Source organism: Rhodoferax sp. GW821-FHT07G04 (assembly GCF_059418585.1).
In genome coordinates this window covers 344,731-402,401 of the sequence record NZ_JBWKQD010000004.1, presented here as the reverse complement: position 1 = coordinate 402,401, position 57,671 = coordinate 344,731, and the positions used below count along the sequence as shown (strand labels likewise).

Below are 57,671 nucleotides of genomic sequence, written 5' to 3'. Positions count from 1 at the left end.
GTCGTCAAACGGCCAGCGAAGACGCCACCGGCATCCGCACCACGCAAACCTTTGATGCCAACGGCAACCGCACCAGCACGACCGTGGGCGGGCGCACCACCAACTTCACGTACGACAAACTGAACCGCCTGACCCTGACCCAGTACCCGGATGGCAGCAGCCACAGCACCGTGTACCGGACCGACAACCGCAAGCAAAGCGAAACTGATCCGAGAGGGCTAACGACGACCTATGGCTACGACGCCGCAGGCCGTTTGATCAGCGTGAGCCAAAGCCTGAGCGGCAGCACCACAGCAACAACGGGCTACAGCTACGACGAACAAGGCGCCAAGACCACGCAGACCGATGCGATGGGCCGCACCACCACCTGGAGCATGGACGCCGGTGGTCGCATCACCAGCCGCACCCTGCAAGACGGAACGACCGAGCGCAACAGCTACGACCTGGAAGGCAAGCGGGTAAACCACACCAGCTTTGCCGGGGAGCAGTTCACGTACCAGTACGACGCACAAGGGCAACTCACGGGAATGGTCGTGCTACAGGGAGCAGGCACCAACAGCACCATCCCGCAGAGCAGCGTAGCCTTCAGCTACACCGCCAACGGCCAGGTGCAAAGCCAGCAAGAGCAGGGCGCTACAACGCTCAACGGCACGCAGACCTACCGGTACGACGCCAATGACCGGCTGATCCAAAGCAACAGCCCGCTGGGGCAGTTGACGTACACGCTGGATGCCAATGGCAATGCGATTGAACGCAGCGTCAGCAATGCAACCAGTGACGCAGGTACGACCACCAGTACGTATGACGCGGCTGGGCGATTGGCAACGGTGACGGCACCGGATGGCAAACAGGCCCGTTACAGCTACGACACGGCTGGCCGACTCACCACAACCGAGCGGGACCTGAACCCGCAGGCAGGGCAAGCTCAGGTGCTGCGTACGCACCAGCGGTACGATAGCGCGGACCGCGTCATCGCGATCGCTCACATCAGGCGGACCGGTGCCACGCAGACCTTGATGGTGGGCCAGGCTCTGACACGGGATGCCGGTGGCGCAGTCACACGGATTGACATGTACCGAACAGGGTTTGGTGCAACCCCGGCGAGCTTCGATACCAACAGCGGAACGTTCTCCGGCATACCAGCACGGACGCAGAGCTTTGAGTACGACGCCAATGCAAGACTGACCCGCGAGAACAAAGTTGATGCCGCCACACCGGCATTGAGCCTGGATACGCGGTACACCTACGATGACGTGGGCAACCGCAGCACCAAGACTGCGACCAGCAGCGCAGGCACGGACAGCACGACGTATACCTACGACAACGCTGACCGCTTGACACAGGAGCAAACCACGCTGGCTGTCGGTGGCACCAAGACCACGACGTACACCTGGGACCAGAACGGAAACCTGGCATCCAAGATCGAGACAGGCAAAGCCACGCTGTATCGCTTTGATCCGCAGAACCGGTTGATTGACATACGCACAGGCGCCACCCAGGCGGCAGCACAAGCAGCGACGCCGAGTGTGAGCTATGCGTACGATGCCAATGGCAATCGGGTTAAGAAGGCGACCACACAAGGCACGACTGCCTACCTGATTGATCGCAATCAGACGTATGCGCAGGTGGCACTGGAGAGCACCGGTAGCACGAGCACCGCCTATGTGTGGGGCAACGAGTTGATTCGCCAGACGCAGGGTGGGACAGGCAGTTTGTTTGCGACGGCCAATGCTGTCAATGATGTATTCCCGTTGCAGGGTCACCTAAATACCAGCCTCGGGGCTATTGATGCCAATGGCAATGCGGTGGAGCAATCTTTGGGCGATGCCTTTGGGCAGTTGGATACGCTGACTGGCTTGAAGCAAAATCATGTTTACACAGGCGAATACTGGGATCAGGATGCCCAACTGCTTTACCTGCGAGCTCGGTGGTATGACCCCAAGATTGGGCGGTTTATGTCGGCTGATCCATTCCAAGGTAGGCGGAAGGATCCCCGCTCGTTAAACAGATATGCCTATGCAGGGTCTGACGGTTTAAACAAAATTGACCCAAATGGACGTGAATTCTCACTGGGCGGGTCGTTGGCCGCTGTCGCAGTGCTGGGAACACTGACCGCAATTTCTTTGCCCAACATGTCCCCAAATCAGTTTGTCGCCAGCGCACCCAGAAAGTTTGGAATTTTTGACGCAATCCTGTCGACGGAGATAACACATGATGTGCCGGATGAAGCGTTCGACGCGATGATGGCAGCGCAAATACAGGCGATGCCAAGGACTCACAAGCCGCCAGAAGGACACCATACGATCCCGATGTATCTTTGCGGAAACCCCGTTCAACAACGTTCCTGGGTGGAATATTGGCAACATGCCGTGTTGCATGCCGGTTTATCTGGAGTAACGTTGTATATCGAATTGATGGGCGCGCGAGTAGGAGATGCGCTTCTGATCCCTCTTGGGCGTCACAGGTCAGCTGTTCAACAACTCGGAACGACGATTGGCGGCAGAACTATTCTCACGAGTGCGATTGGAGCGCTGTACAAAGCGGCCGGCGCAATTGGAGATTTTCAAGATCCCGATGACTCTGGATGGGGAGAGCCCAAAATGGCACAAGTGTTCAAGGATGAGAGTCTCTTGTTTATCAACGGTAACTCAATGTGCAGATAATGAGCAAAGCAATCAAATGGAAATGGGTGGATATCGCGTTGAGAGATTTCTCCAGCGCTTCTTTCGACGATATGTCAGAGCGCTTCCGCGAAGAAGATCCGGTTGGGCTAATTACCAAATTTGAAGCGGCGCGTGATTTAGTTGTTGTAAACGTCTTTTCGCCTCTAGATACTGTATTCTGGGCGTGCCCTCATAGGAGTGCAGTCTGGCGAGAGGGCCAGTCAGCGTATAAGGCACTCGAAATAGCAAAGAGTGCGCTCAACCCCCTTAGACAGGAATTCCAGGTAAATCAGATAAACGTGAAAACCTCTGTGGGAAAGTGGTTTAGCGGCCTTCAGCGGCTCCTGGCGCCTAAACATACACAAGCAGAATCCTTGTCTTCTGATGGCTTGTTTCGAGAGTCCTACCGCCACGCATCTTGTCTAGTGCTGGCTTCGTCGCTGAGATCGTTTCAGGAGCAGTTGCAATGCGAAGTGGATCAGTTTGGCCGCTTTGCATTTTTCCCGAGCGAGGAGTGTGAACCAATGGTTGGTTCGGACCAGACAAAGGACGAATTTTGCTACGAGAGCCAAATATTGGCTGCGAGAATAGGTGGTACTAGCTACACAAATATTCTTGCAGTTAAACAGGTACTTTCTGCGTTGGAGGGCGCCGTCGCGCAACTTAATATTGGTGAGCCTTTTGACTTTAACCAATCCGCGTCTGGTATTGTAAAAAGTAGGCCGTCGTCCTATTCATATATTCTGAAAGCGATGTCTGAAGGCGAGCTTTGGGAGACCGAACGCAAAGTTATTTCCAATCGTGCGCGCTTAATACGACTGCTGGGATGGCCCAGTCACTTTGAACATGTTCAAGATATGCTTAGCCCACCTCCTTTCTTTGAATCCAATGTGGCATCTGCTGGCATAACCGTGCCATACAACGTAGTCGAGGAGCTCAGTGCCTACCTCGATGGAATGAAAGCAAGATATCCCGTCCTGATATCCAGTTGAAGCTGATGCACGAGGTGTCCTGTCCGCTGTCCGTTTCTGCTGTTGGTAGCTTCTTTCAGTCCCCCTTTTCGCAAAGCTCACATTGCTTGAAGGCGTAATGCGTCGATGTGAGCTTCCGGTCTCTCAATTTGCCGAGATTCGAAGATGAAAATATATGCGCCCATGTCCGACAGCGTCTTTGACCAACCCAATGATCAGGTCGTTTTAGAAAGCATTCATGACCATTTATTGAAATTGTTCAATCAATATCCTTCGGCAATGGATATCGAGGAACGTGTGGATATACCCGCTTGTGCAAAGGTTGGCTGGCACTTATGGATTTTCGCAATCGAAGTGGCAGGTGACGGAATTCCTGACTTTCTGTCGAATCATTGCTCGACCGCTGAGCAGTTGATATTTACTTACCATGCTCTTAAAACTGTTCAAGCGAATGAGTTGCTGCTTCTTCTTGAAGCCGCAATCCCGTTTTGCAAGGAAGCTGCCAAGGAGTACGGTGAGTTCAGTGAATTTCCGCGTCACGAGTGGGTTGATCAATTTCAGATAAACCCAGATTGGACTGATCTTGACGAAATATCGACGGCTTCATCTGGCTTGGTCGGAGCCCCGCTGTCGGCGCTGGCTGCAAAATATTTGCGTGCGCATCGTTCTGAATTGCAACTGAAATCGAAGAAGAGAAAAGTTGCGGCGAACAAGCCTGAGTAATGGAATTATTGTTGTCCTGTCCGCTGTCCGCTGTCCGCTGTTGTCCGGTCCGCTGACCGTTTCTGCTCCGGGTGTTGTCGTTGCGACGTCCCCCCGGATTTGAGTAGCAGGTACCTGCGCATGCAATATCCGACCAACAAACCGTCCAATGCCTGAACCAACACGGCCCGCTTGAGCGGCGTTTGCAACAAGTCAGTCTTGCTCCACCCATTCCACTTCTCCGCAGGCGTCAGCCCATCCAGGTTCTGGTGTGGGCGCGCATGGTTGTAAAACAGCGTGAACTCTTCAAGTGCCGATTGCAGTGCAGCTCTGGTTGAAATGACCAGTCGACGCAGCAAAGGCTTGAGCGTTCCGAACAGTCGTTCGATGCGCCCGTTCTGCCACGGTGCACACGTCTGAATCCGCTGATGCCGAATGCCGACCAGGTTCAAAAATGTCGTGAAGACCCCTGGTGAAGATTACTTCGTTGTCTGTGCGAATGCGGCTCAGCTTTCCTGTCTGCTGCTCAAGCACCATAGACAAGCCAAACAAACGAACACGCTCAAAATCTACCGCTGTCAGAACCGTCGGCTGTCTAGTGCATCGAAAGGCAGCAATGATACCTGCTATGGTTTGCATAGCGACTTGTGTATATCTGACGAGGGCTAGTGGCATATTTTTCCCTGAGTTGCCGGTGGAGCCAAGTAATAAACCCCATACTGGGTATATTTGAGCAATCTCACATGTAAATCCGTCTCTAGCCCTCGTCGGATATGGGCGTTCCACTATCAATCCAATAGCATCCGGTTTTCCGTACTCGCCACCACACTGTGTTGCGAATACGACGATTTAACACAGTCGCTGCTCTGTGGATGACGCGGCAGGATTGGGTTGCCGCGGGGTCGCGGTAGATATCAGACCAGTCGCACTCAGTAGATAACCCTGATGTTGGCGTTGCGCACGCCGACGCGCACGTGTTCAGACTCCAGGTCACTCTTATTGACAACCTTGGTGGCACCATTGGCCACGGTGAAAGGATTGCCGTACCCAGCGGAACCTTTGATGGCACTGGAGTAATTCTGAGAACCCGCCGGCAAGTAGTCCACATGCACGCTGGCGTTGCCGCCATTGGCTGTGATGGACATACCTACAGAGTTGCCGAGGTCTATTTGTGCTGTGTTGTCTGCAGCGATATTCACGGTAGTGGGCATGGTAATTCTCCTGGTAAATTGGTTCGGTGATGGGACGAGTCCACTGTAGGCCGACCCAAAGGCGTTGACCATTACAGGCCATTACAAGATTGGCCCGAGCTGACCGGAGAAACTCACAGAGACAGGTGGTGCTCGGGGCTGTGGCCGTGGTTGCTGTTGGCCCCCGGCTGGTAGCCGTCAAACAACAGGGTGATCTGCGCAATGCAATCCCGCGCCGTGGTCTCCTGGTGGCGCGTGGCGATGGCGTTCATCAGCTCGGGGCGCAGGTACCACAGTTCTGCGATATGCCGGGCGCTGTCGATTCTGCGGTTGATGCCGGTGCGGTCGTCGTCGCAATAGGTGTCTAGCGCCAGGAACATGGCCCTGCGCACACCTTCCATCACCGCATCGGGTGCGCCAGCGGTGTTGCGGCCCAGCAAAGCCCAAAAGCTGTTTCTCAAGCGCATACCGACCAGTTTGCAACTTTGGTTGCACGGTGGTGCTTCAATAACGGCGGCCTTTCGCCGCCAATATCTTCAATAGCGACGGGGGGATGAGCAGAGCACGCTCACAAATCCCACTCCGACAACTGCTGGTTCGCCGTAATCAGGCGCGCGACCAGCATCTTGATAAAGGCCTTGTCAAAGCAGGATTGCAACTCCATGGACGCTTGCTTGAGCGAGATGCTTTTGATCTTGAGCACAGAGATATCCGTCTCAGCCGTGACGGTGGCCGAGCGGAGGTTTTCGCCGGGTTGCAGATAGGCCATTTCGCCAATACTCACCCCGGCTTTCAATCGGGTCAGGGCTTGGTCTTTCTTGGAGACCTTCACCATGCCTTCGAGCAATAGGTAGAAGGATCGACCGACGGAGTCTTCCTTCATCAACACCGATCCGCGTTCGTGGGCGCGAATGCGGCCCAGGCGCAAGGTTTCCCAGATGGCCACGTCGGTGAAGTCGCGGAAGAAGTCCAGTTGGCGTAGTTTCTGGAACTGCTCCAACTCGGTAAGTTGGCTGGTCAGCCGGGTCACGCTGTTATTGGCGCCAAAGATCGCGTCCCCAAATGCCGCCCAATTGGGGAAGCGGTCCGCAGGCTTCTTGGCCATTGCGGTGCGCACCAGCTCGCTCAAGGCCTTGGGTAGCTCGGGGCGCAACACACGGATGGATACAGGCTCTTCTGCGCCAATCTTGTAGATGGTGGCGTAGTCGCTTTCGCCCTGAAAGGGCTTTTGCCCGGTCAGCATTTCGTACATGACAACGCCCAAGGAGAACATGTCCGAGTGCTCGGTGAGGTTCTCCTCGCGCACCTGCTCGGGCGACATATAGGCGGGCGAGCCCATGAGTCCCACCAATTGCGTGACATCGCCGTTACGCGACATGGCCGCGCCAAAGTCGGTCAGCTTTACCTCACCATCATCGCGCACCAAGATATTGCCCGGTTTGATGTCGCGGTGCACCAGTCCGTGCGCATGCGCATACTCCAGCGCATTGCAGCATTTGAATGCGATGTCCAACACCTCTTGCACTGGCAGCAATGTGTCGGGCGTGGTGTGCTGCTCCAGGGAATGCCCCTGCACATATTCCAACACCAGATACGGTGGATTGGCCCGCTCGTTGACGTCAATCAGCGACACGATGTGGGGGTGGTTGATACGCCCCACCAGCACGGCCTCGTTGTGCAGCAGGCGGCGGTACTTGGCCGCCTGTGTGGGGTCTTGCAGCAGGTGGGGATGCAGTTGCTTGATGGCGACCCAGTTGTCGCGGAACGTGTCATGCGCCAGGTAGACCACGCCGCTGGCGCCACGCCCCAGCTCGCGCTCCACTTGGTACTTGCCAATATCGGTTGGGGTAGAGGACATGGTGTTGCGGCTCACGGTGATGGGCTACGGACATTTCACCACACTGCGCTGTGCGCTTCATATGCGCCCTATCTGAACCTGGTAGCCGATGGTTTGTCCTTAGCGCCAAGCGCCCGGACAGGCAGTAGGATTGCGCGCATTGCTCTACCAACCCAAAGCACCCCAAAGGAAATCCACGATGACGTTGATGACGAACCGCCGTATTGCAATTGGCTTGTTGGCCGCATTGCCACTCGCTAGCTTTATGCCCATGGCCCAGGCGCAGACCTACCCAGCCAAGTCCATCCGCTGGGTCGTGCCGTATCCAGCAGGTGGGGGCTCCGATTTTCTGGCCCGCACCATTGCGCAGCAGCTGTCCAGCCAGGTGGGGCAGCCCATCGTCGTGGACAACAAGGCGGGTGGTAACACATCGATCGCAGCAACGGAAGTCGCTCGTTCGCCCGCAGACGGCTACACCATCCTCTCTGCCGACAACGGCACGATGGTGTTCAACACCGCGCTCTATTCCAAGCTGCCATACAACCCAGAAAAAGACTTGACCCCCGTCATGTTGATGGGCAAGTTCCCCATGATTTTGGTGGCCGGCCCGGGCTCTGATGCCAAGGACGCGAAAGACTTCATCGCCAAGGCCAAAGCCAATCCGGGCAAGATCAACTACGGTTCCGCAGGTGCCGGAAGCCCGCACCACCTGGCGATGGAGTTGCTCAAAGTCAGCGCCGGTCTTCACATGGTGCACATCCCGTATCGCGGCGCAGCCCCCGCCTTGACGGACCTCGCCGGTGGGCAAATCTCCGCCATGATGGTCGACTTTGCAGCGGGTGGGGGATTCATCAAGGGTGGAAAAATCCGCCCCCTGGCGGTGGCCAACCCAACCCGCGTGGCTCAACTGCCCGATGTCCCCACCTTTGCGGAGTTGGGGTTTAAAAATGTAGAAGCCTCCGCACAAGCCGGCGTCGTGGCGCCCGCAGGCACGCCCGTCGAAGTGGTGAACGCGCTGCAAAAGCAGATTGCGGCTGCGATCAATCAGCCAGCTGTCCGGCAAAAGTTGATCGACTTTGGTATTGAGCCCATTGCCAGCACGTCGCAGCAGTATGGTGATTTGATTCGCACAGAGACGGCGCGGTGGCACAAGCTGATCAAGGCGCAGGGGATCTCGCTGGATTGATGCCGTCGTTCAGGTGGGAGCGCACAGCCTGGATACAGGTCTGCTCCCTGAAGGGCCGTGTGGCGCTCCGTGACCTGCAGCACTCCGTGTGTGTCAGGCATTGATGTGCGAACTGGACGTCGAGACTGTGGTTCAGCCCGGGTTGAAAGTCAATTTGCCGCCGGAATCTGGTTGATCCATGCGCGCACCCGGCCACCCATCACCTCGGCCTCTTCGTCACGATTGGTCAGCACCGCGAAGACATAACCCCGGTCAACAAATATGTCGAGCTCTCCATTGATGCCAGGAAAGACACCGTTGTGGCCTACCTCAAGTCCTGCAGGGTAAGCGCCAACGGCAAAGCCGTAGCCGTATGATCCACCAGATTGATTGGTCCACAGCTTGGCGAGTGATTCTGGCTTGACCAAGTTGCCGACTAGCAGCGCCTGCGCAAAGCGATGCAAGTCGCCCACGGTGGAAAACCCACCGCCCGCAGGCCCACCCTTGATGACGTGCATGAACGTGTTTTCTATCCAATGCACCTGCCCACTCGATTCCGACGTGTAGCCCATCGCCAGGTTCTCTACCGGTTCGTCCATGGCGTAGCTGTCGGTATTTTTCATACCGGCGGGCTTGTAGATGTGCTCGCGAACATAGTCAAAGTAGTTTTGACCGCTTGCTTTCTCGATGACTACGCCGAGCAGCAGCATCCCGCTATTGCTGTATAGAAATTTCTGTCCGGGCGGAAAGCTTGGCTGGTCGCCCTGCAGCAGGGGCTTGAAGTCATCGATGTCGCGGAACAGCTCACGCGAACTTTTCTCAAATGTATCGTTGAAATAGTTTCCCAGCCCCGAGGTGTGGCTGAGCAAATGGTGAACGGTGATGCGGTCGGTTACGCTCTTCGGCAGCCAGCTTTCATCAATGTATTTGCTGATGCGGTCGTCGTAGGAAAGCCGCCCCCGCTCGACCAGTTGCGCAATGGAAACGGCGGTAAACATCTTGTTCATCGAACCGAGATTGAACTTGGTATCGACGTTGTTCTTCACGTGGTAACGCATGCTGGCCTCGCCGCATGCTCTGTTCAACAAGACCTGATCGCCGCGTGCGATGAGTAGGGCGCCAGAGAATGTGTCGTTTGCGCACTGGCGGTCCAAATTGGCGTTGGCACGCTCGAGCATTTGTGCTTCCGACATCGCCGCGGTGCTAGCACTCGCAGGTGGTCGGGCATGGCCAAACGCAATACTGCGGATGCGTGCATCATCGCCAGGCTCCATAGCAAGCTTGGCGGCCATCCAGCCACCATGCAGGCGTTCTTTCAATACGATGGTCTTGACCCAAGGGGTGGCCCCGTCAGGAGCGGCGTCAGCCCTCAGCGAATAGAAATCGACCCCAGAAGAAGAACGAAACGCCTGCAACAAAGATGCTTCGTGTGCGCCCGGTGCTTTTCCGGCTGCGACAGCAGGAGCGATGTAGCGTTCGACAAAGTCATGCGCTACCTTGGGATCGTTGGCATTGATCGCAGCAATCAGTGCTGCTACTTGATCGCCCAATCTACCCTGCGGTGGCTCGGTGACGTCTTGGAAAGTTGGCTTTGCCAAGACTTGTGCGTGGGCAGCGGACGCAGCCAGGCCAGACAACGCTAGCGCCGCGCACCATGCGGCAATTGTTTTTCGTATCACTGGGGCTCCCTGAACTCTAGACAATGTTACCCCGCAATCCGCACCTTGCGCGCCACCCCGTCCACCTTGCCGATGTGCCCCAGCGGCAGCTCGGTACTGGACTTGATGCAGTTCAGCACGATGTTGGAGCGGATATTGGCCACGCCCTTGATGCGCATGATCTTGCGCAACACCGTTTCCGAGAGCACGCCCAGATCGGCCGCCACGATTTGCATGATGTAGTCCGATTCGCCGGCGACCGCATAGCAGTCCAGCACCTCGGGGATGGCGATGATCTCGCGCTCGAACGCAGAACCTTCGTCACCGCCTTGGCGGCTCAGCGTCACATAGCTCATGGCGCGCACGCCCAGGCCCATGGCGGCAGCGTCCAGCAGGGCCACATAGCGGCGGATGATGCCCGTAGCCTCCAGCCGCTGGATGCGCCGACTGACCTGCGAGGCCGACAAATGGATCTGCTCGCCAACCTGCTGGTTGGTCGCATGGGCATCCTTTTGCAATGCGACCAACAAGCTGATATCGAACTTGTCGAGCAGCAAATCATCGAATTTTTCTTGATTCATGCATGAATTATGCATATCTTTGGCATTGAATGCCGCAAATCGCTTACACCGTGCGCGTGCTTTTGAACACAATCTAGGCATTCACAACACGGACTTTAGGAGCAGCACAATGGCCGATTTGTTTGACAACCCGATGGGACTGATGGGGTTTGAGTTTGTCGAATTCGCATCCCCCACACCCGGCCTGATGGAGCCCATTTTTGAAAAAATGGGTTTCAAACACGTGGCACGCCACCGCTCCAAGGATGTCGACCTGTACCGCCAGGGCGACATCAACTTCATCATCAACCGCGAGCCCAAAAGCCACGCCGCTTACTTCGCGGCCGAGCATGGCCCCTGCGCCTGCAGCATGGCCTTCCGCGTGCGTGATTCGCACAAGGCCTATGCCCGCGCACTGGAGCTGGGCGCACAGCCCATCGACATCCAGCCCGGCCCGATGGAACTGCGCCTGCCGGCCATCAAGGGCATTGGCGGTGCGCCGCTGTATTTGATCGACCGCTTTGAAGAAGGCAAGTCCATCTACGACATCGACTTTGAATTCCTGCCCGGTGTGGACCGCCACCCCTTCGGCCATGGCCTCAAACTCATCGACCACCTGACCCACAATGTGTACCGTGGCCGCATGGCCTACTGGGGTGGTTTTTACGAGAAGATCTTCAACTTCCGCGAGATTCGATTCTTCGACATCAAGGGCGAATACACCGGCCTCACATCCCGTGCCATGACCGCACCCGACGGCATGATCCGCATCCCGCTGAACGAAGAAGCCTCCGGCAAGACTGGCCAGATCGAAGAGTACCTGATGCAATTCAACGGCGAAGGCATTCAGCACATCGCCTTGATCTGCGACAACCTGGTTGCCACGCTGGATAGCCTGAAGGCGGCCGGCGTGCCACTAATGGCTGCGCCACCCGCGACCTACTACGAAATGCTGGAAGGCCGCCTGCCCAACCACGGTGAAGACACCGCCGCACTGCAAAGCCGCGGCATTCTGCTGGACGGCGTCAGCAAGGACGGCGACCGCCGCCTGCTGCTGCAAATCTTCTCGGCCACGGTGCTGGGCCCGGTGTTCTTTGAATTCATCCAGCGCAAGGGCGACGATGGATTTGGCGAAGGCAACTTCAAGGCGCTGTTTGAATCGCTGGAGCGCGACCAGCTGCGCCGCGGCGTCATCACTGCGGATTGATGGTCATAGCCATGCAAAAACTGGACCCCAAGCAGGCCGCCGAACAACTGCGCGAGCTACCCCACTGGGCGCTGGACGCCAAGGTGGGTGCTATCACGCGCGAATTCGTGCTGGCGGACTTCATGCACGCCTTTGCGTTCATGACGCAGATCGCGATCGCCGCCGAGAAGTACAACCACCACCCCGAGTGGAGCAATGTGTACAACAAGGTGCTGATCACCTGGACCACGCACGATGTGCACGGCCTGAGCAGCAATGACATCGCAATGGCCCGCATCTGCGACCAGGCCTTTGCAGGCTACGCGTCGGCGCCAACCCAAAGCTGAACAGGAGGCCTGATATGCAAGCGCAAGCAACACCCCCCGCCAAGGTCAAACACGGCTTGGCAGCCGGAGCCGCCGCCGCACCGCAACGCGCCGACTGGACCATAGACCAGGGCTGGGACAACTACACGCCCCAAGAGCACGCGGTCTGGAAGACCCTGTACGAGCGCCAGACCAAGCTGCTGCCGGGCCTGGCTTGTGACGACTTTGTCGAAGGCATGAAACACCTGCCGATGTCGGCCGACGAGATCCCCAATTTCGAAAAACTGTCTGAAACCCTGATGCGCAAGACCGGCTGGCAGATCGTGGCCGTGGCCGGCCTGGTGCCGGACGATGTGTTCTTCGAGCACCTGGCCAACCGCCGATTCCCTGCGGGCAACTTCATCCGCGGCGCGCACGAGCTGGACTACCTGGAAGAGCCCGACGTGTTCCACGACGTGTTTGGCCATGTGCCCATGCTGATGCATCCGGTGATGGCCGACTTCATCCAGGCCTATGGCCAGGGCGGCCTGCGCGCGCAGACGCTGGGCAAGCTGACCAACCTGGCACGCGTGTACTGGTACACGGTGGAGTTTGGTTTGGTGCAGCAGAAAGAAGGCCTGCGCATTTATGGTGCGGGCATTGCATCCTCATTCTCCGAGAGCACGTTCTCTATCCAGAGTGATTCACCCAACCGCATAGGGTTCGATCTGGAGCGTGTGATGCGCACCAACTACCGCATCGACGACTTTCAGGAAACCTACTTCGTGCTGGACAAGCTGGAAGACCTGCTGGCCCTGGCCAACACCGAGTTCGCGCCGTATTACGCGCGTCTGGACAGCGGCCCGACCTACCAGCCGGGCGATGTGCTGCCCACCGACAAGGTGCCCCACCGTGGCACCGGTAGCTACCACCGCGCACGCGCTGCCGCGGCTGCCGCCAAGGTGTAAACCCCGAGGAAAGTGGAGGGGAAAAGGGGCCGTGAGCGTGGACAATATCGCCCATGCATTCAACACCTACCCCCTCACCATCCGCTCCCCAGATTGCCGGCCACCTGCTGGTGCAATGTCTGATTGAACAAGGCGTTACCCACGCCTTTGGAGTACCTGGCGAAAGTTATCTGGCTGTGCTGGATGGCTTCCATATGTACCGCGAACACATCCAGTTTGTCGTCAACCGGCAAGAGGGTGGTGCCGCCTTCATGGCCGAAGCCCATGGCAAGCTGACCGGCCGGCCCGGCGTCTGCTTTGTGACCCGCGGCCCCGGCGCTACCAATGCCTGTATCGGCGTGCACACCGCCTTCCAGGATTCCACACCGATGGTCCTGTTGATCGGCGATGTGGCCAGCGACCAGCGCGACCGCGAAGCTTTCCAGGAGATGGACTACCGCGTCATGTTCGGCCCCAGCGCCCTGGGTATGGCCAAACGCGTGGAGCGTATCGACGACGCAGCCCGCATCCCCGAATACATTGCCCGCGCCTTTGCCACGGCCATGAATGGTCGCCCCGGCCCTGTGGTGCTGGTGCTGCCCGAAGACATGCTGACCCAGGCCGTCAAGGTGAACCCGCACACGGGCGTGCTGCCGGCACCTTTGGCCCGCGTGGAACCATCCGACGCCTGGAGCGACCCCGGCGCCCTGCGCACACTGCGCGAGATGCTGTTGAAGGCCGAGCGCCCGTTCGTTATTGCCGGTGGCAGCGGCTGGACACCGCAGTCCGCCCAGGCGCTGCAGCGTTTTGCCGAGGCTTGGCGCCTGCCGGTGGGCAATGCCTTCCGCTTCCAGGACACATTTGACAACCACCACCCGCTGTACGCGGGCGACGTGGGCATCGGCATCAACCCCGCACTGGCCAAGCGCATCGGCGAATCCGACCTGGTCATCGCCATCGGCCCACGCCTGGGCGAGATGACAACCGGTGGCTACACGCTCTTACAGGCCCCGCGCAGCAAGCAGACGCTGGTGCACATCCACTCCAGCGCCGAAGAGCTGAACCGCGTTTACCAGGCCGACCTGGCCATCCACGCCAGCATGCGCGCCGCCGCCCGCTCGCTGGAGGTGCTGGCTGCCCCCAAGGACGTGGTGTGGGAGGCCTGGGCGCAGGCCTGCAATGCCGACTACGTGGCCAACCTGCAAGCCAGCACTATCAAGGATTTGCCAGCCGACACCGAACGCGGCTTGGTGGACATGCACAGCGTTATTGCCACCGTGCAAAAACATCTGCCCGGTGATGCCGTGCTGACCAATGGCGCCGGCAACTTCGCTAGCTGGCTGCACCGCTTCTACCGCTACAGCGGCCTGGCCAAGGGCCACAAAACCCAACTGGCGCCCACCAACGGCGCCATGGGCTACGGCGTGCCGGCCGGCATTGCGGCTGCCATCACCAGCAAGGCCAGCCCCACGGCGGCCGGGCAGGGCAGGGTGGTGTTCACGATTGCCGGCGACGGCGACTTCCTGATGAACGGCCAGGAACTGGCCACTGCCGTGCAGCATGGCGCCAAGACCATCATCCTGCTCTTGAACAACGGCATGTACGGCACCATCCGCATGCACCAGGAGCGCGAGTACCCACAGCACGTGGCCGGCGCCGGCACTTCGCTACACAACCCCGACTTCGCCGCCCTGGCCCGCGCCTACGGCTATGCCGGTGTGCGCATCCAGCGCACGGCCGACTTCGAGGCCGAGCTGCTGGCCGCGCTGGAGCGGCCGCAGGGCACGCTGATCGAGGTGATGCTGGAGCCCGAGCTGATCAGCACCCGGGTCTCGCTGACCGGCATCACGCAGGCGGCGCTCAAGCGCTGATACGCGGGCCTTGGCACGCGGGCGCTGTGCCTTGCTACTAAATCAGTAGCTGCTGAAGCATATTTGACGAGGGCTGCAGCGCTTTTTTGCTGGATGTTCCGATTTTCAGCCTCCATTAAACCCAAATTGGGTAAGTAGCATGGTCAACCGGCAACTTGCCTTCTGAGGTAAGCCCCTGTAATTGATTCCGCAGCACCCCTGTGGTGTCATGGTTCTGCGCATGCTTGCCAGCCGTTTGCAGGAGGAGGATGGAGTGACCAGATTGAACCGCCGTCGGGTATTTGTGCCCCTGGGGGTACTGGCCGTTCTCGCGGCAGTGGTCGTCTACGTGAGCCAGACACAGGGGCACTTGCGTGGAGATACCCTCGTCGTCGCTTTGCAGCCCACGGCCGAGGGGCCCGACGCCGATCAGGCCCTGGTGGCGCATGCCATCCTGGGCAACTACAAGGAGACGCGGCAGATCGCCGCGCTGTGGAGCGGGCTGTACTGGGGCTTTGCGTGGGCGGCGGCCGTCCTCAGTGCCCTGGCGGCGCTGGTGCTCAAGCTGGAGTCGTTCATCACCAATGAGAAGTTGAAGAAAGACATCGCTGCCTTGTTGACGGTGGCTGCTGCGCTGCTGATGACAGTCTCCACGGGCGGAGACTTCCAGCGCAAGTGGCAGGCCAATCGCGCCGCGGCGGCGGAGATTGAGCACCTGGGCTATGCCTTTCTTCGCAACACCCCAGAAAACCCCCGGCAGTATCTGACCCAGCTCAGCGACGCCTTGATGCGGCGGCACATGTCCATCCTGGGGACCCAGGTGGACCGCCCCAGCTTATGAGACCACTGCAGACTGGGTAGGCCTAAAGGGCTTTTTCCTTGCGGGACACCGGTGCCAGATAACGGGTTTCGAGCGTTGCGCTGGGCAGAGGCTTGCTGAACAGATAACCCTGCATTTCGTCGCAGTGCAGTTGGCGCAGCAGGCGGGCCTGCTCCTCGGTCTCCACACCTTCGGCCACCACCTTGAGCTGCAGCGCATGGGCCAGGCTGACGATGGTGGCTACCAGGGCTTGGCCTTGCTGGCCCTTGGTCATGTCAATGACGAAGGAGCGGTCTATCTTCAGCGTGTCCACCGGCAGCTTGGACAAATAGCTCAGCGACGAGAAGCCGGTGCCGAAGTCATCAATGGCGATGCTGACCCCCATGGCGCGGATGGCGTGCAGGTTGGCGATATTGTGGTTCACGTCCTCCATGATCAGGCTCTCGGTGATTTCCAGCTCCAAGCCCGCCGCCGCGTCGGGGGCCATGCCCACCACCTTGCGCACCTCGTCCACAAAGCCGCGGTGGCGCAATTGCAGGGGCGACACATTGACGGCCACCCGCACCGGCGTCAGGCCGGCGGCGCGCCAGCGCAGGTTGTCCTCCAGTGCCTTGCGCAGCGCCCAGCGGCCCACTTCGTAGATCAGGCCGGTTTCTTCCAGGATGGGGATGAACTGGGCTGGCGGCACCAGGCCGGTCTCGGGGTCGTTCCAGCGTATCAGCGCCTCGATACCGGTCAACTTGCCGCTGCCCAGGCTGACCTTGGGCTGGTAGTGCAGCACGAACTGGTCCATGTCCAAGGCGGTGCGCAGCCGACTCTCCAGGTTCAGGGCCTCGGCGACGCGGGTGTTCATTTCGGGTGCGTAGAACATCAGCGACTCTGCCGAGCCCTTGGCCCGCTTCAGTGCGGCCTCGGCGTTGCGGAACAGCGTCTCGGCGTCTTCGCCGTCCACCAGGTACAGCGCAATACCGGCCTTGCCGGCAATGCGCAGGTCGGTGCCGCGCAGTTGGAAGGGTTTGGCAAAGCAGTCGCGTAGCAGCTGCTCCAGGCTCAGCGCCACACTGCCGGCGTCGCGCGGGTCTTGCACGGCCACGCCAAAGCAGTTGATGCCCACCCGAGCCACCGTGTCGAAGCCAATCTTGCTGAGCTGCAGGCGCTGGGCCAGGAGCTTGAGCACCTCGTCGCCGGCGCGGCGGTCCAGCATGTCGTTGATGTTGCGGAAGCGGTCTATGTCGATCAGCGCCAGCGCGGTGGCACCCTTGGCGCTGTCGCGCGAGCGCAGCAACTGGCTGACCCGTTCCAGGAACAACTTGCGGTTGGGCAGGCCGGTCACCTCGTCGTAATAGGCCAGGTAGTCCAGTCGCTCTTCCTTGTCCAAGTGGTCCAGCGCAAAGCCGATGTCACCAGCCAGCTCGGTCAGCAGCTTCAACTCTTCCTCGTCAAAGAACTGGGCTTCGTCGGCATAGAGCGTCAGCACACCGACTGCCGTGTCGGCCACCATCAGCGGCAGGAAGGCCATCGACAAGATGCCCCGGGCGATGCGGTCGTCAGCAAAGGCGGGCCGCGGTGCGATGCGGATGTCGTTGGAAATGACGGGGCGTTTCTCGCGTATGGCCCCCACGCTCATGCTGTTGCCGGTGGGTGCATCCTCGCGCAGCGAGAAGTGGCCCTTGATCTTGTCCAGGAAGGCGGCGTCGGCCCCGGCGGAAGCTACGGGCTCCAGGGTCAGCGTGTCCGGGTCTGCCAGGCCAATCCAGGCGGTCTTGAATTGACCCTGCTCGACGGCAATGCGGCAGGCCTCGCGGAACAGCTCGTCACGGTTGTGCACGCGCACGATCAGCGTGTTGATGCCGCTGAGCACGGCATAGACGCGGTTGAGCCGGCGGATTTTCTTCTCTGCCTCGCGGTAGTCGGTGATGTCCTCGCCGATGCAGGCCATACCGGTGACGGCGCCGCTGGCTGCGCGCAGCACGGTATTGCTCCAACGGATCAGGCGGCGGGCGCCGCTCTTGGTCAGTATCTCGTTCTCGAAATGCCCGGCGGTCGATTCCTGGTTCAGCAGCGTTGCAAAGGCGCTTTGCATGGCGCCGACGCCCGGCGGTATGAAGCGCTCGAACCAATTGCGCTCCAGCACCTCGACACGCGTCCAGCCTGTCAGGCGCAGCAGATAGTCGTTGCAATAGCTGATGCTGGCGTCGCAATCCAGTATTACGGAGGCCAATTCCACATGGCCCAGCATGTCGCGAAACCGCCGGTCGCTTTCGCGCAGCTCGTCGGCGGCCCGCTTGCGCTCCGCGGTTTCCAGCTGCAACTGCGCGGCGTGCTTCTGGACCTCGGCAAACAGCGTGCCGTTTTCATAAACCCGGCCTACCTGGGCGGCCAGGATGGTCAGTATGTGCTGGTCCTCGGGGCTGAATGCGGCCTCGCCCAGTTTATTGGCCAGCACGATCCAGCCATAGGCCTTGGCCAGCGACTCTACCGGCGCCATCAGCGCACTGCGCGTCGCCGGGTATCCGGGGGGCAGGCCGGTCGCGGTGGCGTCGCCGTCGGCAACCGTCATGCGCCGCGACAGGCGCTCGGCTATGGTCAAACCCAGCAGCCCGCTGTCCAGGCTGGGTTGGGGCAGGTGGGCCGCGAGTGCCGTGTCTATGCCGCTGGTAGCAACGACCAGCCCGTCGGCATGTGCGCCATTGGCGCAGACCACGGCGTACTGTGCGCCTATCAGGTCGCGTGCGGCACGGCACACCTTTTCCAGCAGCAGGCGCGGGCTCTGCTCGGAGGCCAGTTGCAGGTTGAGGTCGGTCAGCGCGGCCAGACGGCGGTTGACGGCTTCCAGCTCCGCGACTTTTTCGGACAGGGTATCGGTGATCAGGCGCAGGTGTTTGCTGCCGAAGTCTTGCACGTCGGCCGTTGTCGATGGCGGCACCGTATGGGCCAAGGCCTGGTCTATGGCCAGCAAGATATTCTCGGGTTCGCAGGGCTTGATCAGCACGTGCGATACACCACAGTCTTTGGCCAGCGCGCGGGCCTCGCGTTCGCGGTAGTAGGCGCTGTAGAAAATGACTTCGGTCGCGGCCAGCGAGGGGTCTTCGCGCAGTTGGCGGACGAGTTCGTAACCGTCCATGGTGGGCATCAGGATGTCGGAGATCACCAGGTCGGGGTGCTCCCTGCGCACCAGGGCCAGGGCCTCGGCGCCGTCAGAGGCCTCGTACGCCTGGTGCCCGCGGCTGGCAATCAAGGTCCTGATCAGCAGGCGGCCATCGGCATGATCGTCAACTACCAGTATTTTTGCCACGGTCGGACGTCCTGCCTTTCTAGGGGTGGCGCAGGCGGGGGCCGGCCTTCAGCGCGGAGGGAAGAAAGGTTTCGATCTGCGCGATGAAATTCTCTGGCGCAACGGGTTTGCCGATGTGCTCGTCAAAGCCCAGGTTCAGCGCTTTTTCGCGGTCGCCCATCATGGCGAAGGACGTGACGGCAATCAGCGGGACCTTGCGCCAATCCGGGTGCTTGCGCAGGCCGCGGGCTACTTCGTAGCCGTTCATGACCGGCATTTGCAGGTCGCAGATGATCAGGTCGGGCTGCTCTTGCAGCGCCAGATTCAGGCCCACACTGCCGTCCTTGGCCTCCAGCACGGTGTAGCCGGCTGACCGCAGCAAATAGGAGACCAGGTCGCGGCTGAAGCTGTCGTCTTCAATGATGAGAATGCGTGCCAGCATGGTGTTTCACTCCTCGCTCAAATGCACGGGGGAGGTGGGTGAAGGCTCTCCCTCCCGCGTGGCCAACAGGGCGTTGATCTGCGTCAACATGTGCCGGGCGCTGGTCTGGACTATGCGTAACTGGTTTTCCTGCTCACCGTTCAAGGGGCCAGGCAGCTTCATCAGCAGCGTGCCGGTGAAGCCGATGATGGAATTGAGGGGGTTGCACAAATCATGTGCGATGCGCTTGATCAACAACTCGTTGATCTCCTTGGCTTGTTGCAGTGCCTGGGCGGGGTCGGCCAGCGCGGCTTGTTCCAAAACGAGGGCCTGCAGCGGCCGTCCCTCGGGCTGCAGGCCGCTGTGTCCGAACATGGCCTGCGCTACGGCGTTGCAGCGCACAACCCGCCCATCGGGTGCGATGGCGATCAGGGCATGGGTGTTGTCACAGTCCACCCACGTCTGTTCGGTCACATTCGGAGTCATCCTGCCCTTTGTTCGTTAAGCCTCGGGGCTGCAACACCAGGCGGCAGCCCACTCCAGCCAGCCGTGCCTGCGCCCGAACTGGCCCGATCCAACGACATCATCTTTGAATTATTGGGTAATTTAACCATATACCGGGTTATTTATCAGCAGGCGCGCAATACCCTGGTTGGGCTTGGTGTGGTGTCCGGCAGGTCTGTGGCACGCGTTTGGGTTTGCTATTGAAAGCATAGCTGCATACGCATATTTGACGAGGGCTTCCCGCGCATTTCTTGTAGGCTGGTGTGCGCCAGGGGCAGGGGGTTAACATTGCCGGGATGAAGACCTTGGACACGCCACCATGAGCCCACCGTCCGCCGAGCCCCGCATTGCCGCCTTCCTGGACCGCTATACGCCGGAAATAGCCGGTGCCGCCCAGGCCTGCCGCGCCAAGTTGCACAGCCGGTTTGTGCAGGGCTACGAGCTGGTCTACGACAACTACAACGCCCTGGTTTTCGCCTTCGCCAGCACCGAGCGCTCCAGCGGCGCCATCTTGTCGATTGCAGCCTATCCGCGCTGGGTAACACTGTTCTTTGCCAATGGCATAGCCTTGGACGACCCCCAGGGCCTGTTGCAGGGCGATGGCGCACGGGTGCGTGGCATACGCCCGCGCACGCCCGACGACCTGGACCAGCCCGCTGTGCAGGCCCTCATTGCCCAGGCCGTGGAGCCCCACCGCCAGGCACTGGATGCTGCCCCCGCGCTGGTGACGGTGGTGAAGTCCGTCTCGGCCAAGCAAAGGCCGCGCAGGCCCGCCTGATTTTTACAAACCCATACCGTTCTTAAACTTCTTAACCCTATGCGCCAAACCATTGGTCAAATTTCCCTTGTCGTGCGTGACTACGACGAAGCCATAGCCTTTTACGTCGGCAAGCTCGGCTTCACCTTGGTGGAAGACACCGCCATGCCCGCGCAGGCCAAACGCTGGGTGGTCGTGGCGCCCCCCGGCGGCGAGGGGCTGCGCCTGCTGCTGGCCCGCGCCGTGGGCGAGGAGCAGTTGTCCCGCGTCGGCAACCAGACCGGCGGGCGGGTCTTTCTGTTTTTGTACACAGACGACTTTTGGCGCGACTACAAGGCCTACCAGGCCAAGGGCGTGGTCTTTGTGCGAGAGCCCCAAGAGGAGCCCTATGGCACCGTCGCCGTGTTCCAAGACGTGTATGGCAATTTGTGGGACATGATCCAGCCCGGCACACAGCCATGACCAGCACGCCACTCTTTGATACCGACCGCCACGAAGCCCTGCGACCCCTAGCCTGGGACGCGGACGCCGCCCGAGCGGCTATTCAGCGCATCGTCGCGGATGCGGAGAGCCGCTTCGACCCCGAGCGGCTGTGGCCGGTGCACCCCCGTGACCGCAGTCCGGAGGAAGCTGCTAGCACGGGGCTGACGCCGCTGTACCACGGGGCCTGCGGCGCCATCTGGGCCCTGCATTACCTGCAGGAACAAGGGGTGGTGGCGCTGCAGAGAAACTACCTGCCGTTTCTGGGCCCAGTGCGGGAACACAACCAGACCTGGCTGGGCGAGATCTACGCGCAGGCCGCGGCCGCCTACATGATGGGCGACGTCCCCATTCTGCTGACGCAGTGGGCGCAAAGCGCCGATCGCGCGGCGTTGGAGCAGCGCTTGGACATGCTGATTGCCGGCAATATGGACCACCCGCATCGCGAGCTGATGTGGGGCGCACCCGGCACCCTGCTGGCTGCGCTGTTTCTGCATGAGCGTACTGGCCAGGCACGCTGGGCCGAGTTGTTTGTGCAGACCGCTGCCAAGCTGTGGTCGCAGTTGCTGTGGTCCGAAGAGTTTCAATGCCACTACTGGATGCAAGACCTGTATGGGCGCCAGAGCACGTATCTGGATGCCGTGCACGGTTTTGTGGCCACTGCCTTTGTGCTGATCAAGGGGCGGCATCTGCTGGCACCGCAAGACTGGCAGGCCTGGGAGCGGTGCATAGTCCAGACCGTCACCCGCACGGCGAGCGAGGAGGGTGGTTTGGTCAACTGGCGCGCACAACTGCTCACCGCGGCGGGCGAGAAGCCCCGCATGCTGATGCAGTTCTGCCACGGTGCGCCGGGCTTTGTGATCTGTCTGGCCGATCTGCCGTCCCCTGATTTGGATGCGCTGCTGTTGAAGGCGGGTGAGGCTACCTGGGCGGCTGGGCCGTTGATCAAAGGTGCAAACCTGTGCCATGGCACCGGTGGCAATGGCTATGCGTTCTTGAAGCTTTACCAACGGACGGGTGACGCACGGTGGCTGGAGCGTGCGCGGGCCTTTGCCATGCATGGCCTGGCCCAGACCCAGGCCGACCAGGCCCGCTATGGACGCGGCCAGTATTCGCTATGGACCGGGGACCTGGGCTTTGCCATCTACTTGTGGGATTGCCTGAACGGGCAGGCGCGGTTTCCGACGCTGGACGTTTTCTAGACCGAGGCTGCTTCCACCCGGTCGCGGCCCTGGTGCTTGGCGCGGTACAGCGCGGCGTCGCAACGCTCTAGCAGAACAGCGGCGGTTTCGCTGCCATCCCACTGGGCAACCCCCAGGCTGATGGTCACGGGACGGCCCAGTTCAAAGTCCAGCGTGGCGCACAGGTCGCACAGGTTCTGCGCCCGCTGCCGTGCGTCAACCAGGGCCAGGCCGGGCAACATGGCTACAAACTCCTCGCCACCCAGGCGGGCAAACAGGTCGTTTGTGCGGAATTTCTTGGACAGTTCGCGCGTGAGTTGGCGCAGCACGGCGTCACCCACACCGTGGCCGAATTCGTCGTTGATGCGCTTGAAATGGTCCAAGTCCAGCAGCACGATGGAGAGCGGCTCGCCGTTGGCTTTGGCTTGGACCACCTCGCACGCCAGACCTCGGTCGAAGGCGCGGCGGTTGGCAACCCCGGTCAGGGCGTCGGTTTCGGCCATGGAGCTGAGCGTGCGGTTGTTCAACTGCAGGGGCTTGAGCACAAAGCGCTCCAGCAGCACATTGAGCACGACGAACAGCGAACCGAAGATGAGCAGAAGCGCCCAGTTAAAACTCTTGCGCACGCTGTGGAAGCGCGCCAGGTGGTCCTGTTTGGGCACGGTGACGATTTGTGCACCCACCACCTCACCCATTTGCCAGCCAAAGCCGCCCAGGCCTGGGTAGTGTGCGCGCAGCGTGGCCGGCGCATCTTGTGGCAGGCCATGGCAGCGCAGGCAAGCGGCGTTGGTGATGCGTATGGGCTTGACCGCATGCAGCGATTGGCCATCTTCCGAGGGCAGCACCTCCACCACGTCCGCATCGACGCGCTGTTGCTGTTGGTAGCGTTTGATCAGGGCCCCTTCCCACGGTGCGGCCAAGTCCTTGGGGTTGGTGGGGTTGAGCGCCGCCTCGCGGTAGCGGTAACCCGGGTAGTGGCGGTAGAGCCGCTCCAGCGTTTCTTTGGACGCGAAAGCCGGTACGCTGATGGCCTCGAAACCCTGCTCAGGGCGGGCATCGAAGTAGGGCGTGACGTGGTCTTGCGTGTATTCCCGAATGGCCAGTGAGGCCTGCATGTGCAGCTTGACCTCGGCACTGACGGCATCGGTGCTCAGCGCGTTGATCTCGCGCTCGAAAAACAAAGTACTACCCAGCCAGAACAGGCCAAAACATCCGGCCAGTATCAGGTTGAACAGGGTGCGAAAGCTCACCGGAAAAGTTTAGCACCCTGGTTGTTTCACGGTGGGAATATTTGGCGCATGGCTCTGACGGACGCGGCCGCAACGGCAGCTCATTTCGGAGCCGGCTTTGCCGACGCCTTGCGGGCATGTTCCAGCGCCTGCTTGATCTGCTGGTCATCGCGGTCGCGCAACCCTTGCGAGAGTTCGCGCGCGGCTTCGGCGCGTTCATTGGCATAGCGCTGCAGCAACTCCAGGCGTGGGACCGATGGTGCGGGACCCTCGGGTTGGGCTTGCACCAACTGTTCAAAGCTGCGTTCGTACACCGCGGCCACGTCGGCATCAATCTGGCCAGCCAATTCATCAAACGATTGGCCGTTGCGCGAACGGTTCGCCAGCAGGCTGCCCCAGCGCTGGCTGACGCGCTGGTCTTCTCCCAGAAACTCCTGGATCGCCGTGCGTGCCTTTTGCTCTTCGCTGTAGCGGTAGCTGGGCTCGGGCAGGCACCACACCAGCGTTGCGGTGCCCGCTACCACCAACATGGCTGTTGCGCCAGCCAGATGGCGGGGCGGGGGGGCTCCATGCAGACCCCAAGGCCGCGCCAGCACCACACCCAGCAAGGCGCCGGCCAGCAGGCCTCCGCCATGGGCCGCGTTGTCTATGCCCTGCACGACGAAACCGACGCCCAGCATCAGCGATGAGAACAGCGCCGCACCGCCGAACATCCAGCGGAAATCTCCGGGGTCCACGTTGCGCCGTTCGCGCCACAGGAACACCAGCAGAGCGCCATACAGGCTGAAGATGGCGCCCGACGCGCCACCCGACACGGCCTGGTTGCCATGCAGCACCAGCGACAGCAGATTGCCCAGCAGGCCGCTCAGCACATACAGCAGCGCAAAGCGCCAGCGTCCGTAGAGCTGCTCCACCAAGCGGCCCACATCCCATAGGGCCCACATGTTCAGGGCCAAATGCACGATTCCGAAGTGGATGAACAACGCGGTGAACAAGCGCCACCACTGGCCGTCTTGCGTGGCTGGGCCAAAGTTGGCACCCCAGGCCAGTTGTACGCCATTGGGTGTGTGCCAGAAACCGGCGCCCGCCAGCAGCATGATGGCGAACACGCCGACATTCACCGCCAGCAGGCCCAGGGTGACGGGAACGCGCCGCGCTGGCGTGCCCAAGAGCGCTGTCAAATTGCCGGGAGGAGGTGGGGTAGGGGTGTGGGGTGGGGAGGGGATGCCGTCGGCCATGGGGTTTCTTGAGATTGGCCTGCTTATGCGGCTTGCCGTGCAGCGGTTTTGGCAAACGATTTGCGCACCCGCGCGGCGCCTGCGCCGCTGCCAGAATCGGTGGCGGTGCTCTGGGCGGTGGATACCGGCTGGCCGGGCGCACAGCGCAGCGATGCAAAGGTGGCCTGCAGTTCTTTCTTCAGGGTTTGCAGTTGCCGGATGTGGGCGTCAATCTGCGCCATCTTGGTCTGTAGTTGGTGTTCGATGTCGGTACGCCCCAACTGGCCTTGCGCGAACTGGGGCAGCACCACGCGGATCTCCGCCAGCGAGAAGCCCAACGATTGCGCGCCGCGCACAAAGCGAATGGCCTCCAGATGGGCGGCGGTGTAGCTGCGGTAGCCATTGTCTTGGCGGGTGGGCGCAGGCAGCAGACCCTGCTTTTCGTAGTAGCGCACGGTGTCGGTCGATACGCTTAGGGTCTTGGCAAGTTGGCTGATGTTCATGGTGGTGGAAGGCTAGCCTAAGGAAAAAAAGCTTGACCTTGGAGCATAGACCAAGCTTTAGAGTTCCCTCGGTCTTTCGTCTATTTCACTCTATTGCCATTTATGAACATCCTCCCAACCCTGACATCGCTGCTGCTCTCCAGCATTGTTTTTGCCAACACCGCCTTTGCGCAGACCGAACCCGCAACGCCACAGGCTGCACCCCAAGTCGGCTTCTCCATCATCAAGACCGGCCAGGTGGCGGTGGCAGAACGCCTGCTGCTGCCCGATGGCAGTTGGACCAAAAAGATAGCCACCAATTTTTCGGCTTTCTTGATCAAGCACCAGCAGGACTACCTGCTGTTCGACACTGGCCTGGGGGCGCACATCGAAGACCAGTACGCACAAGACATGCCCTACTGGGCTCGCGTAGGTTTTGGCTTTGACAAGCCGGTGCTGCCGGCGCGCAAGCAGTTGGACGACGCGGGCTTTGGGCCTATCCAGAAAGTGATCATCAGCCACAGCCATTGGGACCATGCCAGCGGCGTGCCGGACTTTCCCGAAGCACAAATCCTCGCCTCTGAAGACGAGATGCCCGGCATTGCGCATCCCGAGTCCGGCGCCGGCACGGCCTGGCCCTCGCAAGTGGCGGGCCCGTCCATCCGTTGGGCGCCCTTGAAGCTCCAGCCCGTGGCCTACAAAGGTTACGCCCAGAGCCTGGACCTGTTCAACGATGGCAGCGTGGTGCTGGTGGCCATGCCCGGCCACACGGCGGGGTCTATCGGCATGTTTGTGACCGTGGACAGCGGCAAGTGCTACTTCTTCATCGGCGACGTGGCCTGGAAGACCGGCGCAGTGATGGCGGGTGCGCCCAAGTTCTGGGCCGCCAGCGTGGTTGTGGACAACGACCGCGCGCAAACCCTGCGCAGCGTGGAGCAGGTGCGCGATGTGGCGCAGAAGTACCCGGAGCTGGTGGTGGTGCCCGCGCACGATGGCGCGGTGCAGGATACGCTGGGCTATTTTCCCCACTGGGTTCGGTAGAGTCCTGGCGCGGTGCGTGGTACTGGGCAGGCCCTCAATATACCTATTTTGGGTTAATTGGAGGCTTTTCTCCAATTATTGAAGGTAAATTTGGCTGTAGCCCTCGCGGAATATGAATGTATCGCTATGAAAAGTGAAGCATGTCATGCGGCTGCTGTTGTGTCGCAGATCGCCAGGATTTTCAGTTAGACTGAGCCGAAGGAGTCAACACACTATGGCAGGCGTATTCGGGAAAGATCCCAACATGAAGAGGACCAGCCAGGCGCAGCTGGAGCGTACCAATGCCGAGCGCACGCGCAAGCGGGCAGAGGCTGCGGCCAAGTTCAACAGCAAGAAGCCGGCATCCACCACCCCGGGCGAGACACCCACCAAGTAGCTGCCGCACCGCGCATATGATGGCCCCTTCATTGGGGCCTTTCTCTTTTTCAACGCCGCTGAAAACCACGCACACACCATGAACAATAACAACGAAAACAACAAGACAAGCACGACCAAGATGAAGGCGCTCTGCATGGGCCTGGCACTGGCTGCCAGCTTCACCACGCCAGCCTTCGGTCAGGCTGCCACCACCACCAAATCGCCAGGCGCCGCCACCGCGCAGCAGCGCACCGAGGCACATTTCCGCGCCGTGCGCGCGCAGCCGCCCGAGCTGTGGGCCTTTTTGAAGGACATGCCCAAGGGCGGCGACCTGCATAGTCATTTGTCGGGCGCCGTCTATGCCGAGTCCATGATCGGCTGGGCGGCTGAAGACGGCCTGTGCGTCGATACCAAGACGTTGACCATCGTCAAAGCGCCGTGTGACGCTGCACAGGGGCAGGTAGGCGCCAAAGAGGCCCAGGCCGATGGCCTGCTGTACCGCCGCATGATCGACGCCTGGTCCATGCGCAACGCGCAGACCTCGGGCCTGAGCGGCCATGACCAGTTCTTTGATACCTTTGGCAAGTTTGGCGCCGCCAACAAGAACCGCACCGGCGACATGCTGGCCGAAGTGGCCGCGCGTGCCAGCGCGGGCCAGGTCAGCTATCTGGAGCTGATGCTGACCCCGGGCGGGTCAGAAGTGTCCAAGGTAGCCGCCAAGGCCGGCTGGAACGACGACTTTGCCAAGATGCGTGCAGCCATGCTGGAGGCCGGCATGCCCGATGCCGCCAAGGCGGCGGCGGACGAACTGGCCCGCGCCGGCGCCCGCAAGGCCGAACTCTTGCGCTGCGGCACGGCACAGGCCGCGCCCGGCTGCGGTGTGGCGATGCGCTACCTGTACCAGGTGCTGCGTGGCCTGCCCAAGGAGATCGTGTTTGCCCAGATGCTGGCCGGGTTCGAACTGGCCAGCCGCGCTGACTCACAAGTGGTTGGCCTGAACCTGGTCATGCCCGAAGACGCGTTGGTGCCCATGCGCGACTTCTCGCTGCACATGCGCCTGCTGGACTACCTGCACAGCGTCTACCCCAAGGTGCAGGTCACACTGCATGCGGGTGAACTGACGCCCGGCCTGGTGCCACCTGACGGGTTGCGCTTCCATATCCGCGAGTCTATCGAACGCGGCCACGCCACCCGCATAGGCCATGGCGTGGACGTGATGCAGGAAGACGATGCCGTGGGACTACTCAAGCGCATGGCACGCGACAAGATCATGGTGGAGATCTGCCTGACCAGCAACACCGGCATCCTGGGTGTGAGCGGCACCCAGCACCCGCTGTCAGCTTACTTGAAGTACGGCGTACCCACGGCGTTGGCTACGGATGACGAAGGCGTTTCGCGCTCGGAAATGACGCACGAGTATGCGCGGGCGGTGCAGGAGCAGAACATCAGCTACCGGCAGCTGAAGACCATGGCGCGCAATAGTTTGCAGTATGCGTTTGTGGAGGGCGGGGCGCTGTGGAAGGATGTGGAGAAGCAGCAACCCGTCGCCGCCTGCGCGGGTAGCCGGCCCGGTGCTACCAGTGTGGGCAAGCAATGCCAGGCGTATCTGGACCAGAGCGCCAAGGCCAAGCTGCAGTGGCAACTGGAAGACGCTCTTGCCAAGTTTGAGCGCAAGTTCTGAAGCCCAAGCAGGCTTAGACACTCGCTCATACCCATATTGGGTCATTTGGATGGATTTTGACCGGCCATCGGAATATTTTTTGCACTAGCCCTCGTCAAATATGGTTTAGTAGCTATCAAATATGTAGCGGCTAAGAGGAGCTTGGGTATTTACCGAGACGGAAGTTGCCACTCGGTATCGCGCTTCGCCTCTACGGGCTGGAGTGGTGGCCCTGATCCTCGCCCTCGAACAACGCCCGTTGTGCGGTCAAGCCGCTGTGCAGATGCTGCACCACGCTTTTGACGCGCTGCACGCGGCGCAGCTCCGGGTGGGTCAGCAGCCACAGCTCGGAGCTTAGTGCCGGCAAGGGTGGGGACACGCGGCGCAGCCCTGGGGTGCGCTCCCCGAGGTAGCAGGGCAGCAAGGCCATTCCCAGGCCGGCGGCGGCCAGCGAAGCCAGGGTGTGCAAGCCATTGGCCCGTGCGGCCGGGGTGGAGGCTAGCCCCCGCGCTTCGAGCCAGCGTGCGGATGCCAGGTGGCTCAGGGATGCATCGGGAACGACCCAGGGCCAGCGGTCGGCGCGGTCGAGCGAAACGTCAACCCAATCCTGCGGCGCATAGGCACACACCGCGATGCCGCACACCTTGCGTGCGACCACGTCGTCGGGCGGAACGGAGCCAGCACGCAGTGCAATGTCCGCTTCGCGCTGACCCAGGCTGAACAGGTTGTCGGCCGTGGTGATTTCCAAAGTCACGTCGGGCATGGCTTTGCGCGTGGAGGCCAGAACCTCGGGCAACACGCTCTGCATCAGCGTTGCGGTGGTGGTGATGCGCACACGACCCAAGGGTTGGCGCCGGTGCTGCATGAGGCGCAGCTCCACCGCATTGAGGTCGTCGTCAAAGCGTTGGGCCAAAGCAATCAGCTCTGCGGCCAATTCCGTGGGCGTGTGGCCGCTGCGGCTTCGGTCAAACAAGGGGGCGCCCAGGTAGGTCTCCAGCGCCTTGAGGCGGCGGTACAGCGTTGGATGGCTGGTGCCGAGCTTGGTGGCCGCTTGCGATAACGAGCCCGACTTGGCGATGGCTAGCACCAGTTTGAGGTCGTCCCAGTTCAGCGACTTCTGTTCAAAATTGAAATTCACGTTCTCAAACCTGTGGGTATGCAGGGTGTGACAGTTTTTCTAAGATGCGGGCACCGTATCACTTCAAGCAAACCATGACGTTTTCTATCGATTCCGCACGCCGTTTCATTCTCGCATTCACGCTGGCACTGTCTGCGCTGCCGACATGGTCTGCACAGACCCATTGCGACACGCCGGAGCATAGGCGGTTGGACTTCTGGGTGGGCAATTGGGAGGCGCGAGATGCCCAGGGAAAGTTGTTGGGGCTGCAGCGTGTGGAGCTGGTAGAGCGGGGCTGCGCGCTGCAGGAATGGTGGCGTGGGGAGGGCGAGGATAACGGCGCGGGCACCAGCCTGAGCATGTATGACAAGAAGCGCAAGCTGTGGAACCACTCGTGGTTCAGCGTGCGCGGCAATTTGTTGTCCATCGATGGTGGCTGGACGGGAAAGGCGATGGCTATGGCCGGTTACTACGTGAATGCACAGGGGCAAAGAGAACTGCACCGCACTTTTTGGACACCGCTACCGGATGGGCGGGTTCACCATCTGTGGGAATCTTCCACAGACCAGGGCCAAACCTGGTCGGCAATTCACGAGGCATGGCTCAGCAAAACAGCGCGTGCCATTGAAAAGTAAGGAAAGGTAAGCCGGCCAGGGCAAAAAAAAAGGCCGGTTTGCACCGGCCTTAACCTCTTGAGAAAAACTAGAACAAACTCGCGTGCTTACTTCATGTCCACGCCATAGAAGGTGTGGCGGCCGAATGGGCTCAGTTTGAAGTCGATCACTTCCTTGCGCACGGGCATCAGTTGCACGGCGTGGGCGATCGTGAACCAAGGAGCTTGTTCCTTGAAGATCACCTGGGCTTTTTCGTACAGTTTGGTGCGCTCGGCGGGGTTGGACACCACCTTGGCTTTTTGCACGACTTCTTCAAATGGCTGGTAGCAGAACTTGGCCACGTTGGAGCCATTGGTCTTGGCGGAGTCGCAGCCCAAGAGCGTGTTCAGGAAGTTGTCTGGGTCTCCGTTGTCACCGGTCCAGCCCATCATGCCCATTTGGTGCTCACCGTTTTGCATGCGCTTGCGGTATTCGCCCCACTCAAAGCTCTTGATCTCGGCAGTGACGCCGATCTTGGCCAGGTCGGCCTGCATCAGCTCGGCAATGCGCTTGGCATTGGGGTTGTAGGGGCGTTGCACAGGCATGGCCCACAGGTCGGTGGTGAAGCCGTTGGGGTAGCCGGCGGCAGCCAGTGCCTTCTTGGCGGCTGCGGGGTCATAGGCCTCGTCCTTGATGGACTTGTTGTACGACCATTGTGTAGGGGGGATGGGGTTGGTCGCGGCGACACCGGTGCTCAGGTAGACGGCATTCACAATCGCCTTCTTGTCGATGGCCATGTTGATGGCCTTGCGCACGCGGGGGTCGTCAAAGGGCTTCTTGGTGGTGTTGTAGGCCAGGTAGCCGATGTTCAAACCAGCCTGCTCCAGCACGACCATGTTGCTGTCCTTGCGGATGGCGTCCAGGTCGGCGGGGTTGGGGTAGGGCATGGCGTGGCATTCGCCCTTTTGCAACTTGGCCCAGCGCACCGATGCATCGGGTGTGATCGAGAAGATCAGGTCGTCGATCTTGGCTTTGCCAGCCCAGTATTCAGGGAAGGCCTTGAAGCGGATCAGTGCATCTTTTTGGTACTGCACCATCATGAAGGGGCCGGTGCCGATAGGCTCTTGGTCGATCTTCTCCGGTGTGCCTGCCTTGAGCATGGCGATGGCGTATTCCTTGGACTGGATGCCGGCGTATTCCATGGCCAGGTTGGACAGGAAGGGGGCCTCGGGCTTGTTCAGCGTGATCTTGACGGTGTATTCATCCACCTTGTCCACGGCCTTCAGCAGCTTGGGCATGCCCATGTCGTTGAAGTAGGAGTGGTTGGAGCTGGTGACCTTGAAGTAGGGGTCGGATTCGTTCCACTGGCGCTGGATCGCAAAGATGAAGTCGTCTGCGTTGAAGTCGCGTGTGGGTTTGAAGTTTTTGTTGGAGTGCCACTTCACACCCTTGCGCAGGTGGAAGGTGTATTCCAGGCCGTCATTGGACACGGTCCACTTTTCAGCCAGGCCGGGCACAACCTTGGTGCCGCCGCGCTCGAAATCAACGATACGGCCGTAGATTTGGGAGTTGACGTCGAACGATGTGCCGGTGGTGTTGATACCGGGGTAGAAGTTCTCAGGGCTGCCTTCGGAGCAATACACCAGGGTCTTGGCGGCAACCGGTGTCAGGGCCATCAAGGCGGGCAGGGCCACCGCGCACAACATGGCAATTTTGCTGGCACGCAGTCGGCTGCGTGGAATAGAAGTGGTCATCAAGAAAACTCCAGAAAAAAGGGGTGGCAAGCTACCCCTGAGGAAGGATTGAACCAAGCTTGTGGCCTGATCGCCGAACACCCATGTTACGCGAGTAAAGAGCTGCCCTGTATTGGGGTTCCTACTGCTAGGGATTTAGGTTGCCGCAGCCAGACGCGGTGCCTCAAAACAGGCCACCAGACGGCCATGCAGCTCTTGCAGCACGGGGCGTTCTTTGCGGCACTGGTCGGTGGCGTGCGGGCAGCGGGTGGAGAACACGCAGCCCACCGGTGGATTGAGTGGTGATGGCAGCTCACCTTTGAGCACGATGCGCTGCGTCACTGCGCCGCTGCCAGCCAGGCCGGGGGTGGAGGCCAGCAGGGCCTGGGTATAGGGGTGCAGAGGGCGGTTGAAGATGGCGTTTTTCTCACCATGCTCCACGGTGTTGCCCAGGTACATGACCAGCACATCGTGCGCAATGTGGCGCACCACGCCCAGGTCGTGCGAGATGAACAGATAGGCCAGGCCCAGGTCGCGCTGCAGATCGGCCAGCAGGTTCAGCACCTGGGCCTGGATGGATACATCCAACGCCGACACAGGTTCATCGGCTACGACCAAGGATGGCTCCAACATCAGCGCGCGTGCAATCGCAATGCGCTGGCGCTGGCCGCCGGAGAACATGTGCGGGTAGCGGTCGTAGTGTTCGGGGCGCAGGCCGACCAGGGCCAGCATGGAGCGGGCTTTTTCGGCACGCTGTGCGGCCGTCAGCTCGGTATTGATCTCCAGCGGTGCCTCCAGAATCTGGCCGATGCGCTTGCGCGGGTTCAGCGAGCCATAGGGGTTCTGGAATACCAACTGCACTTTCTTGCGCAAGGCTTTTTTGTCGTGCGCTGATGCATGGACCACGTCGATATCGCCCAGGTGCAGGCTGCCGCCGGTGGGGTGTTCGATCAGCGTGACCATGCGGGCCAGCGTGGACTTGCCGCAACCGGATTCGCCGACGACGGCCAGCGTCTTGCCGGCTTCGACGGTGAACGACACGCCGCCCACGGCTTGCAGCAGGTCGGGCTTGCTGAACATGCCTCGGCTGATGGGGTAGACACGGCGCAGGTCCTTGGCCGTGACGACAGTCTTGCCGGGCGTTGTGGTGGTGGTGCTAGGGGTGCTCATGCTGCGGCCTCCGCGTGTTTGGGGGCATGGGCATTGCGATCCGGGTCACCCAAGGGATAGTGGCAGCGCACGGCGCCGTCCTGCCAGGCGCGCAGCGGCGGGCGAGTCTGGCACAGGCCATTGTTGGCATAGCTGCAACGGGGCGCAAACAGACAGCCCTTGGGGCGGTCGTATAGGCCGGGCACCATGCCGGGAATGGTGGCCAGGCGCGAGTGGCCGTCGTTGCGCTCGGGCAGGGCTGCCATCAGGGCTTCGGTGTAGGGGTGCTGGGGGCTTGTGAACAGCGTGTTGGAGCCGCGCTCTTCCATGATCTGGCCGGCATACATCACGGCGATGCGCTGGGCCATTTCGCTGACCACACCCATGTTGTGCGTGATCAGCACCAGGGCCATGCCGCGGTCCTTTTGCAGGCTGCGCAGCAGGTCCAGGATCTGGGCCTGGATGGTCACATCCAGCGCGGTGGTGGGCTCGTCGGCAATCAGCAGCTTGGGGTTGCAGGCAATAGCCATCGCAATCATCACGCGCTGGCTCATACCGCCAGAGAGCTGGTGCGGGTAGACGCTCAGGCGGCTCTCGGGCGCGGGGATGCCAACCTGCTCCAGTAGCTCGATGGAGCGCTTGCGGGCGGCGGCTTTGTCCAGACCCATGTGCAGCTTCAAGGTCTCGGCCAGTTGGAAGCCCACGGTAAAGCAGGGGTTCAGGCTGGTGGTCGGGTCCTGGAAGATCATCGACAGATCTTTGCCCGTCAGGCGGCGGCGTTCGCGGTCGGAGAGGGCCAACAGGTCATGGCCATCAAAGCGCAGTTTGTCAGCCTTGACGCGGCCGGGGTAGGCCACCAGACCCATCAGGGCCATCATGGTGACGCTTTTGCCGGAGCCGGATTCGCCGACGATGCCCAGCACGTCGCCGGTGTCCAGCTTCAGGCTGACGCCGTCAACGGCGTGCATGGTGCCGTTGTGCGAGGGGAACTCGACCGACAGGTTTTCAATTTCTAGCAATGCCATTTTGAATACAGCTTCTTGAAGGTGAATTTTCCGCAGGGCCGCCCCAAGGAAAATTAGCCCCCTCGGGGGGCAGAGAGGACACGCAAGTGCCGAACGTGGGGGCCATACTTCAACGTTTGAGCTTGGGGTCTAGCGCGTCACGCAGTCCGTCGCCCAGCAGGTTGAAGGCCAATACGGTGATCAGGATGGCCAGCCCGGGGAAGGTCACCACCCACCAGGCGCGCAGCACGAATTCGCGTGCGTCGGCCAGCATGGTGCCCCATTCGGGTGAGGGCGGCTGTGCGCCCAGGCCCAAGAAGCCCAGCGCAGCCGCATCCAGAATGGCGGTGGAAATGCCAAGCGAGGCTTGCACGATCAGCGGTGCTGTGCAGTTGGGCAGCACTTCCTTGAACATGATGCGCAGGTGCCCGGCACCTCCCATGCGGGCCGCGGTGACGTAGTCGCGCGAGGTCTCTGCAATGACCGCCGCGCGCGTGATGCGCACATAGTGCGGCAGCACCACGATGGACACGGCCAGCATGGCGTTCATCAGACCGGGGCCAAGGATGGCGACGATCACAATCGCCAACAGCAGGCTGGGCAATGTCAGGATGATGTCCATGATGCGCATGACCGCAATCTCGAACATGCCGCGGAAGTAGCCAGCAAGCAGACCCAACGTGGTGCCGATCAACACGGACAAGGCAACCACAGCGATGCCGATGGTCAGCGAAAGCCGTGCGCCGTGGATCAGGCGCGAGAGGATGTCACGGCCAATCGCATCCGTGCCCAGCAAATGGGCCGACGAGCCGCCGGCCGTCCAAGCGGGTGGTACCAGGAAAACGGCGTTGTCGGTCAGGTCGGGGTTGTAGGGGGCCACAACATTGGCCAAGGCCGCCAGCAAGAGCACCGTCATCACAATGAGCAACCCGCCCAGGGCGCCGCGGTTGGCGCTGAAGTAGCGCCAGAAGTCTTTGAGCGGATGCAGTGGAGCAGCCTGTGCGGGCGATTCAGAAGGTGCAGCCATAGTGTTTGATGTCGTCGTCATTTTTGGTGGCGAATGCGCGGATTGATGATGCCGTAGGCCACGTCCACCAGCAGGTTGACGGCCATGACCAGCGAGCCCAGCAACAGCATGCCGCCTTGCAATACGGGGTAGTCGCGCCGGCTGATGGCTTCGATCAACCACTTGCCAACACCGGGCCAGGAAAAGATGGTCTCCGTCAAGATGGCGCCGGTGAACAGCACGCCCACTTGTAGGCCGATGACGGTGATGACGGGAATCAATGCGTTGCGCAGCGCATGCACGGCGACAATGCTGAAGCTGGACAAGCCCTTGGCGCGCGCGGTGCGAATGTAGTCTTCACCCAGCACCTCCAGCATGGCGGAGCGCGTCATCCGCGCGATGACGGCCAGCGGATTGGTGCCCAGCACGATGGCCGGCAAGATCAGGTGTGCAGCGGCGGACCAGAAGGCCTCGTGCTCATGCGCCAGCAGTGTGTCGATCAGCAAAAAGCCGGTCACCGGTTCGATGAAGTACTGCACGGCGATACGGCCAGAAACCGGCGTCAGATCCAGCTGTACCGAGAACAGCAGGATCAGCAACAGACCCCACCAGAAGATGGGCATGGAGTAGCCGGTGAGTGATACGCCCATGACGCCATGGTCCAGAATGGAATTGCGCTTGACTGCGGCGATGATGCCCGCCGGTATGCCGATCAGCAGCGCGAACAAGATGGCGCACAGACCCAACTCCACCGTGGCTGGAAAGAGTGCGGTGAACTCGCTCAGCACAGGGGCCTGCGTGATGATGGACTTGCCCAGATCACCCTGCAAAACCTTGGCAATGTAGATGCCGTATTGCACGATGACGGGCCGGTCCAGACCGTATTCCTTGAGCAGCACAGCATGGCGCGCGGCATCAATGCCGCGCTCACCAGCCAAGGTTTCAATAGGGTCGCCAGGGACCAGGCGAATGAGGAAAAACGCCACCAGCGTCATGCCGAAAAAAGTCGGGATGATCAGGCTCAAGCGCGTGAACAAAAAGCGCAGCATGGGGTTGGTGTTGTGGGAGTTGTATAGACAAAAAGGCCTGCACCGGGCTGGTGCGTGAGGCCCCGCATTCTACCAATGCAAAAACCGGGCCGCGACCCTCTTGGCACGGTGTTTCTACCTAGTTGTCACCTATGTTCTGCATCCCAAGAACTGCTGGCGACGGGCATAAAAAAAGGCCGACAAGATCGGCCTTTTTGGGTTTGGCAGATGCCAATTATTTGAGGTGCTTGCCGATCAGGCCAGCCATCTCAAACATGGAGACTTGCATCTTGCCGAAGATTTCCTTCAGCTTGGCGTCTGCATTGATCATGCGCTTGTTGACGGCGTCTTGCAGCTTGTTCTTCTTGATGTAAGCCCACAGCTTGCTCACCACTTCTGTACGTGGCAGGGGGGTTGCACCCACGATAGCGGCCAAAGCGGCGCTAGGTGTCAAGGCCTTCATGAATGCAGCATTCACGGTGCGCTTCTTGGCGGGAGCCTTGGGAGCTGCCTTCTTGGCAGGTGCCGCTTTCTTAGCGGGAGCTGCCTTCTTGGCGGCTACTTTCTTAGCGGGAGCTGCTGCTTTCTTTGCAGGAGCAGCTTTCTTTGCCGGAGCGGCTGCCTTTTTAGCAGGTGCCGCTTTCTTAGCCGGAGCTTTCTTTGCAGTTGCCATGATTGAACGTCCTTCTTGAAGTTGATTAATCGCCAGTGAAAAGCTGCCCTTTCACTGGTACCCGGATGCTACTGGAGAAAAAGCGCCTTATCCAGCGGAAAAATGACTTTTTCATTGGGAAATGTTGTTTTTTCCATTGGAGAATGGGCCCATTTGGCAAAAAGGAGAGATGAGCTATGGCGATCGCGTTTGCAACCTGTGACCTGTGCGATGACCACAAGGGGGATTCCACTGGCGATTTTCGGGTGCTTCCACCGGTGTTTCGGGACTTTGGCGGGGTCAAAAAGTTCGCAGGCCCGGTGGCGACGGTCAAGTGCTTTGAAGACAATACGCTGGTCAAGGCCGCAGTTGATTCACCGGGTTATCTGGAGACGCCTGAGGGCCGCGTGGCCAAGGTGCTGGTGGTCGATGGCGGTGGATCCTTGCGCAAGGCGCTGCTGGGCGGCAACCTGGGCGCGGCTGCTGCCCGCAATGGTTGGGCCGGTGTCGTCATCGACGGCTGCGTGCGCGACACCGCAGAACTGGCCGCGCAGGCGGTGGGCATACGCGCCCTGGCCGCCATGCCCCTGCCCACCGAGAAGCGCAACCAGGGCCAAGCCGACGTGGCCGTACAAGTGCAGGGCGTGTGGGTGCGCCCGGGCGATTGGCTCTATGCCGATGAAGACGGCATCGTCGTCGCGTCTAAGGCGCTGGTGTAGTCGTACTGCCCGAGGGCAGTGTGGCCAGCAGCACGCCTAAGAGCGCGATGCCAAAGGCCAGCATCTGCATCCCGCTCAACGCCTCACCCAGCACCAACACACCCACCAGCGCGGCGGCGATGGGCAGCATCACGCTGAACACGCCAGCGCGGGCCGCGGGCACGGTTTGCAGACCCGTCATCCATAGCCAGACGGTCCATACGCTGGCCGCCAAGGCGTAGAAGACCAGCAGCAGCCACAGGCCAGGCGTGACCGTTGCAAATTGGAAGTGCAGGGCGGCGTACAGGCCCATCGGCGTCATCAGCACAAAGCCCCACAGGTTGATGAGTGCCGCGATGCGTTTGGGTGACAGGCTGCCGGTCAGCTTCTTGCCGATGACGGCATAGGCCGCCTCGCACAGCACGGCCACAAACACCAGGACATTGCCCCACAGGGAGAGGTCATTGGCGCTATGGGCCTCTGGCCCTCGTGAAATATGCGTGGACAGCTCACTTTTTGAGAGCGCCACCAAGGCAATGCCCAGCACGCCGCAGGCAATGGCCAGCCAAACGCGCAGGCCAATGCGTTCTTTCAAAAACGCCCAGCTCATCACCGCCACCACGGCGGGTATGGTCGCCATGATGACGCCGGCCGACACTGCAGTTGTCATGCTGACGCCGAACAGCATGGCGATGGAGAACAAAAAATTCCCGACAAAGGATTCCAGGAACAGAAGGCGCTTGGTGGCGCCCGTCATCGGCGCCTCGTTTGGGGTGCGCTTGAGCCAGTGCGCCATTGCGATGCCGCCTATGCCAAAGCGCAGCCAGGCCAGCAAGAAGACTGATAGTGCGGCCACCAATGGCTTGGACAGCGCGACATAGCTGCCCACCAAGGCCATGCTCAGACCGAGGCTGCCATAGGCCAGCCAGCGAGCCGGCTGCCTGGCCGATGATGTGGCCTTAGCCCCGGCGGTACCTGTCAAGCGGTCTCGCCAGACAGCTTGTGGTGGCCGGCGTGTGCGTTCTTGATGGCCTGTGGGCCTAAAGAGCCCACCAGCATGCCCAATAGAGCGGCCAGGACGCCGGCGAGCTGGGCGGGGAACTCGGTGCCAGCGGGCGTGGCCAGGAACAGCACCCAGGTCAGCAGACCCAGCACGATGGAGAACAGGGCCCCCTGCGTGGTGGCGCGCTTCCAGTACAAGCCGAACACCAAGGGCACGAAGGCGCCTACCAGGGTCACCTGGTAGGCACCCGAAACCATTTCATAAATCGGGGTGCCCTGGGTCTTGATGGCGTAGGCCAACACCGAGACGCTAAAGACCAGCACGGTGATGCGCATCGTGCGCAGCTCTTCCTTGTCGCCCATGCGGGGTTTGAACTGGCGCCAGATGTTTTCCACAAAGGTCACACTGGGGGCGAGCAGGGTGGCCGAAGCCGTGGATTTGATGGCCGACAGCAGTGCGCCAAAGAACAGCACTTGCATCACGAAGGGCATGCGCTCCAGCACCAGTGTGGGGAGCACTTTTTGTGGATCTTCCTTCAGCAGCGCCGCGGTCTGCTCCGGCATGATGATCAGCGCGCTGGCCACCAGGAACATGGGCACAAAGGCAAACAGGATGTAGCAGACACCGCCGATGACGGGGCCCTTGGTTGCGGCATTGATGTTGTTGGCCGACATCACGCGCTGGAAGACGTCCTGCTGGGGGATGGAGCCCAGCATCATCGTGATGGCTGCGGCAAAGAAGAAAACAATGTCCTTGAAGCTGGGCTCGGGCAAGAACTTGAACATGTCTTTGCTGACCGCCAGGGAGACTACCTTGTCGGCGCCACCGGCCATGTTGCCGGCAAACACGGCCAGGATGGCCAAGCCGCCGACCAGGATGATCATCTGGATGAAGTCGGTCACCGCCACCGACCACATGCCGCCAAACAGCGTATAGGCCAGGATGGACAGCACACCAATTGTCATGCCCATGGGAACGCTGATGGCTCCGGCCGACAGCAGGTTGAACACCAGGCCCAACGCGGTAACCTGCGCCGACACCCAGCCCAGATAGCTCAGCATGATGATCAGGGAGCAGACGATTTCTACTGCTCGGCCGAAGCGTTCTCGGTAGTAGTCGCTGATGGTCAGCAGATTCATCTTGTAGAGCTTGCCGGCGAAGAACATACCCACCAGGATCAGACAGGTGCCAGCGCCGAACGGGTCTTCGACAACGCCGTTGAGCCCGCTGTTGACGAACTTGGCCGGAATGCCCAGCACCGTTTCGGAACCAAACCAGGTCGCGAACGTCGTGGTGACGATCATGATCAAAGGCAGATTGCGACCTGCGATCGCGTAGTCCGAGGTGTTCTTGACGCGCTTGGCCGCGTAGAGACCAATGGCGATGGTGATCAGCAGGTAGACGATGACCAGGGTCAACAGCACGGCGCACTCCTTTTATTTAAAAACCGCGCATTATCCCAACAGTTTGTAAGGGAAACGGCGTTTGCCCGTCATGTTGGGCGTGTGCAATGTGTAAAGCGGTCCTGCAGCCAGAGGGCTGGGGCGTTGGCACGGTGCATGCATTTGCCCTTCAGAATTTTCATATCGCAATTTTTAAAGTTCACATTGAGAAATGAATGATGTAAGCCATTGATTTGTATGGAAAAATATTTAGTCATATATAAGACATAAGATACAATTTAAGTCTTATAGAAGACTACAATAGGGCCAAGCTTGAAATGCAAAGCTCCCTTCAGGCGCAGAATTTCTTTAACTACGACGGAGTGATTCCATGACTACTCAGACCCGTGAACAGCAAATCGCAGCCCTTGAAAAAGACTGGGCCACCAACCCCCGCTGGAAAGGCGTCAAGCGCGGCTATTCCGCAGCCGACGTCGTTCGCCTGCGCGGCAGCGTGCAGCCCGAGTACACATTGGCCAAGCACGGCGCCGAAAAGCTGTGGGCCAAGGTCAACGGTGGTGCCAAGAAAGGCTACGTGAACGCCTTCGGTGCAATCTCCGCCGGTCAAGCCATGCAACAAGCCAAGGCTGGCCTGGAAGCCGTGTACCTGTCGGGCTGGCAAGTCGCAGCTGACGGCAACACATCCGAAACCATGTACCCCGACCAGTCGCTGTATGCCTACGACTCGGTGCCCACCATGGTTCGCCGCATCAACAACACCTTCAAGCGCGCCGACGAAATCCAGTGGGGCCGTGGCATCAACCCCGGTGACAAAGAATTCATCGACTTCTTCCTGCCCATCGTGGCCGACGCGGAAGCCGGTTTCGGTGGCGTGCTGAACGCGTTCGAACTGATGAAGAACATGATCACAGCCGGTGCTGCCGGCGTGCACTTTGAAGACCAGTTGGCTGCCGTGAAGAAATGCGGTCACATGGGCGGCAAGGTGCTGGTTCCCACCCGCGAAGCCATCGAAAAGCTCATCGCTGCCCGTTTCGCCGCCGACACCATGGGCGTACCCACCATCATCTTGGCCCGTACCGATGCGGAAGCCGCCAACTTGATAACCAGCGATTACGACGCCAACGACAAGCCCTTCATCACCGGCGAGCGTACGCAAGAAGGTTTCTACCGCGTCAAGAACGGCCTGGAGCAATCCATCAGCCGTGGCGTGGCCTACGCTCCCTACGCTGACCTGGTGTGGTGCGAAACTGGCGTGCCCGACATCGGCTTCGCCCGCGAATTCGCCCAGGCCGTGTTGAAAGAGTGCCCCGGTAAGCTGCTGTCTTACAACTGCTCTCCTTCCTTCAACTGGAAGAAGAACCTGTCGGACTCGCAGATCGCTTCCTTCCAGGAAGACCTGTCCGCACTGGGCTACAAGTACCAGTTCATCACGCTGGCCGGTATCCACATCAACTGGTTCAACACCTTCCAGTTTGCCCACGCTTACGCCCGCGGCGAAGGCATGAAGCACTACACCGAAATGGTGCAAGAGCCCGAATTTGCTGCCCGCGACAAGGGTTACACCTTCGTGTCGCACCAGCAGGAAGTGGGCGTGGGTTACTTCGATGACGTGACCACCGTGATCCAAGGCGGTACATCCTCCGTCAAGGCGCTGACCGGTTCTACCGAAGAAGAACAGTTCCACTAAGCCGTCTGCGTCTTTGCTAGACTGCCGGGGGCCGGGCTTTCGCAAGAAGGCCCGGCCTTTTTCATTGGCTGTTGCGGGAAGTATTGGGATGACGCTGTACGTATCGGATCTGGATGGCACCTTGCTGAACCGTGAAGGCAAACTGTCCGAGCGCAGCCGCGTGGGTTTGACGCACCTGCTGGAGCAGGGGCTGTTGTTCACTGTGGCCAGCGCACGCCACGTGTCATCGATCTACAGCCTGCTGGGCGATTTGCCCCTGCGCCTGCCGGTTATCTCGGGCAACGGCGCCTACATCAGCGATATGCGCAGCGGCCGCCACGAACTGGTGCGCACTATAGACCCAGGCTTGGCACAGTCCATCTTTGCCTTGGTGCGTGCGCACGGTTTGCTACCCATGTTCTCTACCCATGGCCCCAGGGGTGACCACCTGTTCTACCACTCGGCAAGCAACATAGGCCAGCAGATGTTCCTGGACGACCGCCTGAGCATCGGTGACCCGCGCTTGCGCCAATCGGCACGTTTGCAGGACGAATTGGTCGATCCGGTAGTGACGCTGATGGTGATTGATCGAGAAGCCCCCTTGCTGGCCTTGCAGGCTGCCATAGAGGAGCTGTGTGGTGACGCGGTCGAAACCCATTTGGCGGAAGATTTGTATTGCCCAGGCTGGCCCTGGCTGACTGTGCACGACAAGCGCGCCAGCAAAGACCAGGCGATCCAGACGCTGACCGAGCGCTATGGCCTGACCGAGCGGGAGATCGTGGTCTTTGGCGACCACGTCAACGATGTCAGCATGCTGCGGGCCGCCCACCGAGGTATTGCCATGGCCAATGCCATTGATGCAGTCAAGCAGGAAGCCCATACCGTGATCGGTCCACACCATCTCGACAGCGTGGTGCAATTCATTGAGGGCGACTGGCGGCGCTAAAGCATCCGTAGCAAACCCTGGCGTGCCTCAGCGGCTTGCTAGCAGGGCGTTGACCGGTTTCGGGCTATGCGGCGCTGCCAGCGCGTCCGCGGCTGCAGAGGGCGCCGCCACGGCTAGACCAGGCTTGCCGGGGTCCTGGGCCGCAAATTGTTTCATGGCATCCACCATGCCGGCGACAGACGTGTCCCTGCCGGTGGGTGCCAGGCTTGGTGATGCAGGCTGTGTGCTCAGGGAACTGAGCTCGCCCTGTGCGGGGCTCATGGTCTGGAATTTGGCCATCGCATCCACCATGGAACCCACTTGCCATTGCGTGTCGGTCTGTGTCTGTGCCACGACAGCCTGCTCTGCCGCCCGCGATGGGAGGGAGAGTGCGGGTGTTGCCGCGCGCGCGCCAGTGCTTTCGGTTGCAAACCACACGTCCGCCATGCCATGGCTGGCGCCATCGGCCGTCGTGTAGCTGGACGTCAGACCAATCAAGTTACCGTTGTCAGTCTGGTCGGAGGCTTGGGCATGCAAGTCGAGCTGGGTGATGTTCAGGCTGTTCAATGTGTGCAGTTCAGATGTTTGGCTGACACCATCCGAGTCACTGTCCACCCAGACCATCAGATCCGCAAAACCGGCGTCTGCCGCATTGACGACGCCGTCACTATTGCTATCCATTTCAGCCAGCGCCATATAGCCGTTGTCGGCTTTTTGTCCATTGGCCAGGGTTGTGCCCTCGCCAAACAGCTCACGACCACCATTGATGGAACCGTCGTGGTTTCTGTCCATGACCAGCAGGCCATCGCCTCCGGCAACCCAGCCGGTGTTGACAGCCTGGTCCACGCCAAAGATGTCGAATTGCACGCCGTGGTCAATGCTGGCGGTAGAGATGCCGTCGCCATTGAGGTCCAGAATCAATGGCGTGCCATAGGTCAGGTGCGGTCGTTGGTCCGTTGTGAATGCGGCGTATTGGTCGGTAGTGAGTGCGGCTGTTTGCTCGGAAGTCAGTGCTGCGACCTGGTTTGTCGTGAGGGCTACGATCTGGTCGGTGGACAGCCCGGTTTGAACCTGTGTGGTGGTCAGTGCCGCCAGGTCTCGGGTTTCCAGTGCGGCGGTTCCATTGGTCGTCAAGGCGGCTACTTGTCCGGTCTGGAACGAGACGACCTGATCGGTTCTCAAGGCTACAACCTGGTTGGTGGTCAGCGCCGCAATATGGTCGGTGGTCAGACCCATGCTGACCTGATTGGTTGTCAATGCTGCGACGCCTGCTGTGGTTATCGCCGCCACTTGGCTGGTAGTCAGCCCTAGGTTGATTTGGGTCGTGGTCAGAGCCACAACGTTCGTCGTCGTGAAGGCGGCGATATCCCGTGTCTCCAACGCACCAACCTGATCGGTGGTTAGGGCTGCCACTTGGCTGGTCTTCAAGGCAGCAATCTGATCGGTTCGCAGCGCGGCGATCTGATCCGTTGTGAAGCCCTTGCCAATCTGGTTGGTGCTCAGGGCAACGATGCCATTGGTCGTCAGCGCTGCGATCTGGTCTGTGGTCAGGCCCATACCTATCTGGTCGGTGGACAGCACGGCAACATTGGCCGTGGTCAATACGGCCACATCGCGCGTCTCCATGGCCGCAACCTGATCCGTGGTCAGAGCGGCTACCTGGCTGGTGCTCAGAGCTGCGATCTGGTCGGTACGGAGTGCGGCAATCTGGTCAGTTGTAAAGCCCTTGCGGATCTGATCGGTGCTCAGCGCGCCAATGCTGGTGGTAGTCAGCGCAGCCACGTCGCGCGTTTCCAAGGCCGCGACTTGATCCGTGGTCAGCGCAGCCACTTGGCTGGTCTTGAGTCCGGCCACTTGGTCGGTGCGCAAGGCCGCGATCTGGTCCGTCGTAAAGCCTTTGCTGATCTGGTCAGTACTCAGAGCCCCGATGCCGGCGGTCGTGAAGGCGGCCACCTGGTCGGTGCTCAATCCCGATGCAATCTGGTCCGTCGATAGCGCGGCGATGTTGGCGGTCGTCAATACCGCGATGTCGCGGGTTTCCACTGCAGCGATCTGGTCACTCGTCAATGCACCGACCTGGTCGGTTCGCAGCGCCACAATCTGATCACTACGCAGTGCGGCGATCTGGTCGGTTGTGAAGCCTTTGCGGACCTGGGTGGTGGACAGTGCAGCGACGTTGACCGTGGTCAGCGCGGCCACATCGCGCGTCTCCAGTGCGGCAATCTGGTCTGTTGTCAGGCTAGCCACCTGGCTGCTCTTCAGAGCCGCAACTTGGTCCGTGCGCAATGCAACGACCTGATCTGTTGTCAGACCCTGACCCATTTGATCCGTGCTGAGTGCAGTAACCTCTGCGGTTGTCAGGGCGGCGACTTGGTCTGTGGTGAAACCTTTGCCGATCTGGTCGGTGGAGAGCACGGCTACATTGGCCGTGGTCAGCGCAGCAATGTCTCGAGTCTCTATCGCAGCCACCTGGTCGGTGGTCAGCGCCAAGACTTGGTTGGACTTGAGTGCCGCAACCTGGTCAGTGCGCAGCGCCGCAATCTGATCGGTTGTCAGGCCTCTGCTGATCTGGTTGGTACTCAGAGCGCCTATACCGGCCGTGGTCAGAGCAGCGATCTGGTCGGTAGTGAAGCCACTTGCGATCTGATCGGTCGACAACGCGGAAATATTGCTCGTCGTCAAAACGGCCACGTCACGCGTCTCCAGAGCAGCAATCTGATCGGTCGTCAGTGCCGCGGCCTGGTTGCTGCTAAGCGCTGTGATCTGGTCTGTTCGGAGGGCTGCGATTTGATCCGTTGTCAGCCCACTACGGACTTGCGCGGTGCTCAGTGCGATCAAGTTGGCCGTTGTCAGGGCGGCAATGTCGCGCGTTTCCATTGCGGCGATCTGATCCGTTGCCAGTGCCGCAACTTGACTTGACTTGAGCGCGGCCACCTGATCGGTGCGCAGGGCTGCTACGTGATCGGTCGTCAGCCCCTTGCTGATTTGATCTGTGGTTAGCGCGGCCACTTCTGCTGTTGTCAGCGCAGCAATCTGCTCGGTTGTCAGTCCTTTGTTGATTTGGTCGGTCGACAGCACGGCTACGTTGGCGGTTGTCAGCGCTGCAATATCTCGGGTCTCGAACGCCGCCACTTGGTCTGTGCTCAGTGCCAAGACTTGGCCGGATTTGAGAGCCGCCACCTGGTCCGTGCGCAACGCAGCAATCTGATCGGTCGTCAAGCCTTGGCCGATCTGGTTGGTGCTCAACGCGCCTATGCCGGCGGTGGTCAATGCGGCTATCTGATCGGTGGTGAATCCGCTGGCAATTTGATCGGTTGACAAAACGGCAAGATTGGCCGTTGTGAGAACCGCTACATCGCGGGTCTCCAAGGCAGCTACCTGGTCGGTTGTGAGGGCCGCAACCTGGCTGCTGCCCAGTGCCACGACCTGGTCGGTCCGCAGTGCGGCGATCTGATCGGAGGTCATACCAGCGCGTACCTGGGTTGTGCTGAGCGCCAAGACGTTTGCAGTTGTCAGGGCGGCAACATCCCGTGTCTCTAAAGCAGCGACCTGATCCGTCGTCAGCGCAGCCACCTGGCTCGACTTGAGCGCGGCCACCTGGTCGGTTCTCAGGGCCACTATCTGATCGGTGGTCAGTCCCTTGCTGATTTGGGCGGTTCCCAGTGCCGCTATGCCTGCAGTTGTCAGCGCTGCGATCTGCGCGGTGGTGAAGCCATTGGCGATCTGGTCGGTCGACAACGCAGCAAGATTAGCCGTCGTCAAAACGGCCACGTCGCGGGTCTCTAGTGCAGCGATCTGGTCGGTTGTTAGTGTCGTGGCCTGGATGCTGCTGAGTGCCGCGATCTGGTCTGTCCGGAGGGCGGCGATTTGGTCGGTTGTAAGCCCATAGCGAACTTGTGTTGTGCTCAGTACGACCAAGCTTGCCGTTGTCAGGGCGGCAATATCACGAGTCTCCAGTGCCGCGATCTGGTCCGTTGTCAGTGCAGCGACCTGGCTCGATTTGAGCGCGGCAACCTGGTCGGTACGCATCGCCACGATCTGGTCGGTGGCCAAGCCTTTGCTGATCTGGTCTGTGCTTAGTACTACCAAGTTGGCCGTGGTGAGGGCAGCGATCTGGTCCGTGCCCAATCCCTTGTTGATCTGGGTCGTGGTCAGCGCGGCGGCGCTGGCCGTCGTCAATGCTGCGATGTCGCGGGTTTCCAGCGCGGCAATTTGATCCGTCGTCAGCGCCACAAGCTGCAGGGTCTTGAGTGCCGCAACCTGGTCCGAGCGCAGTGCGACGATCTGATCCGTGGTAAGGCCCTTGGCGATCTGGTCGCTGCTGAGGGCCGCTACGCCCGCCGTGGTCAAGGCCGCGACTTGCGCCGTGGTCATGCCTTGGCCGATCTGGTCGGTGGACAGCACGGCAATGTTGGCGGTCGCCAGGGCCGCGACATCCCGGGTCTCCAGGGCGGCGACTTGGTCCGTGGTCAGCGCAGTAACCTGGTTGGTCTTGAGCGCTGCAACCTGGTCTGTGCGTAGCGCAACGATCTGGTCCGTCGTCCATCCTTTGCTGATTTGATCGGTGCTGAGCGCAACAATACTTGCCGTGGTGAGGGCTGCAATGTCACGTGTCTCCAGTGCCGCCACTTGCGCCGTAGTAAGAGCCGCTACCTGGCTGGACTTCAGCGCGGCGATCTGGTCTGTCCGCAGCGCGGCAATCTGGTCGGTGTTGAACCCCTTGCTGAGCTGGTCCGTACTCAGTGCACCCACGCCAGCCGTTGTCAGTGCGGCAATCTGATCGGTCGTCAGCCCCCTGTTGATCTGGTCCGTGCTGAGCGCCGCAATGCTGGCAATTGTCAGTACAGCAATGTCGCGGGTTTCCAGCGCCGCAACCTGATCGCTGGAGAGCATCGCAACTTGGCTGGTCTTGAGCGCCGCCACTTGGTCTGTGCGCAGCGCAGCAATTTGGTCGGTATTCAGGCCTTTGCTGATCTGGTCGGTACTGAGTGCTGCGATATTTGCAGTGGTCAGGGCAGCGAGTTGCGAGGTGCTCAGGCCGAGGTTGATTTGTTGGGTCGACAACACGGAAACCTGTGCAGACGTCAGGGCGGCAATATCCCGCGTTTCCAGGGCGGAAACCTGGTCCGTCGTCAAAGCGGCCAATTGCAGGGTCTTGAGCGCCACCACTTGGTCGGTACGCAGTGCAACGACGTGGTCCGTCGTCAAGCCCTTGCTGATCTGGTCGGTGCTGAGCGCAGCAATACCGGCGGTGGTCAGCGCGGCGATCTGTGCGGTGGTCAAACCGGCGTTGATTTGGGCCGTTGACAGAAGCGCCAAATTGGCTGTCGTCAGCACGGCGACGTCGCGCGTTTCCAGCGCGCTGACCTGGTCTGTCGTCAGCGCTGCCACCTGGCTGGATTTGAGTGCCTGCACCTGGTCGGTCCGCAGCGCGGCGATTTGCTCCGTCGTCAAACCCTTGCTGATTTGATCCGTGGAAAGAGTGGTGATGTTGGCCGTGGTCAGAGCCGCCACGTCGCGTGTCTCCAACGCGGCGATCTGATCCGTGGTCAAAGCCAAAACTTGGCTGGACTTCAGTGCCGCGACCTGGTCGGTGCGCAGCGCCACGATCTGGTCTGTCGTAAGGCCTTTGCTGATCTGATCGGTGCTCAACGCGACCACACCGGCGGTTGTCAATGCGGCGAGCTGCACTGTCCCCAGGCCGGCTTGGATTTGATCGGTGCTAAGGGCCGCCACGCTGGTGGTGCTGAGGGCCGCCACATCTCGCGTTTCCAGTGCAGCGATCTGGTCCGTGGATAGGGTGGCGACCTGGGCGGTCGACAGGGCCGCGATGTGATCGGTCCGCAGGGCGACTACCTGGTCGGTGGTGAGCCCCTTGCCGATCTGTGCCGTGCCCAACGCTCCGATCTGCTGGGTGGTCATCGCTGCGATATCGCGGGTTTCCATCGCAGCGATTTGGTCCGTGCTCAGCGCCGCAAGCTGGCTGGTCTTCAGCCCGGCAACCTGGTCCGTTCTCAGGGCCGCAACCTGATCGGTCGTCAAGCCTTTGCTGATCTGGTCGGTACTGAGTGCGTTGATGTTGGCCGTGGTCAGGGCTGCGATCTGGTCCGTGTCCAAACCTTTGCTGATCTGGTTGGTGCTGAGTGCAGCTATTCCAGAACTGGTGAGGGCGGCAACATCTCGTGTGGTCAGCGCGGCAATCTGGTCCGTTGTCAGGGCCGCAATCTGGTTGGACTTGAGTGCTGCGACCTGGTCCGTACGCAGTGCTGCGATCTGGTCCGTGCTCAGTCCCTTGCTGATCTGGTCCGTGGTCAGACCTGCAATATTGGCAGTCGTCAGCGCTGCAGTTTGCGCGCTGGTCAGGCCGCTATTGATCTGGCTGGTGCTGAATGCGGCGATGCTGGCTGTGCTGAGTGCAGCCACATCGCGGGTCTCGAAGGCGGCGATCTGGTCGGTCGTCAACGCTGCGATCTGAGCTGTCTTGAGATTGGCGATCTGGTCTGTGCGCAGGGCAATGATCTGGTCCGTTGTTAGACCCTTGCTGACCTGGTCCGTGCTCAGGGCGCCGATGTTGGTGGTGGTCAGTGCCGCAATGTCCCGTGTCTCCAGAGCCGCGATCTGGTCCGTCGTAAGGGCAGCAACCTGGTTGCTGGACAGCGCGGCAATCTGGTCCGTCCGCAGGGCCACGACTTGGTCCGTGGTCAAGCCTTTGCTGATCTGGCTGGTGCTGAGCGCATTGACATTGGCCGTTGTCAACGCTGCAATCTGGGCCGTGGTCAAGCCCAGCGCAATTTGGGTAGTGCTCAGCGCAGCAACTGCTACCGATGTGATAGCGGCAACGTCCCTGGTTTCGATGGCTGCAAGCTGATCCGTTGTTAGTGAGGCGACCTGGCTGGACTTCAGCGCAGCCACCTGGTCGGTGCGCAAGGCAGCCACTTGGTCTGTCGTGAGCCCCTTGCTGATCTGGTCGGTACCCAGTGCCGCAATGCCTGCAGTCGTCAGCGCGGCCACTTGCGCGGTCGTCAGACCCTTGCCAATCTGATCTGTTGACAAAATCGCAATGCTGGCCGTTGCCAGCACCGCAATGTCGCGCGTTTCAATCGCCGCGATCTGGTCCGTCGTCAGGGCACTCAATTGATTGGACTTGAGTGCAGCCACCTGGTCGGTGCGCAGTGCCACGATCTGGTCGGTCGTGAGGCCCTTGCTAACCTGGTCCGTGCTCAGCGCGCCGAGGGCAGTGGTGGTCAGTGCTGCGACATCGCGCGTCTCCATGGCTGCGACCTGGTCTGTCGTCAAAGCCGCCACTTGGCTGGTCTTGAGCGCCGACACCTGGTCGGTTCGCAAGGCCGCGATCTGATCGGTGGTGAAGCCTTTGCTGATCTGGTCTGTGCCCAACGTAAAGATGTCGGCCGTGGTCAATGCGGCGATCTGGGCCGTGCCCAGACCCTTGCTGATCTGGTCGGTTGACAGCACGGCAACGCTGGTGGTCGTCAGCGCGGCGATGTCGCGTGTTTCCAATGCGGTAATCTGGTCCGTCGTCAAAGCAGCAAGCTGTGCAGTCTTCAGCGCGGCGACCTGGTCCGTTCGCAGGGCAACGATGTGGTCGGTTGTCAGCCCTTTGCTAATCTGGTCTGTGCCCAAGGCATTGATGCCCGCGGTGGTCAGCGCGGCGACCTGGGCTGTGGTCATGCCCTGCTGCATTTGGTCGGTCGATAGTGCGGCGATATTGGCCGTTGCCATGGCCGCGACATCGCGCGTCTCCAGCGCAGCCACCTGGTCCGTTGTCAGCGCAGCCACCTGAGCGGTCTTCAATGCAGCCACTTGATCAGTACGCAACGCGACGATTTGATCAGTGGTGAGGCCCTTGGCAATTTGGCTGGTGCTCAGAGCGGCGATGCCGACGGTGGTCAGTGCGGCTACATCACGGGTTTCCAGCGCGGCGACCTGTAGGGTCGTCAGCGCTGTGAGCTGGTTGGTGGACAGCGCAGCTACCTGGTCTGTGCGCAAAGCCGCTATCTGGTCGGTGGTCAAACCTTTGCTGAGTTGGTCGGTGCTCAACGCGTTGACGTTGGTCGTGGTCAACGCTGCGACTTGGGCCGTTGTCAGGCCTTTGCTGATCTGGTCCGTGCTCCATGCCGCGATGGCGGTCGAGGTCAGCGCGGCCACATCCCGTGTCTCCAGCGCGCCGACTTGATCGGTTGTCAGCGCAGCCACCTGCTGGGTCTTGAGCGCCGCGACCTGGTCGGTGCGCAACGCGACGATCTGGTCCGTTGTCAAACCCTTGTTGATCTGATCCGTGCTGAGCGCGTTGACATTGGCTGTGGTCAAGGCCGCCACGTCGCGTGTTTCCAGCGCGGCCATTTGGTCCGTGGTCAGCGCCGCCACCTGGTTGGACTTCAGCGCAGCGACCTGGTCTGTACGCAGGGCCACCACTTGGTCGGTGCTGAGGCCTTTGCTGAGCTGATCCGTGTTCAGCGCCGCGATAGCAGCGGTCGTCAGCGCGGCGATTTGCGCGGTGCCCAGGCCTTTGTTGATCTGGTTCGTGGACAGCACCGCCACGTTCGCCGTGGTCAGTGCGGCAATGTCACGGGTCTCCATCGCCACCAATTGGTCGGTCGTTAGTGCCGCGACTTGGCTGCTTTTGAGCGCGGCGACCTGATCGGTCCGCAGCGCGACGACGTGGTCGGTCGTCAGGCCCTTGCTGACTTGGTCTGTGCTCAAGCTGGCGATATTGGCCGTAGTCAGTGCGGCAATCTGAGCGGTCCCCAGACCCTTGCCAATCTGATCGGTGCTCAGTGTCGCAACAGCCGTGGATGTCAGTGCGGTCACGTCCCGTGTTTCCAGCGCTGCGACTTGATCCGTGGTCAGCGCAGCGACTTGGTGGGTCTTCAGCGCCGCAATCTGATCGGTACGCAGTGCAATGATCTGGTCTGTGGTCAGCCCTTTGCTGATCTGATCCGTACCCAAAGCCGCTATGCCGACGGTGGTCAGTGCTGCCACATCCCGTGTTTCCAGCGCGGCCAATTGGCTGGTCGTCAGGGCCGCTATTTGGTTGGTGGACAAGGCGGCTAGATGGTCGGTACGCAGGGCCACGATCTGGTCCGTGGTCAAACCTTTGCTGATTTGATCCGTGCTGAGAGCAGCCAGGTTGGCGGTGGTCAATGCGGCGATCTGACCGCTTGTCAGCCCTTTGCTGATTTGGTTGGTACTGAGTGCGGCAATGGCGCTGGAGGTCAGCGCCGCAACATCCCGCGTCTCCAAAGCCGCTATCTGGTCGGTGGTCAAGGCTGCCACTTGGGCTGTTTTCAACGCAGCGATCTGATCGGTTCGCAGTGCAACGATCTGGTCCGTCGTCAGGCCCTTGCTGATTTGGTCCGTATTGAGTGCTGCCACGCTGCCTGTGGTAAGTGCAGCGACCTGGGATGTTGTCATCCCCTTGGCGATCTGGTCCGTGGATAGGGCTGCAATGCCAGCCGAAGTCAGCACGGGGACATTGCGCGTCGCGAGTGCTGCCACCTGGTTGGTGGTCAACGCAGCAATTTGGGCGGTGCTGAGCGCAGCAGCCTGGTCGGTTCTGAGGGCCGCCATTTGGGCTGACGTCAGTCCCTTGCTGACCTGGTCCGTGTTCAACGCGCCTATGCCGGCCGTGGTAAGGGCTGCGACATCGCGTGTCTCCAGTGCGGCTACTTGGTCGGTGGTTAGCGCGGCGATCTGACTGGTCTTGAGCGCGGCAATCTGGTCGGTGCGCAGTGCCACGATGTGGTCGGTGGTGAAGCCTTTGCCGATCTGGTCTGTATTCAGCGCGGCAATGCCTGCCGTGGTCAACGCGGCCACCTGTGCCGAAGTCAACCCCTTGCTGATCTGATCGGTAGACAGTGTTGCAATATTGGCGGTGCCCATCGCCGCCACATCACGCGTCTCCATGGCGGCCACTTGATTGGTGGTGAGTACTGCAACTTGTGCGGTTTTCAGCACAGCGATCTGGTCAGTCCTGAGCGCCACCACCTGGTCGGTGGTCAATCCTTTGCTGACCTGATCGGTACTTAGTGCCCCGATATCAGCCGTTGTAAGTGCTGCAATCTGCGCCGTGGTCATGCCCTTGCTGATCTGGTCCGTGCTCAGAGTCGCGATGCTGGCGGTGGTCAAGGCGGCCACATCGCGAGTTTCCATTGCGGCTACTTGGCTGCTGGTCAAGGCCGCGACCTGGACCGTCTTGAGCGCCGCGACCTGGTCCGTCCTCAGGGCCACGATCTGGTCTGTCGTCAAGCCTTTGCTGACCTGGTCCGTGCTGAGGGCCCCAACGCCAGCGGTCGTGAACGCGGCCACGTCGCGTGTTTCCATCGCGGCGATCTGGCTGGTGGTCAGCGCCTGGACTTGGTTGGTGGACAGGGCTGCCACCTGGTCCGTCCGCAAGGCCACGATCTGGTCGGTGGTCAAGCCTTTGCTGATCTGATCAGTGCTCAGCGCGGCAATGCTGGCTGTGGTCAGGGCGGCAATCTGGGCCGTGCCCAAACCTTTGCTGATTTGGTCGGTATTGAGAGCCCCAATGCCGACGGATGTCAGTGCGGCAATGTCGCGGGTTTCCAGGGCAGCCATTTGGCTACTGGTCAGGGCAAACACTTGAGCCGACTTCAGCGCCGCAATCTGATCGGTGCGCAGCGCGACGATCTGGTCGGTGGTGAGGCCGTTGCTGATCTGGTCTGTGCTCAAGACGGCAATGCTGGCCGTTGTCAGTGCTGCGATCTGGGCCGTCGTCATGCCCTTGCTGATTTGGTCTGTGGACAGGGCGGCAATACTGGCTGTTGTCAACACAGCAACGTCGCGCGTTGCCAAAGCCGCAATTTGCGTGGTTGTCAGCGCAGCCACCTGGTTGGTCGTCAGGGCAACGGCTTGGTCGGTTCGCAGGGCTGCAATTTGGGTGCTGGTCAGGCCTTTGCTGACTTGGTCTGTCGTGAGTGCGGCAATATCGTTGGTGGTGAGGGCCGCTACATCACGGGTTTCCAGCGCCGCCACTTGGTCGGATGTCAGCGCCGCCACCTGCTTGCTGGACAGGGCAGCCACTTGGTCAGACCGTAGCGCCACGACTTGGGCGGTGGTCAAGCCTTTGCTGACCTGATCTGTGCCCAAAGCTGCGATGCCGGACGTTGTGAATGCGGCAATCTGAGTGGTGGTCAGCCCCTTATTGATCTGGTCAGTCGACAGCGCGGCGATGTTGGCCGTCGCCATGGCCGCCACATCACGGGTTTCCAGCGCTGCTACTTGGTCCGTGGTGAGCGCAGCGGTCTGGCTGGACTTGAGCGCAGCGACCTGGTCTGTACGCAGTGCGACGATCTGATCGGTGGTAAAGCCTTTGCTGAGCTGGTCGGTGCTGAACGCGGCGACGTCTGCCGTCGTCAGCACCGCAACCTGTGCCGTTGTCAACCCTTTGCCGATTTGATCGGTGGACAGGGCTCCTATATCTGCCGTGGTGAGTACCGCGACATTGCGTGTGGCAATGGCTGTGACCTGGCTGGTTGTCAACGCTGCGATTTGACTGGTCGTCAATGCAGTTACCTGGTCAGTCCGCAATGCAGCTATCTGGGCGCTGCCCATGCCCTTGCTGACCTGGTCGGTTGACAGCACTGCGACATTGCTTGTCGTCAGTGCGGCAACATCGCGGGTTTCCATGGCCGCAATCTGGTTGGTCGAGAGGGCTGCAACCTGCTTGCTGGACAGTGCCGCGACTTGGTCGGTTCTCAGCGCCACGATCTGATCGGTACTGAGGCCTTTGCTGATCTGGTCCGTGCTCAGCGCAGCGATGTTGGCCGTGGTGAGTGCTGCGATTTGCGCAGTGCCAAGGCCCAGGACAAGTTGGTCTGTCGAGAGAGCACCAACGTTGGAGGACGTCAACGTCACTACGTCGCGGGTTTCCAATGCGGCCACTTGGCTGGTTGTCAGCGCGCCGACCTGGCCAGACTTGAGCGCCACCACCTGGTCGGTGCGCAGGGCCACCACCTGGTCGGTGGTAAATCCCTTGCTGATTTGATCCGTGCTCAACACACCAACATGGTTGGTGGTCAGCGCTGCGACCTGGGCGGTTGTCATGCCCCTGTTGATCTGGTCGGTCGTCAACGCGCCCACACTGGCGGTGGTCAGTGCGGCAATATCGCGTGTTTCTATGGCGCCAACCTGGGTGCTGGTCAGGGCAACCACTTGGTTAGTGGTCAGGGCGGCAACCTGGTCGGAGCGCAAGGCGACGATCTGGTCGGTCGTCAGACCTTTACTCACTTGGTCGGTACTGAGCACACCCAAACTGGAGGTCGCCATCGCAGCAATGTCGCGCGTTTCCAAGGCGGCCACTTGGTTGGTGGTCAGAGCAGTGATCTGGCCCGTCGCCAGGTTGGCAACCTGGTCGGTACGCAGGGCAACGATCTGATCCGTTGTCAATGCAGCCACACCGGCGGAGGTCAATGCAACAAGACTCGCTGTGCTGATGGCTGCGACCTGGGATGTAGTCAGGCCCTTGCCGACCTGGTCAGTGGTCAGCGCCGCCAGGCTGGACGTGGTCAGCGTCGCGATGGCACGCGTGCTCAGTCCTGCGACCTGGTCGGTGGTTAGAGCAGTGACCTGGTTGGTTTTCAACGCAGCGGCTTGGTCGGTCCGCAAGGCTGCGATCTGGCTGGTCGTCAAACCTTGGCTCAGTTGGGCGGTCGACAATGCCGTGAGTGCGTTGGTGGTCAGTGCTGCCACATCCCGGGTTTCCAACGCGGCTACCTGGCTAGTCGTCAATGCGGCTACTTGGGCAGTGGCAAGGGCCGCCACCTGATCCGTGCGCAGCGCCGCGATCTGGTCGGTCGTCAGACCTTTACTGACCTGGTCCGTGCCGAGTGCAGCAATGCCGGCCGTAGTGAATGCAGCAAGGTCCCGCGTTTCCAGCGCAGCCACCTGGTTGGTCGTCAGGGCCACTGCCTGATTCGTGGTCAACGCGGCGATCTGGTCGGTGCGAAGGGCCACGATTTGGTCTGTCGTTAGGCCCTTGCTAATCTGGTCGGTGCCCAAAGCACTGAGGCTGGTCGTGGACAGGGCGGCCACATCACGCGTCTCCAGGGCTGCGATCTGCTGGGTAGCCAAGGCCATGACCTGGCTTGTGGTCAGCGCCGCGACTTGGTCGGTTCGCAGAGCTACTACCTGATCCGTGCTCAGCGCCGTGACGATTGAGCTGGTGAGTGCTGCAACGAACAGAGGCCGCAGCGATGTAATCTGGTTGGTTGTAAAGGCAGCGATCTGGGCTGTCGTCAGAGACGCGTAGTCCGCTGTCGACAAGTGATCAAGTTGACTCGTCGTCAGGACCGCAATATCTTCCGTTCTCATTCCCACAAAGGGGGAGGCCATGACAATCACTCCAGCAGGTTGCTGCGCCTAAAAAAGCCGGGCGGCATTGCATTTAGCGCACCAGTATGCAGGAACTATCGTCAAACTGGATGTGCCTTTTTGCGAGCGCGACGACCACTGCGCCGCCAATGCGGGCTGCAATTGGGAGTGTCCAGGAAAAAGGCCGTGGCGATCCGGCGCAAAGCCTGGGTTTATCCGGCCTTTTGTGTGGGATCAAGCCTTGCCGGCTAGTGTGTGAGGGCAGTCTTCCCACGCGCGCACGGCGCAACCACAATGTGTCACTTGCACTGCAGACGTGGTGAGGACGCCTGCCGATCGCCGGATCGGGGCTTTGTCATCAGGCGACCGCCGTGAACCCGTGGCGCCCGAAGCTTGGTTGGCAGTCGTCGAACCGTCCGCCTGGGGAATCCAGCGCAGAAAGGGCGTGAGATCCGCCACGTCGACGATGTACCACTGCTTTTTTGCAGCGTCCCAACGGGCTCCCAGCGCCTTGGCGGCGTCCTTTTCTGAAAAAGGGGTTACCAGATTGATTCTCATGGCGGTGCGGCAATGTATGTGGATTCGGGAATAGAAAAAGCCCACCGTCTTGCGACAGTGGGCTCTCTAATTTGGCTCCTCGACCTGGGCTCGAACCAGGGACCTACGGATTAACAGTCCGGCGCTCTACCGACTGAGCTATCGAGGAATGAAGCCTCAAATTATAGCGTGCAAATTTGGTGTTTTGCAAGAGGCGCCATTTTTTTTGAAAAAAGTTCGCAATTCGTATTTGCACCGGTCAGTCATGTGACGGCGTTTCCACGCCCAGCAACTTGTGTAGCTTGGGACTGGTCGTGGTGTACTGCAACATCACTTTCTTGTCGGGGAAGATGAAGGGCATGGCGCCGAAGGCAGCCAAGGTGGCTTCGTGGAAGCCGCACAGGATCAACTTCTTCTTGCCAGCATAGGTGTTGATGTCACCCACCGCAAAAATGCCGGGTTCACTGGTGGAAAACTTTTCGGTATCCACTTGCAACTGCTTGCGTTCGATGTCTAAGCCCCACTGGGCCACTGGGCCCAGTTTGGGCGAGAGGCCTTGCAAGACGAGCAACATCTCCAGCGGAAGTGTGCGTGTCTGGCCTTCGGAGTCCAGGATCTGAATGCCGGTCAGGCGGTCCTGCACCGTTTCCAGGCCCTGCGCCTGGCCGGCCACGAAGTGCAAGTGGCCTTGCTGCACCAATGCGCGGAAACGCTCCACGGTCTGGGGTGCGGCGCTGAACACATCGCGGCGGTGAACTACGGTTACGCGTTTGGCCTTATGGGGGTGGCCGTCGGGGTGGGCGGTGCAGAGCTTTAGCGCCCATTCAAGTGCGGCATCGCCATCACCAAAGATCACGACATTTCTGTTCGCACACACCGACGCCTCGGGCACGCTATGCAGCAACTGGGTGCCGGCAAACGCGGACAGCCCTTCGACATGCAGGGTGCGTGGCAGGAACGCCCCGACACCTGCGGCAATGAAAACGGTTTTACACAGAAAACGCTGCGATTGGGATGTCTCCACCAAAAAGAGGCCATCCGGCTGCTTTTGCAAGTGGGTGACGACCTGGCTCCAATGGAAATGCGCACCAAAGGGGGCGATCTGGGCCATCAGTTTGTCGGCCAGTTCGCGGCCGGTGCAGACGGCCAGGGCCGGGATGTCGTAGATGGGTTTATCGGGATACAACTCGGCACACTGACCACCGGGGCCAGGCAGTGCGTCCACTACGTGCACCCGGACTTCCTGCAAGCCGAGTTGGAACACCTGGAACAGGCCCACCGGGCCCGCACCGATGATGAGCGCATCGGTTTCTATAACAGGGGCGGGCGGCGGTGCCATGGGCACGGCCA

Annotated in this window: 42 protein-coding genes, 1 tRNA gene and 1 pseudogene (1 of these 44 running past the window's edge); 19 read left to right on the top strand and 25 right to left on the bottom strand. The window is 60.6% G+C overall.

The genetic code is table 11. The annotated features are described in order from the left end of the window. The 3 genes from AC07OO_RS21110 to AC07OO_RS21100 form a co-directional block, all read left to right on the top strand. The coding region annotated (locus tag AC07OO_RS21110) for an RHS repeat-associated core domain-containing protein (RefSeq protein WP_495084113.1) crosses the window boundary (this coding region is incomplete at its 5' end): on the top strand, nt 1–2,663 show 2,663 of its 3,667 nt. Its footprint begins 1,004 nt before the window's first position. Next, complete coding sequence (locus tag AC07OO_RS21105; RefSeq protein ID WP_495084112.1) at nt 2,663–3,655, top strand: hypothetical protein; 993 nt, start codon at nt 2,663–2,665, stop codon at nt 3,653–3,655. The genes AC07OO_RS21110 and AC07OO_RS21105, both read left to right, overlap by 1 nt. Before the next feature lie 162 nt (nt 3,656–3,817). Then, on the top strand, nt 3,818–4,357 hold the full coding sequence (locus tag AC07OO_RS21100) for a DMP19 family protein (RefSeq protein ID WP_495084111.1): 540 nt from the start codon (nt 3,818–3,820) through the stop codon (nt 4,355–4,357). 5 nt (nt 4,358–4,362) lie between these two features. Here AC07OO_RS21100 and AC07OO_RS21095 read toward each other — a convergent pair whose 3' ends face one another. The 4 genes from AC07OO_RS21095 to AC07OO_RS21080 form a co-directional block, all read right to left on the bottom strand. After that, nucleotides 4,363–4,788 carry an integrase core domain-containing protein gene (locus AC07OO_RS21095; protein ID WP_495084110.1) on the bottom strand — a complete coding sequence of 142 codons (426 nt, stop codon included), beginning with the start codon at nt 4,786–4,788 and terminating at the stop codon, nt 4,363–4,365. Nucleotides 4,789–5,265: 477 nt separating this feature from the next. Next, nucleotides 5,266–5,547, bottom strand: a complete 282-nt coding sequence (locus AC07OO_RS21090; RefSeq protein ID WP_495084109.1) for a hypothetical protein — start codon at nt 5,545–5,547, stop codon at nt 5,266–5,268. 113 nt (nt 5,548–5,660) lie between these two features. Continuing rightward, nucleotides 5,661–5,993, bottom strand: coding sequence for a hypothetical protein (locus AC07OO_RS21085; RefSeq protein ID WP_495084108.1), 333 nt, complete (start codon nt 5,991–5,993; stop codon nt 5,661–5,663). Nucleotides 5,994–6,094: 101 nt separating this feature from the next. Further along, the gene (locus AC07OO_RS21080) at nt 6,095–7,384 is read right to left on the bottom strand and encodes a protein kinase domain-containing protein (RefSeq protein WP_495084107.1); all 1,290 of its coding nucleotides are present in this window, start codon (nt 7,382–7,384) and stop codon (nt 6,095–6,097) included. 187 nt (nt 7,385–7,571) lie between these two features. Between AC07OO_RS21080 and AC07OO_RS21075 the strand changes: the two genes are divergently transcribed. Then, nucleotides 7,572–8,549: a Bug family tripartite tricarboxylate transporter substrate binding protein gene (locus AC07OO_RS21075; RefSeq protein WP_495084124.1), complete on the top strand. Its 978-nt coding sequence runs from the start codon at nt 7,572–7,574 to the stop codon at nt 8,547–8,549. 149 nt (nt 8,550–8,698) lie between these two features. On the opposite strand, the gene AC07OO_RS21070 is transcribed toward AC07OO_RS21075, so the two are convergent. Both AC07OO_RS21070 and AC07OO_RS21065 read right to left on the bottom strand, forming a co-directional pair. Next, complete coding sequence (locus AC07OO_RS21070; RefSeq protein ID WP_495084106.1) at nt 8,699–10,078, bottom strand: serine hydrolase domain-containing protein; 1,380 nt, start codon at nt 10,076–10,078, stop codon at nt 8,699–8,701. 155 nt (nt 10,079–10,233) lie between these two features. Then, on the bottom strand, nt 10,234–10,767 hold the full coding sequence (locus tag AC07OO_RS21065; protein ID WP_495084105.1) for an Lrp/AsnC family transcriptional regulator: 534 nt from the start codon (nt 10,765–10,767) through the stop codon (nt 10,234–10,236). A 109-nt stretch (nt 10,768–10,876) separates the two neighbouring features. Between AC07OO_RS21065 and hppD the strand changes: the two genes are divergently transcribed. The 5 genes from hppD (at nt 10,877) to AC07OO_RS21040 (ending at nt 15,875) form a co-directional block, all read left to right on the top strand. Further along, nucleotides 10,877–11,953: a 4-hydroxyphenylpyruvate dioxygenase gene (hppD, locus tag AC07OO_RS21060; RefSeq protein WP_495084104.1), complete on the top strand. Its 1,077-nt coding sequence runs from the start codon at nt 10,877–10,879 to the stop codon at nt 11,951–11,953. 11 nt (nt 11,954–11,964) lie between these two features. Continuing rightward, on the top strand, nt 11,965–12,279 hold the full coding sequence (locus tag AC07OO_RS21055) for a 4a-hydroxytetrahydrobiopterin dehydratase (protein WP_495084103.1): 315 nt from the start codon (nt 11,965–11,967) through the stop codon (nt 12,277–12,279). 14 nt (nt 12,280–12,293) lie between these two features. After that, the gene (phhA, locus tag AC07OO_RS21050; RefSeq protein WP_495084102.1) at nt 12,294–13,205 is read left to right on the top strand and encodes a phenylalanine 4-monooxygenase; all 912 of its coding nucleotides are present in this window, start codon (nt 12,294–12,296) and stop codon (nt 13,203–13,205) included. A gap of 53 nt (nt 13,206–13,258) precedes the next feature. After that, nucleotides 13,259–15,055 (top strand): thiamine pyrophosphate-binding protein, encoded by a 1,797-nt coding sequence (locus tag AC07OO_RS21045; protein WP_495084101.1) that lies wholly within the window; start codon nt 13,259–13,261, stop codon nt 15,053–15,055. Between the two features lie 253 nt (nt 15,056–15,308). Next, complete coding sequence (locus AC07OO_RS21040; RefSeq protein ID WP_495084100.1) at nt 15,309–15,875, top strand: hypothetical protein; 567 nt, start codon at nt 15,309–15,311, stop codon at nt 15,873–15,875. Nucleotides 15,876–15,897: 22 nt separating this feature from the next. Here AC07OO_RS21040 and AC07OO_RS21035 read toward each other — a convergent pair whose 3' ends face one another. The 3 genes and pseudogenes from AC07OO_RS21035 to AC07OO_RS21025 all read right to left on the bottom strand — a co-directional run. Then, nucleotides 15,898–19,149, bottom strand: a complete 3,252-nt coding sequence (locus AC07OO_RS21035; RefSeq protein WP_495084099.1) for an EAL domain-containing protein — start codon at nt 19,147–19,149, stop codon at nt 15,898–15,900. Nucleotides 19,150–19,168: 19 nt separating this feature from the next. Then, nucleotides 19,169–19,570: a response regulator gene (locus tag AC07OO_RS21030; RefSeq protein WP_495084098.1), complete on the bottom strand. Its 402-nt coding sequence runs from the start codon at nt 19,568–19,570 to the stop codon at nt 19,169–19,171. 63 nt (nt 19,571–19,633) lie between these two features. Then, nucleotides 19,634–19,924: pseudogene (locus tag AC07OO_RS21025) on the bottom strand (histidine kinase dimerization/phospho-acceptor domain-containing protein); the annotation flags it as partial. 448 nt (nt 19,925–20,372) lie between these two features. Here AC07OO_RS21025 and AC07OO_RS21020 point away from each other — a divergent pair. Genes AC07OO_RS21020 through AC07OO_RS21010 form a run of 3 tightly spaced genes read left to right on the top strand, consistent with a single transcriptional unit; the run spans nt 20,373 to nt 22,492 of the window. Continuing rightward, nucleotides 20,373–20,831 carry a hypothetical protein gene (locus tag AC07OO_RS21020; protein WP_495084097.1) on the top strand — a complete coding sequence of 153 codons (459 nt, stop codon included), beginning with the start codon at nt 20,373–20,375 and terminating at the stop codon, nt 20,829–20,831. Nucleotides 20,832–20,870: 39 nt separating this feature from the next. Beyond that, nucleotides 20,871–21,272, top strand: coding sequence for a VOC family protein (locus AC07OO_RS21015; protein ID WP_495084096.1), 402 nt, complete (start codon nt 20,871–20,873; stop codon nt 21,270–21,272). Further along, nucleotides 21,269–22,492: a lanthionine synthetase C family protein gene (locus tag AC07OO_RS21010; protein ID WP_495084095.1), complete on the top strand. Its 1,224-nt coding sequence runs from the start codon at nt 21,269–21,271 to the stop codon at nt 22,490–22,492. Before AC07OO_RS21015 ends, AC07OO_RS21010 begins: the two co-directional genes overlap by 4 nt. Here AC07OO_RS21010 and AC07OO_RS21005 read toward each other — a convergent pair. From AC07OO_RS21005 to AC07OO_RS20995, 3 genes are all read right to left on the bottom strand, one after another. After that, nucleotides 22,489–23,721, bottom strand: a complete 1,233-nt coding sequence (locus AC07OO_RS21005; protein ID WP_495084094.1) for a diguanylate cyclase — start codon at nt 23,719–23,721, stop codon at nt 22,489–22,491. The genes AC07OO_RS21010 and AC07OO_RS21005 overlap by 4 nt on opposite strands. Nucleotides 23,722–23,801: 80 nt before the next feature. Continuing rightward, on the bottom strand, nt 23,802–24,938 hold the full coding sequence (locus AC07OO_RS21000) for a rhomboid family intramembrane serine protease (RefSeq protein ID WP_495084093.1): 1,137 nt from the start codon (nt 24,936–24,938) through the stop codon (nt 23,802–23,804). Nucleotides 24,939–24,961: 23 nt separating this feature from the next. Then, on the bottom strand, nt 24,962–25,420 hold the full coding sequence (locus AC07OO_RS20995; protein WP_495084092.1) for a heavy metal-responsive transcriptional regulator: 459 nt from the start codon (nt 25,418–25,420) through the stop codon (nt 24,962–24,964). 102 nt (nt 25,421–25,522) lie between these two features. Here AC07OO_RS20995 and AC07OO_RS20990 point away from each other — a divergent pair, with 102 nt between their 5' ends. The 3 genes from AC07OO_RS20990 to AC07OO_RS20980 all read left to right on the top strand — a co-directional run bounded on the left by AC07OO_RS20990 (nt 25,523) and on the right by AC07OO_RS20980 (nt 28,478). After that, nucleotides 25,523–26,440, top strand: coding sequence for an MBL fold metallo-hydrolase (locus tag AC07OO_RS20990; RefSeq protein ID WP_495084091.1), 918 nt, complete (start codon nt 25,523–25,525; stop codon nt 26,438–26,440). Nucleotides 26,441–26,684: 244 nt separating this feature from the next. Next, nucleotides 26,685–26,816 carry a hypothetical protein gene (locus AC07OO_RS20985; protein WP_495084090.1) on the top strand — a complete coding sequence of 44 codons (132 nt, stop codon included), beginning with the start codon at nt 26,685–26,687 and terminating at the stop codon, nt 26,814–26,816. Nucleotides 26,817–26,894: 78 nt separating this feature from the next. After that, entirely contained in the window at nt 26,895–28,478 is a 1,584-nt protein-coding gene (locus AC07OO_RS20980; RefSeq protein ID WP_495084089.1) for an adenosine deaminase family protein, read from the top strand. A 190-nt stretch (nt 28,479–28,668) separates the two neighbouring features. On the opposite strand, the gene AC07OO_RS20975 is transcribed toward AC07OO_RS20980, so the two are convergent. Then, entirely contained in the window at nt 28,669–29,595 is a 927-nt protein-coding gene (locus AC07OO_RS20975; RefSeq protein ID WP_495084088.1) for a LysR family transcriptional regulator, read from the bottom strand. Nucleotides 29,596–29,669: 74 nt separating this feature from the next. Here AC07OO_RS20975 and AC07OO_RS20970 point away from each other — a divergent pair, with 74 nt between their 5' ends. Beyond that, nucleotides 29,670–30,209, top strand: coding sequence for a hypothetical protein (locus tag AC07OO_RS20970; protein ID WP_495084087.1), 540 nt, complete (start codon nt 29,670–29,672; stop codon nt 30,207–30,209). Between the two features lie 86 nt (nt 30,210–30,295). Here AC07OO_RS20970 and AC07OO_RS20965 read toward each other — a convergent pair whose 3' ends face one another. The 6 genes from AC07OO_RS20965 to AC07OO_RS20940 all read right to left on the bottom strand — a co-directional run bounded on the left by AC07OO_RS20965 (nt 30,296) and on the right by AC07OO_RS20940 (nt 36,760). Next, nucleotides 30,296–31,921 (bottom strand): ABC transporter substrate-binding protein, encoded by a 1,626-nt coding sequence (locus tag AC07OO_RS20965; RefSeq protein WP_495084086.1) that lies wholly within the window; start codon nt 31,919–31,921, stop codon nt 30,296–30,298. A 135-nt stretch (nt 31,922–32,056) separates the two neighbouring features. Beyond that, the gene (locus AC07OO_RS20960; RefSeq protein WP_495084085.1) at nt 32,057–33,070 is read right to left on the bottom strand and encodes a peptide ABC transporter ATP-binding protein; all 1,014 of its coding nucleotides are present in this window, start codon (nt 33,068–33,070) and stop codon (nt 32,057–32,059) included. Then, nucleotides 33,067–34,074, bottom strand: coding sequence for an ABC transporter ATP-binding protein (locus AC07OO_RS20955; RefSeq protein ID WP_495084084.1), 1,008 nt, complete (start codon nt 34,072–34,074; stop codon nt 33,067–33,069). The genes AC07OO_RS20960 and AC07OO_RS20955 overlap by 4 nt, the downstream gene beginning before the upstream one ends. Nucleotides 34,075–34,183: 109 nt before the next feature. Further along, nucleotides 34,184–35,101: an ABC transporter permease subunit gene (locus AC07OO_RS20950; protein WP_495084083.1), complete on the bottom strand. Its 918-nt coding sequence runs from the start codon at nt 35,099–35,101 to the stop codon at nt 34,184–34,186. Beyond that, entirely contained in the window at nt 35,098–36,108 is a 1,011-nt protein-coding gene (locus AC07OO_RS20945; RefSeq protein WP_495084082.1) for an ABC transporter permease subunit, read from the bottom strand. The genes AC07OO_RS20950 and AC07OO_RS20945 overlap by 4 nt, the downstream gene beginning before the upstream one ends. Before the next feature lie 214 nt (nt 36,109–36,322). Then, nucleotides 36,323–36,760: an SWIB/MDM2 domain-containing protein gene (locus AC07OO_RS20940; RefSeq protein WP_495084081.1), complete on the bottom strand. Its 438-nt coding sequence runs from the start codon at nt 36,758–36,760 to the stop codon at nt 36,323–36,325. A gap of 176 nt (nt 36,761–36,936) precedes the next feature. On the opposite strand from AC07OO_RS20940, the gene rraA reads away from it, so the two are divergent. Further along, on the top strand, nt 36,937–37,458 hold the full coding sequence (rraA, locus tag AC07OO_RS20935) for a ribonuclease E activity regulator RraA (RefSeq protein ID WP_495084080.1): 522 nt from the start codon (nt 36,937–36,939) through the stop codon (nt 37,456–37,458). Here the strand turns inward: rraA and AC07OO_RS20930 are convergent. Beyond that, complete coding sequence (locus AC07OO_RS20930) at nt 37,442–38,335, bottom strand: DMT family transporter (RefSeq protein WP_495084123.1); 894 nt, start codon at nt 38,333–38,335, stop codon at nt 37,442–37,444. The genes rraA and AC07OO_RS20930 overlap by 17 nt on opposite strands. An 80-nt stretch (nt 38,336–38,415) precedes the next feature. Beyond that, nucleotides 38,416–39,864, bottom strand: coding sequence for a high affinity choline transporter 1 (locus AC07OO_RS20925; RefSeq protein ID WP_495084079.1), 1,449 nt, complete (start codon nt 39,862–39,864; stop codon nt 38,416–38,418). Nucleotides 39,865–40,213: 349 nt separating this feature from the next. On the opposite strand from AC07OO_RS20925, the gene aceA reads away from it, so the two are divergent. Continuing rightward, a complete protein-coding gene (gene aceA, locus AC07OO_RS20920; RefSeq protein WP_495084078.1) occupies nt 40,214–41,530 on the top strand; it encodes an isocitrate lyase in 1,317 nt (438 codons plus the stop codon). Between the two features lie 88 nt (nt 41,531–41,618). Next, nucleotides 41,619–42,455 carry an HAD family hydrolase gene (locus AC07OO_RS20915; RefSeq protein WP_495084077.1) on the top strand — a complete coding sequence of 279 codons (837 nt, stop codon included), beginning with the start codon at nt 41,619–41,621 and terminating at the stop codon, nt 42,453–42,455. Between the two features lie 27 nt (nt 42,456–42,482). Here the strand turns inward: AC07OO_RS20915 and AC07OO_RS20910 are convergent, their stop codons facing one another. The 4 genes from AC07OO_RS20910 to AC07OO_RS20895 all read right to left on the bottom strand — a co-directional run bounded on the left by AC07OO_RS20910 (nt 42,483) and on the right by AC07OO_RS20895 (nt 57,660). Next, nucleotides 42,483–55,805 carry a beta strand repeat-containing protein gene (locus tag AC07OO_RS20910; protein WP_495084076.1) on the bottom strand — a complete coding sequence of 4,441 codons (13,323 nt, stop codon included), beginning with the start codon at nt 55,803–55,805 and terminating at the stop codon, nt 42,483–42,485. A 213-nt stretch (nt 55,806–56,018) separates the two neighbouring features. Beyond that, complete coding sequence (locus tag AC07OO_RS20905) at nt 56,019–56,342, bottom strand: DUF5710 domain-containing protein (RefSeq protein WP_495084075.1); 324 nt, start codon at nt 56,340–56,342, stop codon at nt 56,019–56,021. Between the two features lie 72 nt (nt 56,343–56,414). Continuing rightward, nucleotides 56,415–56,490 (bottom strand) — tRNA-Asn (locus AC07OO_RS20900). A 90-nt stretch (nt 56,491–56,580) separates the two neighbouring features. Then, nucleotides 56,581–57,660 (bottom strand): NAD(P)/FAD-dependent oxidoreductase, encoded by a 1,080-nt coding sequence (locus AC07OO_RS20895; RefSeq protein ID WP_495084074.1) that lies wholly within the window; start codon nt 57,658–57,660, stop codon nt 56,581–56,583. Between the last annotated feature and the right edge of the window lie 11 nt (nt 57,661–57,671).

Bases quoted from the DNA above. Each gene is read 5' to 3' on its own strand.
- AC07OO_RS21105 (WP_495084112.1), top strand. From the start codon at position 2,663: ATGAGCAAAGCAATCAAATGGAAATGGGTGGATATCGCGTTGAGAGAT.
- AC07OO_RS21100 (WP_495084111.1), top strand. From the start codon at position 3,818: ATGTCCGACAGCGTCTTTGACCAACCCAATGATCAGGTCGTTTTAGAA.
- AC07OO_RS21090 (WP_495084109.1), bottom strand. From the start codon at position 5,547: ATGCCCACTACCGTGAATATCGCTGCAGACAACACAGCACAAATAGAC.
- AC07OO_RS21085 (WP_495084108.1), bottom strand. From the start codon at position 5,993: ATGCGCTTGAGAAACAGCTTTTGGGCTTTGCTGGGCCGCAACACCGCT.
- AC07OO_RS21080 (WP_495084107.1), bottom strand. From the start codon at position 7,384: ATGTCCTCTACCCCAACCGATATTGGCAAGTACCAAGTGGAGCGCGAG.
- AC07OO_RS21075 (WP_495084124.1), top strand. From the start codon at position 7,572: ATGACGAACCGCCGTATTGCAATTGGCTTGTTGGCCGCATTGCCACTC.
- AC07OO_RS21065 (WP_495084105.1), bottom strand. From the start codon at position 10,767: ATGAATCAAGAAAAATTCGATGATTTGCTGCTCGACAAGTTCGATATC.
- hppD (WP_495084104.1), top strand. From the start codon at position 10,877: ATGGCCGATTTGTTTGACAACCCGATGGGACTGATGGGGTTTGAGTTT.
- AC07OO_RS21055 (WP_495084103.1), top strand. From the start codon at position 11,965: ATGCAAAAACTGGACCCCAAGCAGGCCGCCGAACAACTGCGCGAGCTA.
- phhA (WP_495084102.1), top strand. From the start codon at position 12,294: ATGCAAGCGCAAGCAACACCCCCCGCCAAGGTCAAACACGGCTTGGCA.
- AC07OO_RS21045 (WP_495084101.1), top strand. From the start codon at position 13,259: ATGCATTCAACACCTACCCCCTCACCATCCGCTCCCCAGATTGCCGGC.
- AC07OO_RS21030 (WP_495084098.1), bottom strand. From the start codon at position 19,570: ATGCTGGCACGCATTCTCATCATTGAAGACGACAGCTTCAGCCGCGAC.
- AC07OO_RS21020 (WP_495084097.1), top strand. From the start codon at position 20,373: ATGAGCCCACCGTCCGCCGAGCCCCGCATTGCCGCCTTCCTGGACCGC.
- AC07OO_RS21015 (WP_495084096.1), top strand. From the start codon at position 20,871: ATGCGCCAAACCATTGGTCAAATTTCCCTTGTCGTGCGTGACTACGAC.
- AC07OO_RS21010 (WP_495084095.1), top strand. From the start codon at position 21,269: ATGACCAGCACGCCACTCTTTGATACCGACCGCCACGAAGCCCTGCGA.
- AC07OO_RS21000 (WP_495084093.1), bottom strand. From the start codon at position 24,938: ATGGCCGACGGCATCCCCTCCCCACCCCACACCCCTACCCCACCTCCT.
- AC07OO_RS20995 (WP_495084092.1), bottom strand. From the start codon at position 25,420: ATGAACATCAGCCAACTTGCCAAGACCCTAAGCGTATCGACCGACACC.
- AC07OO_RS20990 (WP_495084091.1), top strand. From the start codon at position 25,523: ATGAACATCCTCCCAACCCTGACATCGCTGCTGCTCTCCAGCATTGTT.
- AC07OO_RS20985 (WP_495084090.1), top strand. From the start codon at position 26,685: ATGAAGAGGACCAGCCAGGCGCAGCTGGAGCGTACCAATGCCGAGCGC.
- AC07OO_RS20980 (WP_495084089.1), top strand. From the start codon at position 26,895: ATGAACAATAACAACGAAAACAACAAGACAAGCACGACCAAGATGAAG.
- AC07OO_RS20970 (WP_495084087.1), top strand. From the start codon at position 29,670: ATGACGTTTTCTATCGATTCCGCACGCCGTTTCATTCTCGCATTCACG.
- AC07OO_RS20965 (WP_495084086.1), bottom strand. From the start codon at position 31,921: ATGACCACTTCTATTCCACGCAGCCGACTGCGTGCCAGCAAAATTGCC.
- AC07OO_RS20960 (WP_495084085.1), bottom strand. From the start codon at position 33,070: ATGAGCACCCCTAGCACCACCACCACAACGCCCGGCAAGACTGTCGTC.
- AC07OO_RS20955 (WP_495084084.1), bottom strand. From the start codon at position 34,074: ATGGCATTGCTAGAAATTGAAAACCTGTCGGTCGAGTTCCCCTCGCAC.
- AC07OO_RS20950 (WP_495084083.1), bottom strand. From the start codon at position 35,101: ATGACGACGACATCAAACACTATGGCTGCACCTTCTGAATCGCCCGCA.
- AC07OO_RS20945 (WP_495084082.1), bottom strand. From the start codon at position 36,108: ATGCTGCGCTTTTTGTTCACGCGCTTGAGCCTGATCATCCCGACTTTT.
- AC07OO_RS20940 (WP_495084081.1), bottom strand. From the start codon at position 36,760: ATGGCAACTGCAAAGAAAGCTCCGGCTAAGAAAGCGGCACCTGCTAAA.
- rraA (WP_495084080.1), top strand. From the start codon at position 36,937: ATGGCGATCGCGTTTGCAACCTGTGACCTGTGCGATGACCACAAGGGG.
- AC07OO_RS20930 (WP_495084123.1), bottom strand. From the start codon at position 38,335: ATGGCCTTGGTGGGCAGCTATGTCGCGCTGTCCAAGCCATTGGTGGCC.
- aceA (WP_495084078.1), top strand. From the start codon at position 40,214: ATGACTACTCAGACCCGTGAACAGCAAATCGCAGCCCTTGAAAAAGAC.
- AC07OO_RS20915 (WP_495084077.1), top strand. From the start codon at position 41,619: ATGACGCTGTACGTATCGGATCTGGATGGCACCTTGCTGAACCGTGAA.
- AC07OO_RS20910 (WP_495084076.1), bottom strand. From the start codon at position 55,805: ATGGCCTCCCCCTTTGTGGGAATGAGAACGGAAGATATTGCGGTCCTG.
- AC07OO_RS20905 (WP_495084075.1), bottom strand. From the start codon at position 56,342: ATGAGAATCAATCTGGTAACCCCTTTTTCAGAAAAGGACGCCGCCAAG.
- AC07OO_RS20895 (WP_495084074.1), bottom strand. From the start codon at position 57,660: ATGGCACCGCCGCCCGCCCCTGTTATAGAAACCGATGCGCTCATCATC.